The organism is Pseudomonas sp. SDO5522_S412, from assembly GCF_054071215.1.
In genome coordinates this window covers 1-48,491 of the sequence record NZ_JBSVWQ010000030.1, presented here as the reverse complement: position 1 = coordinate 48,491, position 48,491 = coordinate 1, and the positions used below count along the sequence as shown (strand labels likewise).

General features: G+C 62.4%; 42 protein-coding genes. 30 read left to right on the top strand and 12 right to left on the bottom strand.

All coding sequences use genetic code 11. The features are described 5' to 3' along the window. The first annotated feature begins 236 nt into the window (after positions 1–236). From ACW9I6_RS09925 to ACW9I6_RS09915, 3 genes are read left to right on the top strand one after another with little or no spacing between them, the layout of a single operon-like run. Positions 237–869 carry a BRCT domain-containing protein gene (locus ACW9I6_RS09925; protein ID WP_087695346.1) on the top strand — a complete coding sequence of 211 codons (633 nt, stop codon included), beginning with the start codon at positions 237–239 and terminating at the stop codon, positions 867–869. Continuing rightward, on the top strand, positions 869–1,261 hold the full coding sequence (locus ACW9I6_RS09920; protein WP_003208182.1) for a VOC family protein: 393 nt from the start codon (positions 869–871) through the stop codon (positions 1,259–1,261). Before ACW9I6_RS09925 ends, ACW9I6_RS09920 begins: the two co-directional genes overlap by 1 nt. 49 nt (positions 1,262–1,310) lie before the next feature. Beyond that, the gene (locus ACW9I6_RS09915; protein ID WP_102369578.1) at positions 1,311–2,219 is read left to right on the top strand and encodes an alpha/beta fold hydrolase; all 909 of its coding nucleotides are present in this window, start codon (positions 1,311–1,313) and stop codon (positions 2,217–2,219) included. Here ACW9I6_RS09915 and ACW9I6_RS09910 read toward each other — a convergent pair. The 3 genes from ACW9I6_RS09910 to ACW9I6_RS09900 form a co-directional block, all read right to left on the bottom strand. Next, positions 2,197–4,392 carry an ATP-binding protein gene (locus ACW9I6_RS09910; protein ID WP_457339238.1) on the bottom strand — a complete coding sequence of 732 codons (2,196 nt, stop codon included), beginning with the start codon at positions 4,390–4,392 and terminating at the stop codon, positions 2,197–2,199. The two genes, ACW9I6_RS09915 and ACW9I6_RS09910, sit on opposite strands and share 23 nt — an antisense overlap. Then, on the bottom strand, positions 4,389–4,976 hold the full coding sequence (locus ACW9I6_RS09905) for a biliverdin-producing heme oxygenase (RefSeq protein ID WP_457339237.1): 588 nt from the start codon (positions 4,974–4,976) through the stop codon (positions 4,389–4,391). The genes ACW9I6_RS09910 and ACW9I6_RS09905 overlap by 4 nt, the downstream gene beginning before the upstream one ends. A 131-nt stretch (positions 4,977–5,107) precedes the next feature. Beyond that, complete coding sequence (locus ACW9I6_RS09900; protein WP_457339236.1) at positions 5,108–6,076, bottom strand: GlxA family transcriptional regulator; 969 nt, start codon at positions 6,074–6,076, stop codon at positions 5,108–5,110. Between the two features lie 90 nt (positions 6,077–6,166). On the opposite strand from ACW9I6_RS09900, the gene inhA reads away from it, so the two are divergent. Continuing rightward, positions 6,167–6,847 carry an isonitrile hydratase gene (gene inhA, locus ACW9I6_RS09895; protein WP_102369581.1) on the top strand — a complete coding sequence of 227 codons (681 nt, stop codon included), beginning with the start codon at positions 6,167–6,169 and terminating at the stop codon, positions 6,845–6,847. On the opposite strand, the gene ACW9I6_RS09890 is transcribed toward inhA, so the two are convergent. Then, positions 6,844–7,185, bottom strand: coding sequence for an antibiotic biosynthesis monooxygenase family protein (locus ACW9I6_RS09890; protein ID WP_003208192.1), 342 nt, complete (start codon positions 7,183–7,185; stop codon positions 6,844–6,846). The genes inhA and ACW9I6_RS09890 overlap by 4 nt on opposite strands. 27 nt (positions 7,186–7,212) lie before the next feature. Continuing rightward, the gene (locus ACW9I6_RS09885; protein ID WP_087695340.1) at positions 7,213–7,842 is read right to left on the bottom strand and encodes a LysE family translocator; all 630 of its coding nucleotides are present in this window, start codon (positions 7,840–7,842) and stop codon (positions 7,213–7,215) included. Positions 7,843–7,936: 94 nt separating this feature from the next. On the opposite strand from ACW9I6_RS09885, the gene ACW9I6_RS09880 reads away from it, so the two are divergent. From ACW9I6_RS09880 to ACW9I6_RS09800, 17 genes are all read left to right on the top strand, one after another. Next, the gene (locus tag ACW9I6_RS09880) at positions 7,937–9,262 is read left to right on the top strand and encodes an aminotransferase-like domain-containing protein (RefSeq protein ID WP_008434545.1); all 1,326 of its coding nucleotides are present in this window, start codon (positions 7,937–7,939) and stop codon (positions 9,260–9,262) included. 301 nt (positions 9,263–9,563) lie between these two features. Next, positions 9,564–9,866 (top strand): DUF6124 family protein, encoded by a 303-nt coding sequence (locus ACW9I6_RS09875; protein WP_003208197.1) that lies wholly within the window; start codon positions 9,564–9,566, stop codon positions 9,864–9,866. A 129-nt stretch (positions 9,867–9,995) separates the two neighbouring features. Next, complete coding sequence (locus tag ACW9I6_RS09870; RefSeq protein ID WP_134327039.1) at positions 9,996–10,511, top strand: sigma-70 family RNA polymerase sigma factor; 516 nt, start codon at positions 9,996–9,998, stop codon at positions 10,509–10,511. Continuing rightward, the gene (locus ACW9I6_RS09865; RefSeq protein WP_134327040.1) at positions 10,498–11,457 is read left to right on the top strand and encodes a FecR domain-containing protein; all 960 of its coding nucleotides are present in this window, start codon (positions 10,498–10,500) and stop codon (positions 11,455–11,457) included. Before ACW9I6_RS09870 ends, ACW9I6_RS09865 begins: the two co-directional genes overlap by 14 nt. Before the next feature lie 105 nt (positions 11,458–11,562). Continuing rightward, positions 11,563–14,049 (top strand): TonB-dependent siderophore receptor, encoded by a 2,487-nt coding sequence (locus ACW9I6_RS09860; RefSeq protein ID WP_008434551.1) that lies wholly within the window; start codon positions 11,563–11,565, stop codon positions 14,047–14,049. Positions 14,050–14,493: 444 nt separating this feature from the next. Then, positions 14,494–15,933: an undecaprenyl-phosphate glucose phosphotransferase gene (locus tag ACW9I6_RS09855; protein WP_003208206.1), complete on the top strand. Its 1,440-nt coding sequence runs from the start codon at positions 14,494–14,496 to the stop codon at positions 15,931–15,933. Then, positions 15,933–17,393, top strand: a complete 1,461-nt coding sequence (locus ACW9I6_RS09850) for a mannose-1-phosphate guanylyltransferase/mannose-6-phosphate isomerase (protein WP_003208208.1) — start codon at positions 15,933–15,935, stop codon at positions 17,391–17,393. Before ACW9I6_RS09855 ends, ACW9I6_RS09850 begins: the two co-directional genes overlap by 1 nt. Beyond that, positions 17,393–18,304: a glycosyltransferase family 2 protein gene (locus tag ACW9I6_RS09845; RefSeq protein ID WP_003208209.1), complete on the top strand. Its 912-nt coding sequence runs from the start codon at positions 17,393–17,395 to the stop codon at positions 18,302–18,304. The genes ACW9I6_RS09850 and ACW9I6_RS09845 overlap by 1 nt, the downstream gene beginning before the upstream one ends. A gap of 29 nt (positions 18,305–18,333) precedes the next feature. After that, positions 18,334–19,098: a polysaccharide biosynthesis/export family protein gene (locus ACW9I6_RS09840; RefSeq protein WP_008434559.1), complete on the top strand. Its 765-nt coding sequence runs from the start codon at positions 18,334–18,336 to the stop codon at positions 19,096–19,098. Positions 19,099–19,112: 14 nt separating this feature from the next. Next, entirely contained in the window at positions 19,113–21,104 is a 1,992-nt protein-coding gene (locus tag ACW9I6_RS09835; protein WP_003208213.1) for a GumC family protein, read from the top strand. Further along, the gene (locus ACW9I6_RS09830; protein WP_003208215.1) at positions 21,104–22,294 is read left to right on the top strand and encodes a glycosyltransferase; all 1,191 of its coding nucleotides are present in this window, start codon (positions 21,104–21,106) and stop codon (positions 22,292–22,294) included. Before ACW9I6_RS09835 ends, ACW9I6_RS09830 begins: the two co-directional genes overlap by 1 nt. Continuing rightward, a complete protein-coding gene (locus ACW9I6_RS09825; RefSeq protein WP_003208216.1) occupies positions 22,284–23,612 on the top strand; it encodes a GH39 family glycosyl hydrolase in 1,329 nt (442 codons plus the stop codon). The genes ACW9I6_RS09830 and ACW9I6_RS09825 overlap by 11 nt, the downstream gene beginning before the upstream one ends. A gap of 8 nt (positions 23,613–23,620) precedes the next feature. Then, positions 23,621–24,838, top strand: coding sequence for a glycosyltransferase family 4 protein (locus ACW9I6_RS09820; protein ID WP_134327042.1), 1,218 nt, complete (start codon positions 23,621–23,623; stop codon positions 24,836–24,838). Further along, positions 24,829–25,932, top strand: a complete 1,104-nt coding sequence (locus ACW9I6_RS09815) for a glycosyltransferase family 4 protein (RefSeq protein ID WP_008434566.1) — start codon at positions 24,829–24,831, stop codon at positions 25,930–25,932. The genes ACW9I6_RS09820 and ACW9I6_RS09815 overlap by 10 nt, the downstream gene beginning before the upstream one ends. A 2-nt stretch (positions 25,933–25,934) precedes the next feature. Then, positions 25,935–27,362 carry an O-antigen ligase family protein gene (locus ACW9I6_RS09810; protein WP_102605378.1) on the top strand — a complete coding sequence of 476 codons (1,428 nt, stop codon included), beginning with the start codon at positions 25,935–25,937 and terminating at the stop codon, positions 27,360–27,362. Between the two features lie 2 nt (positions 27,363–27,364). Further along, positions 27,365–28,780, top strand: coding sequence for a murein biosynthesis integral membrane protein MurJ (murJ, locus tag ACW9I6_RS09805; protein ID WP_003208222.1), 1,416 nt, complete (start codon positions 27,365–27,367; stop codon positions 28,778–28,780). 36 nt (positions 28,781–28,816) lie between these two features. Further along, complete coding sequence (locus tag ACW9I6_RS09800; RefSeq protein ID WP_102369589.1) at positions 28,817–29,860, top strand: acyltransferase family protein; 1,044 nt, start codon at positions 28,817–28,819, stop codon at positions 29,858–29,860. Positions 29,861–29,972: 112 nt separating this feature from the next. On the opposite strand, the gene ACW9I6_RS09795 is transcribed toward ACW9I6_RS09800, so the two are convergent. Beyond that, the gene (locus ACW9I6_RS09795) at positions 29,973–30,554 is read right to left on the bottom strand and encodes a DUF4174 domain-containing protein (protein ID WP_087695332.1); all 582 of its coding nucleotides are present in this window, start codon (positions 30,552–30,554) and stop codon (positions 29,973–29,975) included. Between the two features lie 164 nt (positions 30,555–30,718). Next, positions 30,719–31,339, bottom strand: coding sequence for a glutathione S-transferase N-terminal domain-containing protein (locus ACW9I6_RS09790; protein WP_177029328.1), 621 nt, complete (start codon positions 31,337–31,339; stop codon positions 30,719–30,721). A 70-nt stretch (positions 31,340–31,409) separates the two neighbouring features. On the opposite strand from ACW9I6_RS09790, the gene ACW9I6_RS09785 reads away from it, so the two are divergent. Beyond that, positions 31,410–31,625, top strand: a complete 216-nt coding sequence (locus ACW9I6_RS09785) for an AbrB/MazE/SpoVT family DNA-binding domain-containing protein (protein WP_003208231.1) — start codon at positions 31,410–31,412, stop codon at positions 31,623–31,625. On the opposite strand, the gene ACW9I6_RS09780 is transcribed toward ACW9I6_RS09785, so the two are convergent. Beyond that, positions 31,622–32,200 (bottom strand): GNAT family N-acetyltransferase, encoded by a 579-nt coding sequence (locus ACW9I6_RS09780; protein ID WP_457339235.1) that lies wholly within the window; start codon positions 32,198–32,200, stop codon positions 31,622–31,624. The two genes, ACW9I6_RS09785 and ACW9I6_RS09780, sit on opposite strands and share 4 nt — an antisense overlap. Positions 32,201–32,272: 72 nt before the next feature. After that, complete coding sequence (locus tag ACW9I6_RS09775; protein ID WP_457339234.1) at positions 32,273–34,630, bottom strand: DNA polymerase II; 2,358 nt, start codon at positions 34,628–34,630, stop codon at positions 32,273–32,275. A 230-nt stretch (positions 34,631–34,860) separates the two neighbouring features. Here ACW9I6_RS09775 and ACW9I6_RS09770 point away from each other — a divergent pair, with 230 nt between their 5' ends. The 7 genes from ACW9I6_RS09770 to ACW9I6_RS09740 all read left to right on the top strand — a co-directional run bounded on the left by ACW9I6_RS09770 (position 34,861) and on the right by ACW9I6_RS09740 (position 43,307). Then, positions 34,861–37,095, top strand: a complete 2,235-nt coding sequence (locus tag ACW9I6_RS09770; protein WP_177009201.1) for a TonB-dependent receptor — start codon at positions 34,861–34,863, stop codon at positions 37,093–37,095. Positions 37,096–37,289: 194 nt separating this feature from the next. Then, positions 37,290–38,171: a LysR family transcriptional regulator gene (locus ACW9I6_RS09765; RefSeq protein ID WP_177067855.1), complete on the top strand. Its 882-nt coding sequence runs from the start codon at positions 37,290–37,292 to the stop codon at positions 38,169–38,171. Between the two features lie 120 nt (positions 38,172–38,291). Further along, on the top strand, positions 38,292–39,398 hold the full coding sequence (locus ACW9I6_RS09760) for a tartrate dehydrogenase (RefSeq protein WP_008434576.1): 1,107 nt from the start codon (positions 38,292–38,294) through the stop codon (positions 39,396–39,398). A 2-nt stretch (positions 39,399–39,400) separates the two neighbouring features. Continuing rightward, a complete protein-coding gene (locus ACW9I6_RS09755) occupies positions 39,401–40,849 on the top strand; it encodes an aldehyde dehydrogenase family protein (RefSeq protein WP_457339233.1) in 1,449 nt (482 codons plus the stop codon). 32 nt (positions 40,850–40,881) lie between these two features. Next, positions 40,882–41,640, top strand: coding sequence for an SDR family oxidoreductase (locus tag ACW9I6_RS09750; RefSeq protein WP_457339232.1), 759 nt, complete (start codon positions 40,882–40,884; stop codon positions 41,638–41,640). Positions 41,641–41,667: 27 nt separating this feature from the next. Then, entirely contained in the window at positions 41,668–42,639 is a 972-nt protein-coding gene (locus ACW9I6_RS09745) for a cyclase family protein (protein ID WP_087695324.1), read from the top strand. Positions 42,640–42,719: 80 nt separating this feature from the next. After that, the gene (locus ACW9I6_RS09740; protein ID WP_102369595.1) at positions 42,720–43,307 is read left to right on the top strand and encodes a hypothetical protein; all 588 of its coding nucleotides are present in this window, start codon (positions 42,720–42,722) and stop codon (positions 43,305–43,307) included. A 21-nt stretch (positions 43,308–43,328) separates the two neighbouring features. On the opposite strand, the gene ACW9I6_RS09735 is transcribed toward ACW9I6_RS09740, so the two are convergent. From ACW9I6_RS09735 to ACW9I6_RS09725, 3 genes are all read right to left on the bottom strand, one after another. Then, positions 43,329–43,796 (bottom strand): SRPBCC family protein, encoded by a 468-nt coding sequence (locus ACW9I6_RS09735; protein WP_003208248.1) that lies wholly within the window; start codon positions 43,794–43,796, stop codon positions 43,329–43,331. Positions 43,797–43,887: 91 nt separating this feature from the next. After that, complete coding sequence (gene mrdA / locus ACW9I6_RS09730) at positions 43,888–45,780, bottom strand: penicillin-binding protein 2 (protein WP_003208249.1); 1,893 nt, start codon at positions 45,778–45,780, stop codon at positions 43,888–43,890. A 195-nt stretch (positions 45,781–45,975) separates the two neighbouring features. Continuing rightward, positions 45,976–47,391: an aldehyde dehydrogenase family protein gene (locus tag ACW9I6_RS09725; protein ID WP_457339231.1), complete on the bottom strand. Its 1,416-nt coding sequence runs from the start codon at positions 47,389–47,391 to the stop codon at positions 45,976–45,978. 101 nt (positions 47,392–47,492) lie between these two features. Here ACW9I6_RS09725 and ACW9I6_RS09720 point away from each other — a divergent pair, with 101 nt between their 5' ends. Then, positions 47,493–48,383 carry a LysR substrate-binding domain-containing protein gene (locus tag ACW9I6_RS09720; RefSeq protein WP_457339230.1) on the top strand — a complete coding sequence of 297 codons (891 nt, stop codon included), beginning with the start codon at positions 47,493–47,495 and terminating at the stop codon, positions 48,381–48,383. The last annotated feature ends 108 nt before the right edge of the window (positions 48,384–48,491 follow it).

Below are 48,491 nucleotides of genomic sequence, written 5' to 3'. Positions count from 1 at the left end.
GCTCCCGCGGGGGCGCGAAGCGGCCCAAAAAGCTCAACGCCATCTAACTCAAAGAACACATTCAACAAAACCCGGGGCTGCTGCGCAGCCCAACGGGAGCAAGCTCCCTCGCCACAGGTTATTTGGCAAACATCACAACATGTGTGTATATCGGTTTCACCATCAACGCGAAACCTTCGGCCCATGCTGAGCTGGACCGAGACCTGGCAAAGCACTGACTTAAGGAGCATGGACGCATGACCGATCTTCATCAGGAATTCGAACGCAGTCACCTCTTCCACAAGGCGCGTATTGATCGGCGCTCTGCCGACGCATTACTCGGCGTCACTGCCGGCCTGGTCGCCGACGGAAACATCAATCAGATGGAAGCAGCGTTTCTAAAGACCTGGATAGAAACCCATCTGCTCCAGTTGGAAGACCCGGTGGTAAACATTCTTTATCAGCGCCTTGCCAGCATGTTGAGTGACGGTGTTCTCGACGCGGAAGAGTCCGCAGAACTGTTGGAAATGCTGCATCAGTTTTCCGGTATCTCGGTGGGGTCACCTCAGCGCCCCTCTGCTGTCAGCAGCCTGCCGCTGAACAATCCGGCTCCGACACTGGAGTGGCAGGACCGGACTTTTTTGTTTACCGGTGTCATGGCGTACGGGCCTCGCAAGGAATGTGAGTTACTTGTCGTAGAACGCGGCGGCCTTATCGGTAACTCGGTGAGCAAGAAGGTTCATTTTCTCGTGGTCGGGAGCGTTGGTAATGAACAATGGCTCCATAGCTCATATGGAACGAAGATCAAAAAAGCCGTCGAGTTAAGAAATAGCGGTATTCCGATCGCTATCATCAGTGAAACCCATTGGCAGCAGGTATTGTTCGGTTGATGCCCATTATCTCCATCCTGATTCACGTCCCCGACTGGCGTGCCGCCACGGAGTGGTACGCCGCGGCCTTCCCTACCGCCACGCGCATCTACCATGAGCCCGACGATTTCGGTCACTTGGACGTGGACGGCGTTGCCCTCGAAATCGTGAATGCAGACAACAAGGTCGCCAGCGGCGCGGCCGGGTCGGTGGTGTATTGGCGGGTGACGGACCTGCTTCACGAGGTACAGCGACTGGTCACGTTAGGCGCCACGTTGTATCGCGGGCCAATGGAAGTCGAGGGCGGCGAGTGGATGTGCCAGGTGCGCGACCCTTGGGGTAATTGCATCGGCTTGCGCCAGGCCGGTCTAGACAAGTCAAGCAATTGCAGCCTTTCGAACCACACTCGGTAACCCGCTTGGTCTACAGTTCCAACACTTTCCCTCCACCCTTGGAGCCTCCATGCCCACCCTCCAAATCCGCACGCCCATGCTCGATATCGCCTACGAAGCCCATGGCCCGGAAGGCGGCGAGGTGGTGATCCTGCTGCACGGCTTTCCCTATGATCCTCGCGGCTATGACGAGATCGCCCCGGTGGTCGCCGCACGTGGCTACCGGGTATTGGTGCCATACCTGCGCGGCTATGGCCCGACGCGCTTTATCAACGATCAGGTGATGCGCTCCGGCCAACAAGCAGCGCTGGCCAAGGATTTGCTGGATTTCATGGATGCCCTGTCCATCGAAAAAGCCACGCTGGTGGGCTATGACTGGGGCGGACGCGCGGCGTGTATCGTTGCGACGCTTTGGCCTGAACGGGTGCGCGGCCTGGTGACGGGCGATGGCTACAACATTCAGGATATCGCTGCGTCGACCAAGCCTCGGGCGCCGGAAACAGAGCATCGGCTGTGGTATCAGTTTTACCTTCATACCCAACGGGGTGTCGACGGACTGACCGCCAACCGGCGTGAGTTCTGCCAGTTGCTGTGGGCGCTCTGGTCGCCGTCCTGGGCCGAAGGGCCGAGCCTGTATGGCAAGACAGCGCCCTCGTTTGATAACCCGGATTTTGTCGAGGTGGTGGTCCATTCCTACCGGCACCGCTTCATGTACGCACCGGGTGACCCGGCGCTGGAAAGCATCGAGCAGGCCCTGGTGCAGCCACCGCCGATTTCAGTACCGAGCATCTCGTTGTGCGGCGCTGATGACGGCGTAGGTCCGGCTCCGGTCGAAGATGACGACCTGGAAAATTTCAGCGGGTTTTATCGGCGCGAGGTGTTGGCCGGCGTGGGCCACAACATTCCCCAGGAGGCGCCCCAGGCAACCCTTGAGGCGATCTTCGAGCTGCTGAGCCTCAGCCCCCAGCCGAAATCCTGAAGCTGAACACGCTGCCCTCCCCCACCACGCTTTCAGCCCACAGGGTGCCGCCGTGGGCTTCGACGATGCCGTGGGAGATGTACAACCCCAGCCCGCTGCCGGTGGGGTTGCCCTCGCGTGAGGTCCAGTAGCGGTCGAAAATATACGGCAGTTGCGCCGGGTCGATGCCGATGCCGTTGTCGCATACCCGAAACAGCACTTCGTCCCCCGCCGCCTCGGCAATCACCTCGATCACTCCGCCCAGCGGGGTGAATTTCAGGGCGTTGCCCAGCAGGTTGGAAAACACCTGGAACAAGCGCTCCGGGTCGGCCTGGGCACTCAGCCCGTCCACTGAGCGCCAAGTCAGGTCCACACCCTTGGCAGCCGCCAGCGGTTGCCACATCGAACAGATCTGGTCCAGGGTTGCCGCCACATCGAGCCGTTGCAGCGAAACGCTGTAGCGCCCGGCCTCGATGCGCGAAATATCGATCAGGTCTTCCAGCAGCGTGTTCATGCGGGCGGTGGCGTTTTGCATGGTTTCAATCGCGGTGGAGAGGCGCCGGTTCGCCTTGTTGTCCTCGGCGGGCACCATGCTGCGCATCATGCCGCATTGCATCAGCAGGATGGTCAGCGGGCTGCGCAGGTCATGGGAGACCACCGCCACCAGCTCGTCACGCGCCCGCACCGCAGCATGTTCGCGTTGCACCTGGCGCGCCAGGTCATGCTCCAGGGCATTGCGCCGCAGGCTCTCCACCGCCTGTAGCTCCGACAGCGACCAATACAGCGCCTTGCCGTCGACCTGCTGCTTCCACAACTCAAACGACAGGCGCGGGCTCAAGGTCGTGCTGCCCGGTTCCTGATGTTTGACCGGCTGGCCGCTCCACTCCACCGAGGACTGGACCTCCGGGCGAAACCACATCACCGCGTTGTCCACCGGCTTGGGCAGGCAGAACGCCAACAGGCCGCTGGCATGGGCCTGGTAGGCCGCCGCCGGGGGAAAGTCCACCGACAATTGATGGCTGTGCACCACGCCTTTGCCCTGTCCGCGCACCCACTGGTACAAGGCGTGGATTTCAGCACGTGCAGGGCAAACGCCGAACACATGCAGGCGCTCTTCCACCCGTATCGCCAGGCCACCGGCGGCGGTCAGGTTCAGCAGCGTTTGCGCATAGGGCAACAGGCTTTCCATCACATCGCACTGGTCCGCGGTCATGGCGGCGACCAACTCTTCGACCATGGCGGCCTTGTCACGTTGTTGGCGGCGCTCCTGCTGCTCCTGGAGCAACGTGATCTGCATCGACAACAACTGGCCGATGCTGGTGCACGCCGTGCGCAGTTCATGGGGCACGCGCAACGGCTCACGGTGACCACAGGTGATCAGGCCCCAGAGCTGGTCGTCCTTGAGCAGCGAAATGCTCATGGAGGAACGCACGCCCATGTTCTTCAAATAATGGCAGTGCACCGGGGACACGCTGCGCAACACGGCGAAGCTGAGGTCCAGGGGCTGGCCGTTGTCGGGGCGCAGGGCCGGCAGGATCGGCACCGGCTGGTACTCGGCGTCGGGAATCGCGCGGATCCAGTTCAGCCGGTACAGCTCGCGGGCCTGGGGCGGGATGTCCGACGCGGGAAAACATAATCCCAGGTACGGCTGCATGCCGTCGCTGAGGGCCTCGCCAATCACTTTGCCGTGGCCTTCCTGCTCGAAGCGGTACAAGGTGACCCGGTCATAACCGGTGAGGCTACGAATCTCGGTCACGCTGATCTGGTACAAGCTGTCGAGCGTCTTCGCCGACTGCAAGCGGCGCAGCGTTCGGGACAGCTGCTTCACAGCGCTGTGCTCAAGCGTGAGGCTCCGCTCCAGTTCGAGAAACAGCAGGCCTTGATGACGATGCAGCAGGATGTCGTAGGCGTAGCCATCCAGCGTCAGTTGATGCACGTCCTCCTCAAAGGCGTCCAGGTCTGCCAGGGCACGACTCACCTGTACTGCCGCTTCGCTGCCCAGCACACTGGCCAGCGCCTGGCCCGACAGGCGTTGCGCGTCCAGGCCCAGCGCGACGCTCAGGTTGCTGCTGGCTTGCAGCACCTCAAGCGCCGGTTCGCTCAGCGTCAACAACAACCCGTGAGGCTGGATCGAGCCGGGGATATGGATGGGCTCGCTGGCGCAATCGTCGATCAGCGTATCGACCGTGGTCATCGCAGCACCCCGCAGCGGTCCAGCCACTGCTCGAAACACAGGAAGGTCGACTCGGCGACCTTCACCGCCTCCACGCGCTCGTACGCGGTTCGCAGCGGGTCAAGGCACGCCATAAAGCGCTGCCACAGGGCGCTGGTCTCGGCCCCGTACACATTCATGAACGCGCCGCCATTGGTGGAGCCCACGCCAATCTTGATCTCGATCAGGTCGCGCAACACCTGGCCGCCGAGGGTGGCGCCTTCCAGCACATAGAGGGCGCCCAAGGCCTGGGCCACGTTGGTGATGGCGGGCAGTTCGGGACATATCGGCAAGGCGTCGATCTGCAGGTTTTCCAGGCCCAGCGCCCGCAAATCCGCCTGCAAGTACGGAGTTTTGCTGCGCCGCCCCCACTCCAGGTCCGGGATGATCTCGCCCCACGGCGCCAGGGCGCGCTCCAGCGGTTGATAGAAGCCGTAGTAGGTGCTCATCAACTCGCGGTACAACGCCAGGTCCATGCGGGAAAAAGGCAGCCGAGTGTCGAGGCGTCGGTGCAGCGCAGCGGTCGCCGCGCGTAGTTCGACAAGGACAGGAGGTAGTGAATTCATGAGCTGTGCGCACGCCGGGAAGGTTCAAAACCGCGACGTAGAGGCCTGGGATCAAGACACTGCGCAATGGACTGTGAGTAACATAGCACCTTGATACAAAAACGTACCTATTCGTTCAAACAGGCTCGACCTCAACCGGGTGAGGAAAACCGTTCACGGTAGGCCTGGGGTGTGATCGATACCGCTCGCAGGAAGCTGCGGCGCATGGTTTCTTCGCAGCCAAAGCCGCAGTGCACGGCGATGCGCTTGATCGACGCGCTGCCGTCCGCCAATTGCCGGCGGGCGGTTTCCACACGGATCAATTCGACGGCCCTCGCCGGCGTCTGGCCGGTTTCGGCGCGGTAGTGGCGCACGAAGCTGCGCTCGCTCATGCCCGCCTGGGCGGCCAGTGTGGCAACGTTCAAATCGAGGGTCAGGTGTTCGGCGATCCAGGCGTGCAGCTCCGCAAAACGGCTACCGCCCTTTTGCAGCGACAACGTCACGCTGAACTGCGATTGCCCACCGGGGCGCTTGAGAAACACCACCAGGTGCCGCGCCACTTCCAGGGCCACGGCGCGACCCAGGTCCTCCTCCACCAGCGCCAGGCACAAGTCGATACCGGCGGTCACGCCGGCGGAGGTCCACAGGTTGCCCTGCTGGATGAAAATCGGATTGGCCTCCACCGTCAGCTGTGGGTACTTGCGCGCGAGTTCTTCGCAGCGCGTCCAGTGGGTCACCACGCGGCGGCCGTCGAGCAAACCGCTGGCGGCCAGCAGAAAGGCGCCAGTGCACACCGAGGTCATGCGCCGGGCCTGGGTGGCTTTTTGCCGAACCCAGTCCACCAGCGCCGGGTCTTCGGCGGCGCCGTACACCCCCCAGCCGCCGGCAATCACCAGTGTGTCGCACGGAGCATCGGCAGGCGGCAGTGGCTCGGCCACCAGGGCCAGGCCCGCCGAGGTCATCACCGGCTCGGCCTGCGCGGCGATCACACTGACCGCATAGGGCAACGGCAAGTCCTGCTGGCGCGCCAGGTCATTGGCCGAGGCAAATACTTGCAAGGGCCCGGTGACGTCGAGCACCTGCACATTGGGAAAGGCGAGCACGTTGATGATTCTGGGCATGTTGGCGTAATTCGTGGGCTCAATGGCGTATGCGCCAAAGCCTAGGTGACTAGAGTGAAGCCGTCCATCCCTTTATCAGGAGCAGTCCCCATGACCTTGCAGATCGGCTTTTTGTTGTTCCCCGGCATCCAGCAACTGGACCTCACCGGGCCCTACGACGTGTTGGGATCGCTGCCGGATGTGAAGCTGCATCTGGTGTGGAAGGACCTCGCGCCGGTCACCTCCAGCACCGGCTTGGTATTTACCCCCAGCACCACTTATGACGAGTGCCCGACGCTGGATGTGATTTGCGTGCCCGGCGGTTCTGGCGTCGGGGCATTGATGGAGGATGAGCAGACCCTGGCGTTTCTCAAGACACAGGCCCAGACCGCGCGCTATGTGACATCGGTGTGCACCGGCTCCCTGGTGCTGGGTGCCGCGGGCTTGCTGCGCGGGCGTCGCGCGACCACTCACTGGGCCTACCACGACCTGCTCGCACCGCTCGGTGCGATCCCGGTGCAGGAGCGCGTGGTGCGTGACGGCAACCTGTTGACCGGTGGCGGGATTACCGCCGGGATCGACTTTGCCCTGACCCTGGCCGCCGAGCTGTACAGCGAGGCGGCGGCGCAACTGGTGCAGTTGCAGATTGAGTACGCCCCGGCGCCGCCGTTCAATGCTGGCCGGCCGGAAACCGCACCGCCACATGTACTGGAGGAAGCCCGCAAGCGCACCGCCGAGTCGCGCAAGACCCGGGGTGAAATCGTGGCACGGGCGGCGGCCAGGTTGGGTTAAGCGTTCGCCCGCCCGTGGCGGTCGGCGGGCACCAGATGCCCGATCGTGCCGTCCCCATACGCCCGTTCCACTTTGGAAATCACCACGTGATAACCGCCGTACCAGCGGCGGTATAGGCGCTTGGCTTCCAGGTGGGTCGGGTGGCTGGCAAAGGCGCGAATGGAGGCCTCGTCACGCCAGTAATAACTGGCGTTGATCAACCCGCCATCCGCCGAACGCCACGACTCGGCCCCCACGTATCCCGGCAGCCTTGCTGCCAGTGCGTCGATCAGATTCGTGAGGCGCTGGAACTCGTCATCCCGTTCGCCGGGCTTGTAGATAAAGGCTGCGATGTACATGGGTAACGTCCTTTTATGAGTGATGTTTCACGTCGGGCGAGACATCAATGCCAAGCGCACGGCCAGCACCATCAGCACGGTTGCCAGGCCCCATTTCTGTAAGCCTGCGCTCCCCGGTTTGCCGGCAAAAAACCGGCTAACCGCCCCGCCAAAAATCCCCAGCACGGCATGAAACACACCGCTGATCAGCGTCAGGATGATCCCCAGTTGCACCAGTTGCAGCGCGATGGGGCCCGCCTCGGGGCTGACGAATTGCGGCAGGAACACCATGAAAAACAGCAGCGCCTTGGGGTTGAGCAAACTGTTGAGCATGGCCCGCACAAACACCCGGCCCAGCGGCACGCGGCTGACGTGGGCCGTGTCCAGGGCGGGCGTTTTCTGCAGGGTCTTGAACACCAGCCACAGCAGGTACAACACCCCGGCGTAGCGAATCAGGTCGAAGGCCGGCGGCCAGCTGGCGACGAGAGCGGTCACGCCGGTTGCGGTCAGCGCCGTGAGCAGCAGGTCCGCCACGCTGATGCCCAACCCGGATGCCACCCCGCCACGCCAGCCATAGGTCACACCGTGGCTGATGACGAAGGCCATGTTCGGGCCCGGGGATAACAACAGCAGCAGGACTGCGCCAGAGAACACAGCCAGGGTTGCGAGGTCGATCATGCTCAAGCCATCCGCCGGGAAAGCCTGTAGATTAATCAGCCCACCTGATACAAACAAAAAATTGATCTAGATACACTTTGCACAGGAACGCACCATGGCTCAGGTTCGCTACAAACTGATCGTCGATGAACTGGCCACGCGGATTCGCGCCGGACAGTTGCCGCCGGGCACCCAGTTGCCGACCCTGCGTAGCCTGATGAACAGCCATCGCATCGCCCTCGCCACTGCCTTGCGGGTGTACAGCGAACTGGAGGCCAGCGGCCTGGTGGTGGGTGAACCGGGACGCGGGACGTTTGTGCGCGACACCACGTTGCTGCGGGGCATGGGCCTGGTGCAACAACCGCTGCAACCGGGCACCGTGGACCTGAGCCTCAACTACCCCTCGTTGCCGGGCCAGGCCGAGATGCTGCGCGACGGTTTGCGTGCCATTGCCGCCTCGGGCGACCTCGATGCGCTGCTGCATTCCGCCCCGCAGGGTGGCCGCGCCCATGAACGACAGACCGCCGCGCGGCACCTGCGCAATCGGCAGATTCGCGTGAGTGGCGAGCAAGTGCTGATCGTCAACGGTGCGCAACAAGGCCTCGCCGTCAGCCTGATGGCGCTGCTGCAACCGGGGGATGTATTGGCGGTGGATGCGCTGACGTATCCCGGGTTGAAAACCCTGGCCCAGTCCCAGCGCATCGACCTGGAGCCGCTGCCGCAACCGGCTGGGCATACGGATCTGGATGCGCTGGAGGCTTTGTGCAAACGGCGCCCGGTGCGGGCTTTTTATTGCATGCCCACGTTGCACAATCCGCTGGGCACAGTGATGGGTGAAGCCGACCGGGAGCGCCTTGCAGCGTTGGCTGAACGCTACGATTTTCTACTGATCGAAGACGGCGCCTACGCCTTTCTCGCCGAGCCCGCACCGAAGCCGTTGTTTACTTATGCGCCGCTGCGCACGGTGTATGTGTCTGGCCTTTCGAAGAGTGTGGCGTCGGGGTTGCGGGTGGGGTTTATCGTCGCGCCCAAGGCGTGGGTGCCGGCGCTGGAGCAAGCGATCCGTGTCTCGACCTGGAGCACGCCGACGCTCACGGTGAACCTGGCGTGCCGCTGGATAGAATCCGGCGCAGTGGATGCACTGGAAGAGCACAAGCGCCAGGATGCGCGCCAACGCCAGGCGCTGGCCCGGGAGGTCTTGCGAGGGTGTGAGGTGATTGCGCATCCGGCGTCGTATTACCTGTGGCTGGTGTTGCCGGAAGGTCTGCGGGCGGATGCAGTGGTGGCTGCGCTTGAGGGCCAGGGTGTGCGGGTCACCAGTGCCGAGCCGTTTGCCTGTACGGCCCATGTGCCGCATGCGTTGCGGGTGGCGCTGGGGTCGATTGATTTGGCGACGTTGAGAATAGCCTTGGGGAAAATTCGCGAGGCAATTCGGATATGAATAAAGGGCCAGCAGGGTAAATCCCTTTGATTTGCGGGACATTTCCGAGACAATCTTTCGGCCTTGTGCCTGCGGGACCGGTGGCTAGTCTTCGCCCCGTCACTGCTCATCAGTGATCGGGTTTAGTCGCCCGGATCCGAAAAGGCGCATGTCCCATCATGAGGTTTTATGGTGGCTGTGCGCAGGGCACCTTCGGGTGCGCCGGTTTTTCCTTTTCGGCCGGTCGACTAACCTGCGTACAGCCGCCACCCTACGTTTAGTCGCGAAGGGGTCGGCTCCTTAACCGAAAAGGAGTTACACCATGAATAAACCCGTCCCCGACCCACCCATCGACCTGCTCAAAAACCGCGCTGCCTTCAATCGCGCCCTCGAACACTACCTGCCCTCCCAGGGCTTCCATACCGTCAACGAAGACCTGAGCTTCGAAGACTCCCTGCTCTACACTGCCAGCCTGCTCAGCAGCGCCTCGGCCACCGCCCTCGACTGCGGCGAACTGCTGCAAAGCCCCGAGCGGGCAAAGTTGCTGGCGGTGTGGCATTTGCTGGAAATTGCCAAGACCACCGTCGACCGCTCGATTGAGTGTTTGCACCTGCGCAAGGCTTAGCCGCAACCCCGTCAAGCCTGTGTGGGTTTGTGCATCCGGCCAAATCCACACGGCAACGATTGCCCAATCCTCTGGCCAACGCATAGAATGCGAACCGTTATCAATTAAGACGCCCGCGCCAGGATGCCCATGTCGAGCGACCACCCACTGGATCATGCCGCCATCGGCCAGCTCTACCATGCCCATCATTCCTGGCTGCGCGGCTGGTTGAGCCGGCGTACGGGCTGCCGTGAGCACGCCGCCGACCTGGCGCAGGAAACCTTCGTGCGCCTGCTCAATGCGCGCAAGCAGCAAGCCTTGCTGCAACCCCGGGCCTACCTGAGCAGCATCGCCCGCAGCCTGATGATCGACCAGTATCGCCGCCGCGAACTGGAGCGTGCCTATCTGGAGAGTCTCGCGCATTTCCCGCAAGTCGAGGTGCCGTCGGAAGAAACCCGCCTGCTGATCCTCGACAGCCTGGAGCGCATCGACCGCCTGCTGGACCAACTCAAGCCACGGGTGCGCGAAGCGTTTTTGCTGGCGCAACTGGACGGCCTGACCTGCCAAAAGATCGCCCTGCGCCTGGGGGTGTCCAAGGCCACCGTGGAACGCGACCTGGCCAAGGCACTGCATGCCTGTTATCGGTTGCGTTATGCCGAAGGCTAATCCGCCATTGGTGGACCAGGCGATCCAGTGGATGATCAAGCTGCGGTTCAATATTGCCGATGACGCCACTACGGCCGCCTTCGAACGCTGGCTTGAAACCAGTGGCGACCACCAGCAGGCCTGGCAACGGGTCTCGTCGATGAGTGACGAGTTTGCGCAGTTGCCGGCACAGGTCGGCCGCCATGCCTTGCAAGGTGCCCGCCAACGCATCAGCCGCCGTGAAGGGTTGAAGTTGCTCGGGCTGTTCGCCGGTGCCGCAGGGCTGACATGGTTCGGCCGCGACTACACGCCATTGCCCGGCCTGCTGGCCGACTACCGCACCGCCACCGGAGAGCGGCGTTGGGTCGCCCTCGACGATGGCAGCCGTATCCAGCTCAACAGTGCCAGCGCCATCGACACAGTCTTCAACACCGAAAGGCGTCTGGTGCAGTTGCGCCAGGGTGAAATCCTGATCGACATGGGCGCCGACGGTAGCGCGCCACGGCCCTTCTGGGTGCAAACCCGCGACGGTTATCTGCGCGCCTTGGGCACCCGGTTCATGGTGCGCGAGGAGCCCCACGGCACCTTGCTCGCCGTGCAAAAAGGCAGCGTCGCGGTATTCGCCGACAGCCATCAGGCCAGCGCACGTGGGGTGATACAGCCCGGCGAGCAAATGCTGTTTGATCGAAACGGCTTGCGTCCACCCGCCACCACGGGCCTGGATCCCTGGGCCTGGAGCGACGGTGTGATCAGCGCTCACAACATGCGTCTGGACGATTTCCTCGCGGAGCTGAGCCGTTACCGCACTGGGCTGGTGCGCTGCAGCGAAGCGGTCGCCGGCCTGCGTGTGTCCGGGACTTACCAGTTGGACGATACCGATCAGGTCCTGACCCTGGTGGCACAGGCACTGTCGGTGAACATCACCTATCGCAGCCGTTATTGGGTGACCGTCGCCGCTCGTGCATGACCTTCCGAAAATAAATGAGGTGAATTCTCATCTTCGCTCGACCTGTAAGGAAAGGCCGATCAACAGGCCGATTCTGTCCACTTCCTTCAGGAGCATTCCGCGGTCATGCAAGCGTTCCCCTCCAAGCGTTCTCCCCTCAAGCATGCGGTGCACGCCGCCCTGCTCGGTGCCTGCCTGAACGGCAGCGCCCTGCCCCTGGCGGTCATGGCGCAAACGCCTGTCAGCGACACCCAGGCCCGTGACTGGAACATCGCACCCGGCCCATTGGCCACGGTGCTCGACCAGTTTGCGCGCCAGGCGAGTATCAGCCTGTCCTATGACGCCACCAGCGTCGCCGGCAAGACCAGCCCCGGCCTCAACGGCGCACTGGACAGCCAACAGGCCTTGAGCCAATTGATCCAGGGCCAGGGTTTGCAAGCCCAACGCCAGAGCAACAACACCTGGCTGCTGTTGCCGCAAGTCGCGGACACCGGCGCGCTGAACCTGGGTGCCACCACCGTGACCGGCGAACACCTCGGCGTCACCACTGACGGCAGCGGTTCCTACACCACCGGCGCAGTGACCATCGGCAAGGGCGCCCACAGCCTGCGGGAAACACCGCAATCGGTCAGCGTCATGACCCGCAAGCTGATCGACGACCAGAACATCACCACCATCGATCAATTACTGGAACACACCCCGGGCATCACCACCTACGACTCACCTATGGGTGGCAAGTATTTCTATTCCCGTGGTTTCAAGATGCTCGGCCAATACCAGTTCGACGGTGTGCCGTTGGACATCGGCAAAGACTACGTACAGGCCGACAGCTTCACCGCCAACATGGCGATCTATGACCGGGTGGAAGTGCTCAAGGGTGCGGCCGGCATGCTAAAGGGCGCCGGCACCGCCAGTGGTGCGGTGAACTTCGTGCGCAAGCGGCCACAAGACAAACCCACCACCAGCCTGTCGCTGTCTGCCGGCACCTGGGACAACTACCGCGCCGACGTCGATACCGGCGGCCCGCTCAATGACAGCGGCACCGTACGCGGCCGCGCCGTGGTCAGCCAACAGAACCGTGGCTCGTACATGGACGTCTCCAAGCGCCAGGACCAAGCTGTCTACCTCGCACTGGATGTTGACCTCTCGCCTGACACCACCCTGGGCATCGGTGCCAGCTACGAAGATGTCGATGCAACGCCCTGCTGGGGCGGCGTGCCGCGCTACAGCGACGGCAAGAGCATCGGCCTGAGCCGTTCCACCTGCCTGGGCCAGGCCTGGAACGACTGGCAGAGCCAACGCACTACGCTGTTTGCCGACCTCACCCACCACTTCAACGACGACTGGCAACTCAAGGTCACGGCGGTGAACAGCCGCAACCTGCAAGACATCAAATACGCCGCCAGCCAAGGCACCGTGAAGTACGGTGACCCGGCGCCAACCGCCGAGATGTACGCCGCGCTGTTTGACTACGACCACCGGGATTTCGGACTGGATGCCTACCTGGACGGTAAGTTCGAAGCGTTCGGTTTGCAGCATGAACTCATCATCGGCGCCAATGGCAGCCGTGGCACCCAGGACGATGTCTACGCGATCCGCAGCCTGCCCGACCGGCAAAGTATCTTCCTGCCCAACCACCACTTCCCGCAGCCCGCCAACGATACCTTCTGGCCCAACATGTACCGGGGCGGCACCGTCAAGGAAACCGCCACCCAGTACGGTACCTACGCCACTTTGCGCCTGAGGCTGGCCGAGCCATTGATGGTGGTGCTCGGCAGTCGCGTCAGCTGGTTCGAAAACCGCCGCCAGTCGAATAACCTCGCCTGGGGCGAATGGGCCCTGCAGGATGCACGCACCAAGGAAACCGGTGAAGTCACGCCGTTCGCCGCGGTGATCTATGACCTCGACGACAACCTTTCGGTGTACGCCAGCTACGCCGATATCTTCCAGCCACAAAGCTCCAACGCCACGGTGACCGGCGCCGCCCTCAAGCCCAAAATCGGCGAAAACTACGAGCTGGGCATCAAGGGCGAATGGTTTGAGGGGCGCCTCAACAGCTCGCTGGCATTGTTCCGCGCTATCGAGAAAAACGCCGCCGAAACCGACTACACCACCCAATGCGGTACCTCGGCAGACGGCTATTGCTACACCGACACTGGCAAGGTTCGCGCACAAGGTGTCGAAGCCGAGTTGAGTGGCGAGTTGCTGGAACGCTTGCAAGTGGCGGGCGGCTACACCTACACCCAGACCAAGAATCTCAACAACATCAACAGCGCCGCAATTGGCGCGGTCGCAAACAGCTACGTGCCGCGACACATGCTGCGCTTGTGGGGCGATTATCAGTTGGACGGCACACTGTCGAAATGGAGCGTCGGCACCGGCGTCAACGCCCAGAGCAGCAACTACCGAATTCAAGGCATCAAACTGGAACAAGCCGGTTATGCGGTATGGAATGCGCGGTTGGCGTACCGGGTTGATGACACATGGACGGTGGCGCTGAACGGTAACAATCTCTTCGACAAAAATTACTATCAGACGGTGGGAACGGCCGACTGGGGTAATTTCTACGGCGAACCGCGCAACTTCACTGTCAGTTTGAAAGGCAATTTTTAAGGCTAGTACCGCCTCAATGTGGTGACGGACTCACGTCCTCACCACTCGTCGCTTGTCCCCGAAAAACCCCGCATCCGACCTCCGTCAAAAAAAGGTTTTCCTCAGCCGCAGGAAATTTCCTAAATTTGTTCCTACACTCCAAAACGCCAGCATTTTGTTCCGGGAAAACCCGGAAATCCGACCAAGACAGTCAACAAACTGTCACGCGGAAGAGTACCTGACGTGTCTAGACCGAAGGTCTTATAAAATAGTCAAAACCTTGACGAGCGACGAAAAGGGAACCATCATTTAGCCATTACCCCGCAAATTCCCTGCAGATAGATAGGTAATTGCGTATTACCCAGCGAAGTAACCGTTCGTCTGGCGCCACTTATAAAGCAAGCCCTGCCTTTATGGATGAGCAGCCGAACAAGGAAGCCCTGGTGTGCAATGAGGGATGTTTTTATGCGCGAGAAGTCGTCAGTCGACAGCCTGTTTTTGACCCGGGCCGGTTTCATTGAGTTCTTTGTTGTTTTCGTAAAATTGATGCACGGCCTCACCGCCGTTTTTCCAGCACTGATCCTGCTGTTTTATCCAGACCCGATGGCCCCCGAACTGCGCGCGCACTTTCTCGGCTTGCTGCTGTTTTTCGCGATCCTGACGATCATTCTGTTCCAGGCCATGGGGGTTTACTCCGAGGAGCTGTTCAGCAATCGCCTGCGGTTTCGCACCATGCTGGTGGCCTGGTCCGCGGCCTTTTGCATCCTGCTGTTCATGTACCAGATTCTGCTGATGTTCCCGCAGTTGAGCCCGCGCAACCTGGCGTTCTGGTTTATCACTAGCCTTGCGTTGTTCGGGCTGGAGCGGATCGTGATGCTGCGCCTGTTCCGCAACCTGATGGCCAGCGGCAAATACCTGCAACGCACGGTGATCCTCGGCTTCACCGACACCGCCGTGCACGTGGCCGACCACTTGCAGCGCAACGGCGATATCCGTTCCGGACTGATCGGTTTTATCGACGACCGCACCGAGCGCATCCCCAAGGAACTGAGCAACCTGCCGCTGCTGGGCAACACGCGCGACCTGGAAAAACTGATCCGCTCCGAGCAGGTCAACCAGGTGATGATTACCCTGCCCTGGGCCGCCGAACAGCGGATCAACGGGCTGGTGAAGCGCCTGCGGCAGATGTCGGTCAACGTCATGCTGGTGCCCGACATGGCGGCCCTGCGCTATGGCCACAGCCGCATCACCGATGTCGGCGGCATCCTGATGTTCAACACCTCCCACGTGCCGCTGCGGGGCTGGTCGCCGTTTATCAAGCGCTGTGAAGACCTGATCCTGGCAACCCTGGGCCTGGTGGCACTCTCGCCGATCATGCTGATCACGGCGATTGCCATCAAGCTCGACTCCAAGGGCCCGGTGCTGTTTCGCCAGAACCGGTTTGGCTACAACGACAACGTGATCCGGGTGTTCAAGTTCCGCTCGATGTACGCCGAGATGAGCGACTTCAACGCCGACCGCCAGACCACCCGCGGCGACCCGCGCATCACCCGCGTGGGCCGGATCATTCGCAAGACCAGCATCGATGAGCTGCCGCAGCTGTTCAACGTGCTGCTGGGCAACATGTCGATGGTCGGCCCGCGCCCGCACGCCACCGCGACCAAGGCCGCCGGCGTGCCCTACGAAGTTGCCGTGAGCGAGTACAGCTCGCGCCACCGGGTAAAACCGGGCATCACTGGCTGGGCGCAAATCAACGGCTATCGTGGTGAAACCGACACCCTGTTCAAAATCCAGAAACGCGTTGAGTACGACCTGGAGTACATCTCGAAGTGGTCGGTGTGGTTCGACTTGTACATCGTTTTCATGACGGTCCCGGCCGTCCTTTCGACCAAGGAAGTCTATTGATGAACACCCTCAACGGCTTGATTCCCTGCATCATTTCCGGTGGTTCGGGCACCCGGCTGTGGCCGGTGTCGCGGCAGAACATGCCCAAGCCTTTCATGCGCATGCGTGATGACCAGAGCCTGCTGCAGAAGACGTTCCTGCGGGCCAGTCACCTGCCGGGCGTGGAAAGCGTGCTGACGGTGACCAACCGCGACCTGCTGTTTCGCACCCTCGATGACTACCGCGTGGTCAACAAGGCCCATCTGGCCCTTGACCTGTTGCTGGAGCCGTTCGGGCGCAACACCGCCGCCGCCATCGCCGTGGCCGCCCTGCATGTACAGGAAAACTTCGGCAGCGAGGCGCAGTTGCTGATCCTGCCCGCCGACCATCTGATTCTTGATGAAAGCGCCTTCGCCGATGCCGTCACCCAGGCCCGCGAACTGGCGGAAGCCGGCTACCTGGTGACGTTCGGCATCCAGCCCGACCACCCGGAAACCGGCTTCGGCTATATCGAACAAGGCGAGGCGCTGGGCCAGGGGTTCCGGGTCAAGCGCTTCGTCGAGAAGCCCGACCTGGCCACCGCCCAGGGCTATCTGGACGGCGGCAAGCACCTGTGGAATGCCGGGATGTTCTGCTTCAAGGCCGGTACATTGCTGGAGGAACTGGCGCTGCACGCCCCCGCCGTGCTGGACGCCGCCAAGGCCGCCCTCGAGCACGGCCACAGCCTGAACAACAACAGTTGCCGTCAGCGCGAGCTGAACGCTGAAGGTTTCGGCGCGGCGCCCGACATCTCGATCGACGTGGCGCTGATGGAAAAATCCGCGCAAGTGGCGGTGGTGCCCTGCGACATCGGCTGGAGTGATATCGGTTCCTGGGACGCGGTGCGCCAACTCACCCCCAGCGACGCCAACGGCAACCAGGTCAATGGCCAGGCGATCCTGCATGACGTGCACAACTGCTACATCGACTCGCCCAAGCGCGTGCTGGGCGCAGTGGGCGTGCGCGACCTGATCGTCGTCGACACCCCGGATGCGATCCTGATTGCCGACGCCAAGCGCAGCCAGGATGTGCGCTACATCGTCGCCGAGCTCAAGCGCCAGGACCATCCGGCATTCAGCCTGCACCGCACCGTCACCCGGCCGTGGGGCACCTACACCGTGCTGGAAGAAAGCAGCCGCTTCAAGATCAAGCGCATCGTGGTCAAGCCCCAGGCCTCCTTGTCCCTGCAAATGCACCATCACCGCAGCGAGCACTGGGTGGTGGTCAGCGGCGCGGCGATGATTACCAACGGCGACCGTGAATTCCTGATCAACGCCAACGAGTCCACCTACATTCCGGCCGGGCACAAGCACCGCCTGACCAACCCCGGCATCATCGACCTGGTGATGATCGAGGTGCAGAGCGGCGAGTACCTGGGCGAAGACGACATTGTGCGTTTTGACGACATCTACGGCCGGGCTCCGGCCGAAGTGAAGAAGTGATGCGTACCGCCCTGATCATCCCGACCCGCAACGCTTCCAGCCACCTCGACCGGCTGCTGCCGGCGCTGCGCATGCAAACCCTGCAACCGGACGAAACCCTGGTGGTCGACAGCGCTTCCAGCGATGACACCGTGGCGCGTTTTCGCGAGTTCGGCGTACGGGTCGAAGTGATCGATGCCAAGGACTTCAACCATGGCGGCACCCGCCGCTGGGCCAGCGAGCAAGTCGACGGCGACGCGCTGATCGTGATGACCCAGGACGCGATCCCCGCCGAACCCGAGACGTTCGCCAACCTGGTGGGCGAACTGGAACTGGACCCGCTCAACGGCGTCGCTTACGGCCGCCAGTTGCCGCACCCGGATGCCGGCGTGCTGGGCGCCCAGTCACGCCACTTCAATTACCCGCCGCAAAGCCGCAGCAAAAGCCTGGCTGATGCGCCGGAGCTGGGGATCAAGACCTGCTTCAGCTCGGATTCGTTTTCGGTGTACCGGCGCAGCGCCCTGCAAGCCGTCGGTGGCTTCCCCGCGGATGTGATCGGCAGCGAGGACGCCTACGTCGCCGCCCGCATGCTGCTGGAAGGCTACAAGGTGCGCTACGCCGCCACCGCCCTGGTCTATCACTCCCACGATTACCGTCTCATGGATGAGTTTCACCGCTACTTCGACATTGGCGTTTTCTACGGCCGCGAGCCGTGGATCCGCCAGGCTTTTGGCGATGCCGGCGGTGAAGGTAAACGCTATGTACTGGCCGAGCTTCGAGCGTTACGCGAAGCCGGTGCATTGCACCGCGTACCCGAAGTACTGGTGCGCAGCGCGTTCAAATTGCTCGGCTACCGGCTGGGCCATCTGGAGCGCCAGCTCCCCCTCGCCCTCAAGCGGCGCATCAGCATGTTCCCCGGTTATTGGAGGTGAGCATCATGACCTACAGGAAGACCCCTTTGATGAAACGAACCTTGCTCGTCCTGGCCATGATGGCATTGGCCGCCTGCAATACGCCCGCGCGGATCGTCGCGCCCGATGGCAAGACGGTGGACGAGGGCAAGCAGGCCCTCGATCGCATGGCCCAACTGCCACCGGCGGTGGAGCGGATCCGCATCGGCGACCAGTTGCGGATTGTCCGCGATGCCGGGGAAATGCCAACCCTGTCGGCGTTCAACGTCAGCACGATTTACGAGCTGACGCTATACACCGTGCAGAACGACGGCAAGATCAACTATCCCTTCCTGGGGCCGATCCAGGTGGCGCGGCGCACGCCGGCGGAAGTCGCCGCCGAGCTGAGCCAGAAACTCGCGCCGGTGTATCGCGAGCCTCGGGTGACGGTGAACATCAACCAGGCGCCGGGCAACACGGTGATCGTCGGCGGCGCGGTATTAAACCCGTCGGCTGTCTCCATCGCCACCGCCCCGACCATGGAGCAGGCGATTCTCGGTGCCGGCGGCGTGAGCTCGGTGGGCAACGCGAGCATGGTCGCCCTGCTGCGTGAAGATGGCCAAGGCGTCTATCACGCCTACTTCCTCGATTTCAGCCAGTACCTGAAGAACGGCGCACTGGGCCGCAAGCCCGTGGCGCTGCAACGCGGTGACGTGGTGTTTGTACCCAAGTCCAACGTCGGCGAACGGATCCAAGGCGTGGACACTTACCTGAACCAGCTGATTCCCTTCACCAAATCCATTGGTGTGGGCTACAGCTACACCACGAACCACTAAAGGAGCGACATCCCATGATCGAGATCCGTTCTTTTCGTGATCTTCTGCGTCTGTTCTTCATCTTCAAGCACGAGTTCAAACTGGCGGCGATTGCCGCGCTGGTGATCATTTTGCTGGGGGCGTTCCTGCTGCCGGCCAAGTATGAATCCACCGCGCGATTGCTGGTAAAACCAGGGCGTGACTCGACGATGCCGATCGAGGTCGACAACCGTCAGCCAATCGTCATGCCGAGCACCCAGCGCGACCCGATTGTCGACGAAGAGCGCCTGCTGACCGGCCGCCCTATCGTGCGTGCAGTGGCCGAGCATTACCTCGACGTGATGGACAAGATGCAGCCGCCGGAAGGCGTGTGGAAGCGCACCAAGTGGTACGTCAAGAAAGGCATCAGTGCCGTATTTGACGGTGTGCGAGTGGTGCTGGAAACCGTTGGCATCGTCGAAGAAACCACCCCGGTGGAACGCCTGGCGAAAAGCCTGGAGAAAAACTTCGAAGTGACCCACGCCATCGGCTCTACGGTGATGGACATCAGCTTCCGCTGGGATGACCCGCAAATCGCCCAGGCGGTGGTCAAGGATTGGGTCGAGACCTACATCGACGAGCGCACCCAGGCGTTGGGCCGCAAGAGCCTGTATGCGTTCTATGAAGGCCAGGTGTCTTCCAGCGCTGCGCAGATCAAGAGCTACAAGGAGCAGATCCTCGCGCACTTGAACGACATCGGCGCCTCGAGCATCACCGATCGCCTGGAAGACTTGTCCGAGCGGATCAACGTGCTGCGTGGCGAGGTGTTCAACTCCACTCGGCTGATCGCTTCCTCCGACGTGGCGTTGCAGAGCACCCGTGACCAACTCAAGGGGCAGCCCAAAGAGGTAACCACGGTTCGCCAGATCGCGTTGAACCCGCAGCAACAAGACTTGCGTCGCCTGCTGAACCAGAAGCTCCTGGAAAAAGCCGACATGATGCGTACCTATACGGATAACGCGCCGCCGGTCAAAGCCCTGGACGCTTCGATCCGTGCCATGCAGGCCCAGGTCGCCGGTGAAAGCGACACGGTGCAAAGCTCCGAGAACCGCGCGCCGAACACCCTGGAAATCCACCTGCAACGGGTACTGCTGGATGAGACCAGCCGCAACCAGTCGCTGCGTACACAGTTGGTGCAACAGCAGAAGCAACTGACTGAACTGGAAGCCCAGCGCAAGGACGCCCTGGCCATCGAGCCGGAACTGGCGCGCCTGGCCCGTGAGTTGAACGGCACCGAGAAAAACTACGCGCTGTATGTCGACAGCCTGGAAAAATCGCGGATCGACCGTGAACTGGACAAGAGCCAGATCAGTAACATCGCGGTGATCGAAGAAGCTACCCTGAACCCTGGGCGCGTCTTCCCGAAAACCCTGCTGATGCTGCTGCTGGCGATCCCGTTCTCCATCGTGGTCGGCCTGCTGGTGATCTACCTGTGCTACCTGCTGGATCAACGGATCCACGACGGCGGCCTGGTGGAAGGCAAATTCGGCCTGCCACTGTGGACCACGCTGCCGGAGTTGGACACCAGCACCGCGCAAAGCACCAACGCCTTCAACGCGAGCATCTATCGCCTGTATGGGTTGCTGCCGCTGGAGCGTATTGCCGAACAGGGCCTGACCCTGGGGCTGACCTCGGCACGGCACGGTGAAGGCGTGAGCTTTATCGTCGAGCAGTTGCGCCAGTTGCTGGAAGAGAACGGCGTGCGGGTGCGGATCGGCGGGGTTGAGCCGGCGATTCCGGGCCAGGTGGTACTGCTGGATGCTTCGGCGCTGCTGGACAATCGTGATGCGTTCATCAACCTGCGCCGTGCCGACCTGATTGCGCTGGTAGTGGAAGCGCAAAAAAGCACGGTACCGGTGGTGGAACACGCACTGTCGATCCTCACCACGGCGTTCGGCAAGGTCGATGGCATTATCATCAACCGCCGCAAGTTCGAGGTACCGGTCAAGGTGCTGAAAACCATCGCCAAATACCGGGGTTCGTTCTGATGCGCATCGCCCTGCTCGCTCCCCTGCCGCCGGAAAAGAACGGGATCGCCGACTACGCGAACCACTTCAAGACGGCACTGGAGCAACTGGGCGTCGAGGTGGCTACGCCCTTGACGGGCGTGGTCGGCAGCACGGCGGCGATCAAGCAAGCCATTGCCGGTTTCGACTGGCAGGGTGTTGACCTGGTCCACGCCGAGCTGGGCGGTGGGCGGCTGGGGGAGTTCCTGGCCCTGCGCGAATTGCGCAAGGCCTACCCCGCCCTGCCGTTGACCGCCACGGTGCATGACCCGGAACGCATGGTCTGGCGGCGCGAGCAATTGCCCTTTCCGCTGAACCTGCTGGAATCCTTGCCCAGCCCATTGCCCCAGGCGGCAGTGGTGCTGGCCGATCCCTTGACCCTGCGCGAAGAACGTCACGTCGCCCAGGGCCTGACCCGGCTGGTGACCCTCACCCGCCTGGGCGCCGACTGCCTGACGGCGCGCATGCAATTGCCCGCCGGCAAGGTGGCGGTGATCAACCACGCCAACCTGGATATCCCGCCGGTGGCCTTGCCGCCGCTGGATACGCTGCACCTGTTGTATTTCGGTTTTATCTACCGTGGCAAAGGCATCGAAGATCTGTTGCAGGCCCTGGCCGCCGCCTTCGAAAAAGCCCCCGAATTGCGTGACCGTGTGCGCCTGACCCTGGCCGGTGGCACTGCCGCCGAAATGGCGTTTGGCACAGGCGGCAATTACCTGGAGCAGTTGAACAGCCAGATTGCCGAACTCGGCCTGGCAGGCTCCATCGACTGGCGGCTGAATTTGCCGGCCAGCGAGATCCCGCAGACGATCCAGGCGCACCATGTGATGGTGCTGCCGTATCGCGAATCGAAAAAGCTCGGCCTGCTGGGCCGCCAGCGCGGCACCAGCGGCGCATTGTCCTGGGCTGCCGCCTGCGGACGCGGCGCGATCACCTCCGATGCCAGGGCGTTTGCCGAGGAAGTCGCCAGCGGCAATGGCGCCATCTATCCACAAGGCGATGTAGCCGCCTTGAGCGAACAACTGCTGCGGCTCGCACGCAACCCGCACATGGCCACGGACTGGGCCGCACGCGCCGCCGCCATAGGCCGTGAACGGTTGTGGCCAGTGACCGCGCAGAAGTTCGCGAGCCTGTTTGAGCAAACCGTTGCAGGAGGCAACCATGGCGCGTAAACGGACTTACCTCGCTACCCTCGCAGTCGTCGCTGCGCTGGGTTTGACCGCCTTTCTCTGGGGCCGCCCGGCCGATGCCGAGAGCCATGTGCTCAAGGGCAGCAAAGAGGTCGTGTGGAAGGACTTCCTGGGGGTGAACGCGCAGTTCCTGTGGTTCAGCCCCGAGCGTTATCAGAAGCAGATCGACCGCCTCAAGGCCCTGGGCCTGGAGTGGGTGCGCCTGGACCTGCACTGGGACCAGCTGGAAACCGCCGAGAACCAGTACAACGTCGCGACCCTCGACGAACTGGTGAACAAGCTGCAGCAGAACCAGATCAAGTCGGTGTTCTACCTGGTGGGCTCGGCGAAGTTCGCCACCACCGCGCCCGCCTCCTCGCCGTACCAGGACCAGTTCCCGCCCAAGGACCCGAATATCTTCGCCAACCGCATGGCATTGCTGGAACAGCGTTACCCCAGCGTAGATGCGTGGCAGGTGTGGAACGAACCGAACCTGCTGGGGTTCTGGCGCCCCGCCGCCGACCCGGCCGGCTATGCGAACCTGTTGCAAGTCACCGCCGCCGCGTTGCGGGTGGTGAACCCGAACAAACCGGTGGTGGCCGCCGGCATGGCATTCTTCAGCGAAATGCCCAACGGCCAGAACATGCTCGACGGGCTGCTGCAACTGGGCGTGCCGAGCCTGAATACCGTCATGTCCTATCACCCCTACACCCAATTGCCCGAAGGCAACACGCCGTCGAACCTCGACTTTGTCGAAAAAACCAGCGCCCTCAACCAGAAACTGCGGGCGGCCGGGGTGAATACCCTGTGGAGCACCGAGTGGGGCTGGTCGACCTACAAAGGCCCGAAAGAGGTGCAGGACTTCATCACCACCCAGGGCCAGGCCGACTACATCGTGCGCCGCGTCGCGCTGATGAGCGCGCTGGATTTCGACAAGATCTTCCTGTTCACCCTGAGCGACCTGGACCAGCGCGCCAGCGTGCGCGACCAGAGTTATGGCTTGCTCGACATCGACGCCAACCCCAAGCCGTCGTACACCGCGCTGCAGAATTTCCTGCAGGTGAGCGGGCCGAAATTGACCCCCGGCGACCCACCCACCGCCGATCAGTTGCCCGATGGCCTGTTCAGCATCGGCTGGTCCCGTGCCGACGGGCGCAAGGTGTGGTTTTTCTGGTCGGCCCGTGGCGGCAGCGCGCACTTGCCGGGCATGACCACCGCCACCTTGTATGACCCGTTGCGCGGCACCGAAACACCCTTGAGTGGCACCAATGGACTGGACGTACCGGTCAAGCCGAACCTGCAAATTCTGTTATGGGATTGAAGCCACCCATGCGCATCCTCTGGATCCTGCCCTACTCGCCTTGGCCCGCTACCAGCGGCGGCAAGACGCGCCAGTTTCATTTGCTGCGCAGCCTGGCTGCGCGCGGGCACCGGATCACCTTGCTGCTGCATGACAAACATGCGGTATCGCTGACGGATCGCCAGGTGCTGGAAGCCTTTCTGGAACAGGTGATCATCCTCCCCCGGCGCCCGCTGCGCAGCCTGAAGACCCTGCTGGCCGGGCTGTTTGCGCCGTACCCGTTGCTGGCCAGTGTGAATGGCCTGTCGGGTGAACTGCAGGACACCTTCGAGCGCTTGCTGACCGAGCATTGGGACGTGGTGCAGATCGAACATACCTACACCTTCCAGCCTTACGAAGATGCATTGGCCCGTCGCTCCCAGCCGTTTGTGCTGACCGAACACAATGTCGAATCGTCCCTCGGCGCCGCGACTTACGACCGCCTGCCCGGCTGGGCGTTGCCGTTCATACGCTACGATCAATGGCGCTACGGCCGCTGGGAACACCGGGTGATGCGCCAGGCCGCGCAAGTGGTCGCCGTGACCGACGCCGACGCCCAGACCCTGGCGCAGATTGCCGGCAAGCCGGTACCGGTGGTGGTCAACGGGGTGGATTGCGCGCACTTCGCTGCTGCCCGACCCGACCCGACGACCCGCCGCGTGCTGTTTCTGGGCAACTACGAATACGCGCCCAACGTCGATGCCATCGAGTGGGCACTGGATGAGATCCTGCCGAAAGTGTGGGCCCGCTGCCCCGACGCACGCATGAGCGTCTGCGGTTTCGGCATGCCGGAAAGCTGGCGCGAACGCTGGAAGGACGGACGCATCGAATGGCAGGGCTTTGTCCCCAACCTGCTGGCCCTGCAATCGAGTTGCTCGGTGTTTCTGGCGCCGTTGCGCCATGGCGGCGGCTCCAAGCTCAAGGTGCTTGAAGCCCTGGCCGCCGGCCTGCCGCTGGCGAGTACCGACCAGGGGGTGTCCGGCCTGGACCTGGTGGAAGGCCTGGATTACCTCGGCGGCCAGACCGCTGAAAGCCTGGCCGACGCCGTGGTGCGCCTGCTGCAACAGCCTGAAGTCGCTGCTCCCATGGGCGAAGCCGGTCGCGCCTATGTGCGCCGTGCCCATGACTGGAGCGTCGCCGCCAGCCAGCTGGAGCAGGTGTACGCGCAACTGTCGCCCCAGAGCCAAAAGGAGCCGGCATGCGCATAGGCCTCGATTACCGCACCGTCGGCACCTCGCCGCAATCAGGCATCAGTCGCCAGGTGTACGCCCTGGAAGATGCCCTGCGCACCCTGCCCGGCATCGAGCTCGAACGCTTCAGCGTCGCGCCGCTGGGGGATGAGCTGCGCCTGAACGTGCATTGCCCGGACTGGGGCTGCGCCAAGACCGCCATGCACCAGCCGCACCAGCGCCTGCGTTTCGAGGCGGGCTACCTGCCCAAGGCGCTGCGCAATGAGCACATCGATGTGTACATAAGCACCTTCAATATGGGCCTGCCGCTGCCGCCCAAACCCCAGGGCCTGCGCACCGTGGTGCTGCTGCATGACCTGTTTCAGATCACCCTGGACAACTATCACGCCAACCGCCTGAAGGCGCTGATCTACAAGGCCAGTGATCGGCTGTCGATCACCTATGCGGTGCACACGGCAGACCGGGTGTGGACGCCTTCGCAGTACAGTGCCGACGAAACCGCGCGGCTGTTTCCCAAGGCGGCAGGCAAGATTCGCGTGTTGCCCAACCAGGTGGTCGGTTTTGTCGGACTGCCGGCGGACCTCTCGGCCCGGCAACTGCCCGAGCGCTACTGGCTGCTGGTGGGTACCCGGGAATTGCGCAAGAACGTGCCGTTCCTGGTGGACGCCTGGCAGCAAGCGCGCAGCCAGTCGCCGAGCGTGCCGGAACTGGTGCTGGTGGGCAGCCTGGAGCATTTGCCCGAAGCACAACGCAACTACCCGGGGATACGCGCCTTGAGCGGCGTATCCGACGCTGAATTGCACGGGCTCTACCGCAAGGCCTTGCGCCTGTGGCAGCCTTCCTACGCGGAAGGCTTTGGCTTGCCGGTGATCGAAGCCCTGAGCGTTGGCACTCCGGTGGCGGTGGCCAGCGGTACCTCGCTGGACGAAATCACCCCGCCGCTGGCACCGCGGTTTTCACCCACGGACGGCGCGGCGCTGGTGCAATTGATGCTGCACCTGGCCGACCAACCCGTCGAACAACCACCTGAACAGTTACGCAGCTGGGCCGAACGCTTCAACCACCAGGCCTACCGTCGGCGCCTGGCCGAACTGATCGAGGAATTGAATTGAGAATCTCACTGGGTAGCCTCGTCGCCATCGTCTTCGGCCTGCTGTTTGGTGGGTTGATCCTGTTTCTTTCCCCGGTCAAGGCCGTGCTGGCAGTGATCGGCCTGGCCGCTGCCGTGACGATTCTGCGGTTCCCGTTCTGGGGACTGCTGCTGTTCGCCCTGGTGGCGACGTTCATGCCCTACTCCACCCTCAACCTGGGGATTCGCAGTACGGTCAGTGAGGCGCTGATCGCCCTGACCTGGGCGGCGGTGATCTGGCACGGTTTCCTCTCGCGCCTGCCGGCCGCCCCACCGCTGTCGCGGCGCCCTACCGACCGCATGTTGATGTGGCTGATGATCTTCACAGTGGTGCCATTTATCGTCGGCCAGGTCAGCATCACCGCCGAGGCCAGCGGCGTGGCGAACTGGTTGCGTTGGCTGCTGAACCTGTCGGTGCTGTTCCTCGCCGCCAAGCTGCTGGTTGAACAGAAGAACCGCGAAGCCCTGGTGATCGCCTTGTTGCTGGGCACACTGGCGATGCTGGTGATGTCCATCGGTGTATTTATCCGCTCGCGCTCGGCCTCGGGCATGTTGCCGATCCTGACCCTGATGAACTACGGCAGCCTCGACACCCTGTCCCTGGGCCTGGGTGCCATGGCCTCGCGGATGGGTTCGCCATGGATGCACCCGAATGCCACCGGCGGGATCATGGCGCTGCTGCTGCCATTGGCGTTCTGCTACGGCATCACCAACACCGGCTGGAAACGCGGTCTCGGCCTGGGCGTTGCCTGCCTGGGTGCGGCGGCCCTGCTGTTGGCCAGTAGCCGGGGGGCGATGGTCAGCCTGGCGCTGGTGCTGATCTGGATGGCGTCGCGGCGGGTGCCGTACACCGGGCGTTTGCTGATGATCGGCGTGGCGTTGGCGGCGGCGCTGGTAGTGTCGTATCCACCGCTGCAGGAACGCCTGGCGACGATCTTTTCGGCGCAGAACGCGAGTACGGAAGTGCGCTTTGACGAATACCGCATGTTCCCCCAGGCCGTGGCCAGTTACCCGCTGGGCATTGGCTTCAAGGTTGACCCTCCGGTGCCGGGTACGCACCTGCTGGGGATTTCCAACCTGTGGCTGAATTTCGTCTACAAGACCGGGGTGATCAGCATGCTGCTGTTTATCGCAGTGACCTGGCGCTGGTGGCGCGAGTCCCGTCCGGAAATCGGCCCGATCCGCCTGACCAAGGACAATGCGATCTGGCTGGGCAGCACGGCGGGGATTCTGTCGGCGCTGGTCAGCGGCTTTTTTGACCACTACTTCAGCTTCGCCCTGGTGATGATTGCGCTGTTCTGGCTGATGGTGGGGATCAACGTGCTGGAGGCGCGGCGGCTGTTTCCGGCGCGTCTGCCAAAGGTCAAAACCGTGGCGCATCGAAAGCCTGTGCTCGATAGCGTCGGGCCCTAGGCATGCTCGGATCGGCGTTCTGGTTGACCCTGGCAACCTTGCTGGGGCTGTGCCTCGGGTTTGCCCGTGAGTGGTTGCTGGTGGCGGCGTGGGGTGCGGGCGAGCGCAGCGATGCGTTCCTGATCGCGCTGTTCTTGCCCGAAGCGTTGCGCATGTCCCTGGCCGGCGGTGTGCTGAGTGCCGCCGCCCTGCCGCTGTACCTGCAACGCAAGGACGGCGAGCGCCTGGACTGGCTGGCGGTGTTGTTCCCGGCGCTGTTGCTGATCGCCCTGGTGACCAGCCTGCTGCTGACGTTGCTGGCGCCATGGCTGGTGCAGCTGCTCGGCCCGGGGCTGGCGGCGACGGCCACCAGCCTCGCCAGCAGCAACTTGCAGATTCTCGCCTGGAGTGTGCCGGGGCTGATGCTGCATGCGCTGTTCAGTATTCCGCTGCAGGCCAGCGAGCGCTTTGTGGTCGCGGGGCTCGGTTCGTTGCTGTTCAACCTGCCGCCGGTGACCTACCTCGCCCTCGCCGGTACCGCCACGCAACCGCACTCGCTGGCGTTGGCCTGCCTCACCGGCAGCCTGCTGATGCCCCTGGCGCTGTTGCCGTCGATGCTGCGCCTGGGCTGGCGGCCGTGGCGGCTGCGGGCTTCGACATTGGAATTGCGCGAGCTGGGCGCTCGCATAGGCCCGCTGCTTTTAAGCAACGGTGCCAGCCAGGGTTTGGCGCTGATTGAACGGCTGGTGGCGTCCTTGCTGGGTGAAGGTGCGGTGACCTGGGTCAACCTGGCCCGCAAGCTGATGAACTTGCCGTTGATTGCCCTGATGAGCCTCAACCAGGTGCTGCTGGGCATGATGAGCCGGCGCCAGGGCGACGAGCGCCTGGCCCTGCTCAAGCGCGGCCTGGAAACCGCCAGCCTGCTGACCTTGCCCGCAGGCGTCGGCCTGGTGGCGGCGGCGCCGAGCCTGGTGGCGTTGCTGCTGCCCAAGCAGTCGGTGGATTCGCCGTTGCCGCTGCTGCTGGCCTGGTTTGCCGTGCCGCTGGTGTTCGGCGCCTGGAACGCCCTGCTGGCGCGTTATGCCTATGCCGCCGGCGACACCCGCCAGCCGCTGCGTTGCGAGTTGCTGGGCAGCCTGGTGAACGTGTTGCTGCTGGGTGTGCTGCCGTTTGTGTTTGGCCTGGCGGGTATCCCGCTGGCCGCCCTCGCCGGCGTGCTGTGCACGGCGTTGCTGCTGATGCAACGCCAGGCCTTGCTCGGCGCCCTGCCCTGGAAGGGGCACTGGTTGCTGAGTGGGCTGGTGATGGGCTTGGCGGCGTTGGTGTTGTTTCGGGTTCAAGGTATTTGGCTTCAGCTGGGGTTGAGCACCCTGGCGGGGGCCGTGGTGTTGCTGGGCATGGGCCTGTGGCTCAAGCCGTGGCGCAAGGCAGATTTATAGAGTGGGAGCAGTCAGGTGAAAAAACGCTGGATTCAAATGGATATTGCCAAGGGCATTGGCATCCTGATCATCGTGTTCGGGCACAGCTGGTTTGTCGCCAGTTCCCTGGACTTGCTGTACCCGCTGCTGGCGGTATTTATCCTGCCGTTGTTCTTCTTTCTCTCCGGGGTGTTCTTCAAGCCTGAACAACCCTTTGTCGAGATGGCGGTGCGCAAGGCCGATGCACTGCTCAAGCCGTTCTTCTTCACCATGCTGGTGTACATCCTGATCCGCGACCTGCTGCGCGGCCAGGCACTGCTGCCGGACATCGGCGGCGTGCTGTATGCCTCGGTGGACACCATTCCATGGCAGGCGCTGTGGTTCCTGCCGCACTTCTGGGTGGCGATTCTGTTCGGCTGGGTGATGTTGCGGCTGATGCAGCGCCTGGGCCTGTCGCTGGCCATGAGCTGCGTGGTGATCACCCTGCAACTGATGCTCGGGATCTGGACCCTGCCGTGGTTCTGGCAGGTACCGGTGACCGTCGGCGGGCAGACCTGGACGATGCCGGGGCTGCCGTTCAGCATTGATGTGACGTTGATCAGCAGTACCTATTTTATCTTTGGTTACTTGCTGCGGGACGTGCTGCGTCGCCACCAGAGTTCGTTGCTGACGCTACTGGGCGCCATGGCGTTGTTTGCGGTGGTGTTCATCTACAGCTGGGACACCATGGACCTGGCACAGCGGCGTTACGACCACTGGCTGTGGACCAGTTTGCTGGCGGTGATCGGCGTATATGTATGCTGGGCCCTGGCCGGGGTGATGATGGTCTCGGGGCTGCTGACGCGGGCGATGACGTACATCGGGCAGTCGACGTTGATTCTGTTGATCTTCCACGGGGAAATTCAACACAAGACGGTGGACTTGATGGAACGGTTCGGGCTGCATCCGCTGCTGTCGGCGAGCATCGGGCTGGTGGTGGCGGTGGTGGTGCCGTTGATGATCGGCGAAGTGATCAAGCGGGTAGCGTTCCTGCGGTTTTTCTACTTCCCCTTCCCGATACGCAAGGCACCAGCGGTGGCCGGTGAAAAGCCTGGAGCTTGAGGCGTGTGTGGGAGCTGTCGAGCTTTAGCGAGGCTGCGATGGCATCACCGCGGTGTGCCTGAATTACCGAGGTGATGCTATCGCAGGCAAGCCAGCGCCTACAGAAAAACGCTCAATCATCCAGTGCCGGTTGTGGCGCTGGATGCTTGGTGTTTTTGCCCGCCTTGGCGCCAGGCTTGCCTGCTGCAGGGGCAGCGGGCTCAGGTTCGGCCGGCGCGGCAAGGTCCTTTTCAGCCTGGGGCATCTGATCAATTGCGCTGAAGAAATCCGCCAGGTTGAGGGTGTCGGGTGGCACGGTCTTCTCGAGTTTTTTCTCACCGTCCTTGCCCACCAGGATCACCTTGGTACCACTGCCGGCGCCCAGCTTGAGTGCGCGGATCAGCGCGTTGGTTTCCGGCGGCGCGAGCTTCTTGTTGTCCTTCGCGTCCTTGGCGAACTTCTCGCCTTCAGCGCCGATGCTGCCAAAGGACACGGTGTACAGCACCATGTTGCGCTCTTCAAAGGACTGCTTGTTGGCAGGCTCGTCCAGCTGTTTCTTGAGGGTGGCCAACGTCGGGTTGCCGGAGTCGAGCTCCACCACCACCAACGGACGGGACTTGCCCAGGTCCTGCTTGAGCGGATTGAGATCATCTGCGGCCAACAGCGGCCCCGTAAAAGCCATCAGGGTAGCCAGGGTCAGCGACCGGATGAGCATGCACACCTCCTTTGAATTCCATGCAGGGTTCTTGAGTTTCATGTCTGCGACAGTCAAATTCAAGGATGATTCCTACAACAACTTCAGAAAGCGTAGGTCAGGACGCCCGCGACGCAAGGCGTTTAGCCACCTTACGCCTCATTGTTTCTTTTGATTGCGGATGCTCACGACGGCCAATGCCGGGCAAATACCGGCGCTACGTTTGGGTGGGCATCCACCTGCGCCAGCACCCGGGCAAACTCAGGCCGCGACTGTTGCAGCGCGTCCCGCCCGCCTGCCCAACGCGACACCGCCGCAGCCATGATCGCCAGTGCATTCGGAACCTGCGCCGGGGTGAACAGTTGCTCGGCAAATTGATCGGCAAACACCTCCCAGGCCCTACGCAGGCGGCGACGGGTGCCGCTGATCAACTGTTCATGCTGCTGCGCATCGGGGCTGTCGGTCCAGCGTTCCGGATAGTCGATGATGCCAATCGCCGAGTAACAGTTGGCGGCGATGTACACCAGGCCGCGAATGACTTGGGCGGGCTCCTCGGGCAGCAGCCCTGAGGCGGGAAACTGCAGGCCCAGGTGAATCAGGATCGCCGCGCTTTCCGTCAACACGCTGCCATTGGGCAGTTGCAGGGTAGGGATTTGCTTGAGCGGGTTGATCCGCGCCAACGCCTCGTTGCCCACGCGGTCTTCCCAGGAGCAGGCGTCGACCTGGCACCACTCGACACCGCAACGCTGCAGGGCAATTTCGATGATGCACGAGCCGGTGCCTTGGGTTCCGTAAAGGGTGTACACAGTGCCAAGCCTCCTGGCAGTGGATTGAGGTGTTAGGCTAGGCCGTTCATTCGTTCAACGGGAAGCCATCATGCACAGCAAACGCGTCACGATCGAAGACTGGGACGGCGACGGCGCCATCCGCCTGCCAGACGAAGCCTTGCAGGAACTGGGGCTGGATGTGGGCGACACGCTGTACATCGTCGAGACCTATGTGGGCACGCAAAAAGGCTTTGTGCTGTCGACCACGCCGAAAATTGCCGACCGGATGGATGAGTTGGTGGAAGAGCTGAGCCATAAGCCCTAGCGAGCCAGCCTGGCTTGCAACCCCGCCTTCACCTGTGGCCATTCCGGATCAATGATGCTGAAGCGCACCGAGTTGCGCTTGCGGCCATCGGGCATGATGCGCTCGTGGCGCACGATCCCTTCCTGTACCGCGCCGAGGCGCAGGATCGCGGCCCGGGATTTTTCGTTGAGTTCATCGGTGGTGAACTGCACCCGCACGCACTCCATCACTTCAAACGCGTGGGTCAGCAGCAACAGCTTGGCCTCGGTGTTGACCCCGGATTTCTGCACCGACTGGCTGATAAACGTGTGGCCGATCTCCAGCTTGCGGTTGACCCGGTCGACTTTCCAGAACCGGGTGCTGCCCACCACTTCACCGGTGTCGCGGCGCACGATGACAAACGGCATCACGGTGCCCGCCTCACGCCCGGCCAGGGCAATGTCCACGTACTTTTCGACGGTGTCGGGCCCCGGCACGTTGGTCACCTTGAGGTTCCACAACTGCCCGTCGGCAGCAGCCTGTACCAGGGCGGTGGCGTGTTCGCGTTGCAGGGGCCGGAGTTCGACCGTGGTGCCGGTCAGGGTGATTTCAGGCATGGGAGGGCTGCGCTGTCTGGTGGTCGTCAGTGGCCAAGATTGCAGGCTCTCGCCACCTCAAGGCAAGCCGTTTCAGAACAAGCCCATCTGGCCGCCCACCAGGGTGCCGAAGTCATCGTTTACAAACGGCAGGATCGCGTCCGCCACCGGTTGCAGTTGCCGGGTGACGTAGTGGTCGTAGTCGATCGGTGCCTGGCGCACTTCCAGCGGTTCGGGGCCGTTGACGCTGATCACGTAGCTGATCCAGCCACCGTTCTGGTACTGGCGCGGGCGGCCCTGGCGGTCGTTGTATTCGTCGGCCAGCCGCGCGGCGCGCACGTGGGGCGGTACGTTGCGCTCGTAGTCACCCAGTTGCCGGCGCAGGCGCTTGCGGTAGATCAGCAGGTCGTCGAGCTCGCCGCTCAAGGTGCGACGTACGTAGTCGCGCACATAATCCTGGTGGGGCTGGCGGTGGAAGATGCGCTGGTAGAGTTCCTGCTGGAATTGCCGGGCCAGGGGCGACCAGTCGCTGCGTACGGTTTCCAGGCCCTTGTAGACCATTTCTTCGCTGCCGTCGGCACGGGTGACCAGCCCGGCGTAGCGCTTTTTGCTGCCCTCTTCCGCACCACGAATGGTCGGCATCAGGAAGCGGCTGAAGTGGGTTTCGTATTGCAGTTCCAGGGCGCTTTGCAGGCCGAACTCATTCTGCAGGCGCTCGCGCCACCAGGTGTTGACGTGCTGCACCAGGTCCAGGCCGATGCGCGTCGCGTCTTCCTGGGAATGGGGGCTGCCGAGCCAGACAAAAGTCGAGTCGGTATCGCCGTAGATCACCTCATAACCCCGGGCTTCGACCAGCTCGCGGGTCTGGCGCATGATCTGGTGGCCGCGCAGGGTGATGGACGATGCCAGTCGCGTGTCGAAGAAGCGGCAACCACTGGATCCGAGTACGCCGTAGAAGGCGTTCATGATGATCTTCAGCGCTTGGGACAGCGGCGCGTTGTGTTCGCGCTTGGCCACTTCGCGGCCCTCGGAAACCCGCGCGACAATCGACGGCAGGCAATGCCGGGTGCGGGAAAACCGCGCACCGCGAAAGCCTTCCACCGACTCGCTGTCTTCGGGGTGACGCAGGCCTTCGATCAGGCCCACCGGGTCGATCAGAAAGCTGCGGATGATCGACGGGTAGAGGCTTTTGTAGTCAAGCACCAGCACCGACTCGTAGAGGCCCGGGCGCGAATCCATGACAAACCCGCCGGGGCTGGCCTGGGGTGGTTTGTCTCCCAGGTTCGGCGCGACGAAACCCTGGCGGTGCATCAGCGGCATGTACAGGTGCGTGAACGCTGCCACCGAACCGCCGTTGCGGTCTGCCGGCAAGCCGGTGACGCTGGCTCGTTCCAGGAGGAATTTCAGCAGCTCGGTCTTCTCGAAAATCCGCGTGACCAGCTCGCAGTCCTTGAGGTTGTAGCGTGCCAGCGCGGGCTTGTCCTCGGCGAACATGCGGTTGATTTCGTCCATGCGCTGGTACGGCGTGGAGATCGATTTACCTTCACCGAGCAAGGTCTGGGCGACGTTTTCCAGGCTGAAGGATTCGAAACTCCAGGTGGCCGAGCGCAAGGCTTCGATGCCATCGATGATCAACCGCCCGGCCGCTGCCGCGAAGTAGTGATTGCGGCTGCCGTGCTCGCGCCAGCCCATGGCATCGCCGCCACGGCCCAGCAGCAGCGGCACGTTCAGGCGTTGCGCGTGTTCGTGCAGCACGCGCAGGTCGAACTGCACCAGGTTCCAGCCGATGATCGCGTCGGGATCATGGGTGGCGAGCCACACATTCAGGCGTTCGAGGAGTTCGGCGCGGGTGTCGCAGTAGTCGAGCTTGAAGTCCACCGCATCGATGTTGTTGGGCGGGCCGAGCATGTACACCTGGCGCTCGCCGCAACCTTCCAGGGCGATGGAATACAGGTCGCCCTGGGCGGTGGTCTCGATGTCCAGCGACACCAGCTTGAGGGGCGGGCGGTAATCCGGCGCGGGTTTCATCTGCGCCTCCACCAGCATGCCGCCCTCGCCCGCTTTGCCGCCGAACAACACCGGCGCGGTGATGAAGCGCTCCATCATGTAGCGATCGGGCGGGCGCACATCGCCTTCGTAGACGTCGATGCCGGCTCGACGCAGGCGCTTTTCCAGGTCCATCAATTGGCGATGCTGTTTGGTGTAGAGGCCCAGCACCGGGCGATGGTGGAAGTCGCAGAGCGCCAGGTCACGCAACTCGATACCGCGCTCGCCCTTGAGCTGCAGCTCGGCGGGCTTGCGATGGGCTTGCGGGATGAACATCACGGAGGTCTGCACCGGCAAGCGCACGAACCTGGGGCCTTGATCGGTAGCCAGCCAAAAGCTGACCTCCGTGCCCGCCGGGGTGTCGCGCCAATGCCGGGTCAGGACAAACCCCTGCTGTAAATCCACCTTGCCACACCTCAAGAATCACTTTCAGGGCGTGATTCTACTCGGCCTGTGCCACGGCGCGGCGATTTAACCGAAATGGCCTACGTATACGGAGAGAGTAATCTCACAAACTTGTTGCAGAACATTAATGACAATTACTATCATTCGCACCGGAGTCGTATCCGCGCAGCGAGGACGCGCAACGTTGTTGCCCTTTTCCTCACATTGACGGTTCGCCGTCAGGATCGACCATGCCCACTTCCACCCGTTTGGCTGTGCCGTTTCGCCCTACCCTGCTCGCCCTTTGCTGCTCCCTGAGCCTCGCCGCTCACGCCGCCACTCCAGAAACCCCGCAGGATGCGAACAACAGTCAGGACGGCAAGGCTCTGGAACTGGGTGCTACCACCATCAGCGCCGACGCGGCCACGCCCAACGCCCTGCCCCCGGTGTACGCCGGCGGCCAGGTCGCCCGCGGCGGGCAACTGGGGGTACTGGGCAACCAGGACATCATGGACGTGCCCTTCAGCATGTCTTCCTACACCGAAAAATTGATCCGTGACCAGCAGGCCGAGAACGTCGGCGATGTGCTGCTCAACGATTCGTCCGTGCGCCAGGCGTCGGGGTACGCGAACCAGGCCCAGGCCTTTGTGATCCGTGGCCTGCCGCTGAACGGCGATGACATTTCGTTCAACGGTCTGTACGGCATCCTGCCGCGCCAGATCATGTCCACCGACGCCCTGGAGCGGGTTGAAGTGTTCAAGGGCCCCAACGCCTTTATCAATGGCGTGACGCCCGGCGGTTCCGGGATTGGCGGCGGCGTGAACCTGCAACCCAAGCGCGCCGATGATGTGCCGTTGCGGCGTTTCAGCACCGACATCAGCAGCGATGGCCGGGTCGGCGAGCACCTGGATATCGGGCAACGTTTTGGCGAGGACAATCGTTTTGGCGCACGGGTGAATATTTCCCAGCGCGAAGGCGACACCGGGATCGATGACGAGAGCCAGCGTTCGAAGCTGTTTGCGGTTGGCCTGGACTATCGCGGTGATGCGCTGCGTTTGTCGGGAGACTTTGTCTACTCGAAACAGCAGATCAATGGCGGGCGCAACACCGTGTTGCTCGGCCAGAACCTGACCCATATCCCCAACGCGCCTTCGGCCGACACCAACTACGCGCCGAGCTGGGGCACCAGCAGCCTGGAAGACACTTTCGGCATGTTGCGCGCCGAGTACGACCTGAATGACAACTGGACCGCCTACATCGCGGGCGGCGCCAAGCACACCAACGAGATTGGCCGTTACTCCTCGGTCACGTTGAATGACACCCTGGGCAATGCCACCGTCAGCGGCTCGCGCATCGCCCACCAGGAAGACAACACCAGCCTGATGGCGGGCTTGAATGGCAAGTTCCAGACCGGCGCTGTCAGCCACAAACTGAACTTCGGGTTGACCGGGATCTGGGCCCAGACGCGCAACGCCTATGACTTCGACCTCAACGGCCACGCCAGCAATATCTATAACCCGGTGGACGTTGCCGAACCGGTCAAGGGCAGTTTCGTCGGCGGCGACCTGAACGATCCGGGCATCACCGCCAAGACCTTCGCCCGCAGTGCAGCGGTGTCGGACACCCTGGGCTTTATGGATGATCGCTTGCTGGTGACCGCCGGGTTGCGCCGCCAGGAACTGGTGGTCCAAGGGTATGCCTACGGGTCGGGCCCACGTAACGCCGATTACGACAAGTCGATCACCACACCGGTGTACGGCCTGGTGTTCAAGCCGTGGGACCACGTGTCGTTCTATGCCAACCATATCGAAGGCTTGGCCCAGGGCCCGACCGCACCTCAGAACGCCGGCACCGCACCCATTACCAACGCCGGCCAGGCCTATGCCCCGGCGCGCTCGAAACAGACCGAAGCCGGGGTCAAGCTCGACATGGGTACCTATGGCGCAACCCTGGGTGTGTATCGCATCGAGCAACCAACCGACGGTTACTCACAACTCAGCGCCGACGGCTTGAGCGCCACCTATGTTCGCCAGGGCGAGCAAGTCAACAAAGGCGTTGAGCTCAACGTGTTCGGTGAACCGATCGCCGGCCTGCGCCTGCTGGGCGGCGCAACCATCATCCACACAGAAGTCCACGGCACCCAGAACGGCGCCAACGACGGCAACCGCGCCATCGGCGTACCGACCTTCCAACTGAATGCCGGCGTGGACTGGGATGTACCAGGCCTGCAAGGCGTGACAGTCAACGGACGAATGCTGCGCACCGGCGGCCAATATGCCGACGCGGCCAACAACCTCAGCCTGCCCGCCTGGAACCGCTTCGACGTGGGCGCCCGCTACACCTTCAAGGTGGAACAGCGTGACGTCACCCTCGGCGCCACTGTGGAGAACGTCGCCAATACCAAGTACTGGGAATCGGCACTCGGCGGCTACCTGACCCAAGGTGACCCGCGCGTGGCCAAGCTGTCGGCCAGTATCGACTTCTAACCCTAGTCAATGTGGGCGCTGGCTTGCCTGCGATGCGGGCACCGCGGTGTGTCAGATGCACCCCGGTGATGCTATCGCAGGCAAGCCAGCTCCCACAGAAAGCAGATCTGCCTGCACCCGGGTTGTTTGCCGGACATTGGACAGCCGAACGCCAACTGCGTAGTTTCCCAACCACTGCACACAAGGACCCCGGCATGTCCCCCGACCTCACTTCCATCGAGCTGTTCCTCAAGGCGATCAAGCTGGGCAACCTGTCCCGGGCGGCCGAGCAATCCCATCTCTCCCTCTCTGCCGCCAGCCGACGCCTGTCGCTGCTGGAGCAGCACTTCAAGGTCGCCCTGCTGACCCGCACCTCCACCGGCGTTTCACCGACGGCAGCCGGGGAAGTATTGGCCCAGCATGCACAATCGATCCTGCGGGCCGTGGACGGCATGCACGCCGATCTCGCCGATTACGCCAAGGGTGCCACCGGCCGGGTTTGCCTGTACGCCAACAGTTCGGCGATGAGCCAGGAACTGCCGCGCCAACTGACCCAGTGGAACACCTTGCACCCGGGCATCCGCCTGGATATTCGCGAGGAGCGCAGCCGGGAGATCCTCCAGGCCGTGCGCGAGGGCGTGGCGGATGTCGGTATCGTCACCACCCGCCCCAGCGAAGAGCTGCGGTTCGAGCCCTACTGCCAGGACCGCCTGTGCCTGCTCGTGCCCAATGACCACCCACTGAAAATGCGCCATGCGCGCTTCGAGGATTTGCTCGGCTACGACTTCGTCGGCCTGGAAGACAACGCCGCCATCACCCCGTTGATTACCGAGGCCGCCGCGGCGATCGGCATGCCGTTGCGGCTGCGGGTGCAGGTGCGCAGTTTCGAAGCAGTGTGCCGCTTGATCGCCGCCGGCCAGGGTGTGGGCGTGTTGCCACAGGGCGCGGTGCAGATCTTCCGCAAGGAGATGGCCTTGCGCTTTATCGAAATCGACGACAGCTGGGCCGACCGGCAGATGTACCTGTGCATGCGCAAGGAACAGCCGTCGCTGACGAGCCTGGCACTGTTCGACTACTTGAGTGCCAACCCTGCGTAAACCTTTGGCCTTCGAATTTTGCGAAGGCCGATTCCACAATTAGCAATTCCCCTGTTGTCACAGCTGTGCCAAGAATGCCCCCGCCAGACCTTCCTATAAAAACAAGACAGGAGACACGGCGTGTCCCAATCCCACACCCGCCCCACCCACCGCATCGCCGTAATTCCCGGCGACGGCATCGGCCGCGAAGTGGTGCCCGAAGGCCTGCGGGTACTGGACGCTGTCAGCCGGCGCTTCGGTATTCACTTTCACTTCGACCACTTTGCCTGGTGCAGCGAACACTACCTGGCCCACGGCACGATGATGCCCGACGACTGGGCCGAACAGATCGGCAGCCATGACGCGATCTTCTTCGGCGCGGTGGGTGCGCCCGACATCATTGCCGACCACACTGCGGTGTGGGAGTCGCTGCTGAAGATCCGCCGCCAGTTCGATCAATACGTGAATATCCGCCCGGTGCGCCTGATGCCCGGCGTGCCCTGCCCGCTGGCCGGCCGCGTGCCGGGGGACATCGACTTTATCGTGGTGCGGGAAAATACCGAGGGCGAATACTCCAGCGTTGGCGGCCGCATGTGGGAAGGCACGGCGCGGGAAATCGCGGTGCAGGAGTCGATCTTCTCCCGCGAAGGCGTGGACCGCGTGGTGGACTACGCCTTCAAACTGGCGCAACAGCGGCCGCGGAAAAACCTGGTGGCGGCGACCAAATCCAATGGTATCTCGATCACCATGCCGTTCTGGGACGAGCGGGTCAACGAAATTGCCCGGCGCTACCCGGACGTGAAGACCGCCAAGTTCCACATCGACATTCTGTGCGCGCACTTCGTGCAGCATCCCGACTGGTTCGATGTGGTGGTGGCCTCCAACCTGTTCGGCGACATCCTTTCCGACCTCGGCCCGGCGTGCACCGGCACCATCGGCATCGCGCCGTCGGCCAACCTCAATCCCGAGCGGCGCTACCCGTCGCTGTTCGAGCCGGTGCACGGTTCCGCGCCGGATATTGCCGGGCTCGGTGTCGCCAATCCCATCGGGCAGATCTGGTCGGCCGCGCTGATGATCGAGCACCTGAGCGACGGTGATCCGCTTTACCAGGAAGCGGCGGCAGCCATCGTGTCCGCCATCGAAACGGTGCTTGCCGAAGGCCCGCGCACCCGGGAAATGGGCGGCAGCGCCAGCACTGTCGAAGTGGGTCGCGCCATCGCCGAATGCGTCGCAGGGAACAGGAGCTGAACATGACCAACGCACATTACATCGCCAACCAATGGCTGGCGTCGACCTCGCTGGAAGACATTCCGGTGATCGACCCCAGCACCGGCGATACCTATTCGAGCATCGCCCGTGGCACGGCCGCCGATATCGAGGCGGCGATCAGCGCGGCGCGCCTGGCACTCGGCGAAACCTTCGACGGCCCGTGGGGCCAGTTGTCTGCCGTGGAGCGCAGCCGTTTGCTGGCCAAGCTCGGCGTGGCGGTGCTGGAACATCATGAAGAGCTGGCGCAGATCGAGGCGCGGGACACCGGCAAGGCGCTGAAAGTCGCCCGTGCCGATGCCACCGCCCTTGCCCGCTATTTCGAATACTACGCGGGTGCCGCCGACAAACTGCACGGCGAAACCCTGCCGTACCAGGCCGGCTACACGGTGTTGACGGTGCGCGAACCCCACGGGGTGACCGGGCATATCATCCCGTGGAATTACCCGATGCAGATTTTCGGGCGCAGCGTCGGCGCCTCGTTGGCGGCGGGCAATGCGTGCGTGGTCAAGCCGGCGGAAGATGCCAGCCTGTCGTTGCTGCGCCTGGCGGAAATCGCTGCCGAGGTTGGTTTTCCAGCCGGCGCGATCAACGTAGTCACCGGTTACGGCTACGAAGCCGGCGCGGCGTTGTGTGCACACCCGGGCATCGATCACATTTCGTTCACCGGCTCCACCGCCACCGGTACTGCCGTGTCGAAAGCCGCTGCCGAACGCCACTGCCCGGTCACCCTGGAGTTGGGCGGCAAGTCGCCGCAACTGGTGTTCGCCGATGCCGACCTGGATGAAGCGTTGCCGGTGCTGGTCAACGCCATCATTCAGAACTGCGGGCAAACCTGCTCCGCCGGCAGCCGTTTGCTGGTGGAACGCAGCATTTACGAAACCCTGCTCGCACGCCTCAGCCAACGTTTCAGCGAACTGCGCGCCGGGCCTTCGGCGCTGGACCTGGACATGGGCCCGCTGATCAATCAGAAGCAGCTGCGCCTGGTGCGCGAGTTTATTCGTCAAGCCGAACAGGAAGGGATCACCGTCGCCGCGCGCGGAACGGTGGTTGCCGAGGCCGGCAGCGGCGGGTATTTCCAGGAGGCGGTGCTGTTTCGCGATGTGCCGCCTGACAGTCGCCTGGCGCAACAGGAAGTGTTCGGCCCGGTGCTGGCCGTGATGCCCTTCGATGATGAAGCCGAAGCGATTCGCCTGGCCAACGGCACCGAGTTCGGCCTGGTGGCCGGCGTGTGGACCCGCGATGGCGCACGGCAAATGCGCCTGGCGCGCACCCTGCGTTGTGGCCAGGTGTTCATCAATAACTATGGCGCCGGTGGCGGCGTTGAATTGCCATTCGGCGGCGTGAAGGCCAGCGGGTATGGACGGGAAAAAGGCTTCGAGGCGCTGCTGGGCTTTACCACCTTGAAGACCATTGCGATCAAACACGGTTGATTCCTCACAACAACAAGAACGGAGAACACACCATGCGTTTAGCCAATAAAGTCGCGATCGTCACCGGCGCCGGCTCGGGGTTTGGCGAGGGCATCGCCAAGACATTTGCCCGCCAGGGCGCCAAGGTCATCGTTGCGGACATGAACGCCGTGGGCGGTCAGCGAGTGGTCAATGAGATTGCCGAAAGCGGCGGCCATGCGCACTTTATCGAGGTCAACGTGGCCAACGATGAAAGCATGGGCGCGCTGCTGCGCGGCACACTGGAGCAATTCGGTGGGCTGGACATCGTCATCAACAACGCCGGTACCACCCACCGCAACCGGCCGATGCTGGAAGTCGACGAAGCCGAGTTCGACCGGGTGTTTGCGGTCAACGTCAAAAGCATCTTCTTGAGCGCCAAGCATTTTGTGCCGCATTTTCGCGGCCAGGGCGGCGGCGTGTTCGTCAACATTGCCTCGACGGCGGCGATCCGCCCGCGTCCGGGACTGGTCTGGTATAACGGCAGCAAGGGCGCAATGGTGGTCATGAGCAAGACCATGGCGGCGGAGCTGGGGCCGGACAATATCCGCGTCAACTGCGTGAACCCGGTGGTGGGTGCCACGGCGTTGCTCAGCGAATTCATGGGCGTGCCGGACACCCCGGAAAACCGCCAGAAATTCATGGCGACCATTCCCCTGGGGCGCTTTTCCACCCCGCAAGATGTGGCCAACGCCTGCCTGTACCTGGCGTCGGACGAAGCGGCGTTCATCACCGGCACTTGCCTTGAAGTCGATGGCGGGCGCTGCGTGTAACTCACTTTCACAGGGACCGGAATTGCTATGTGTGATCTTCATAATAAGAACGAGCCGAACACCCGCGAATTGCTTGAAGGCCTGCCAAAGAACTGGGGTAAATGGGGCCCGGACGACGAAGTCGGCGCCCTCAATTACCTGACTGAAGCCGAAGTACTGCGGGGCGTGGCCTCGGTGCGTCAGGGCAAGACCTTTACCCTGCAAGTGCAGATCGGCCACCCCGACGGCGACCCGATGTGGCCGGCGCGCAACCCGTCGATGCGCTTCAATACCCTCGACCACAGCCATTACCACTTCGGCAAACAGCCGCACATGACCGGTGGTGCGGCGTATTCCGACGACGTGATCTTCATGCAGCTGCAAGGCTCGACCCAGTACGACGCCCTCGGCCACGCCTGGTACGACAATCAACTGTGGAACGGCTACGACGCCCAGACCACCGTTGGCGGCATGGCCAAGGCCAGCGTGCTGGCGATTGCCGAACGCGGCGTGGTGGGCCGTGCGGTGCTGATCGACATGGCCCGCCATCGCGGCAAGAAGTGCCTGGGCCGGGGCGAAACCTTCAACCACCTGGACCTGCTCGACGCCGCCAAGGCCCAGGGCGTGACCATTGAAAAACGTGACATCCTGATCATCCGCACCGGGTCCATGGGGGCGTTTTATGAGCTGGGCAAGACCGAGTTCTTCAAGGACCTGATGGAGCCGGGGCTGACCTACAGCCGGGAGCTGGTGGAGTGGTTCCACGAGATGGAAATCCCCAACCTGGTGACCGACACCATCGCCAACGAAGTGATCACCGACCCGGTGTCCGGGGTGCAGATTCCGCTGCATTGCGCGCTGATGCGCAACCTGGGGATCGCCTTCACCGAAATCGTGTTGCTGGAGGAACTGGCCGCCGATTGTGCGGACGACGGCCAGTGGAAATTCCTCTACACCGCCGCCCCGCTGAAGATTGTCGGGGGCAGTGGCGCACCGGTGAATCCGGTGGTGATCAAGTAGCCGTTCCGTCTCAGTGGCGAATTTGCGAATCGCGAGCGCGCCACTAGACTCAAGGCTCCTCTCACATGGAAGTCCACTCAATGAATGTATTGCGCCCTCTTCGCCAGGCAATTGCCCTGGCAACCCTGCTGTCTGCTGGTGCCCTGACGGCACATGCTGCCGATATCCCGCTGTCCAAGTCGCTGGAAGCCGATGAGGTGACCACCAAGGTGCTGGAGGTGGATGCCGCCAACCATCAGGTGGTGCTCGAAGGTGCCGAAGGCCGCAAGGTGCATGTGCAGCTCAGCGACCAGGCCAAGGACCTGGGCAATCTCAAGGCAGGTGATCAGGTCAAGGTGCTGGTGACCCATTCGGTCGCCGCCGTGCTGGACACCGACATCGACAAGAGCGCACCGGACGCCACCGAGAAGACTGGCGTCTTGCGCGCCACCGCGGATAACCCGAACCCGGGCGGTGCGGCCTTCCGCCAGGTACAGGTGCAGTTGAAGATCACCCACATTGACCTGGCGAAAAACCAGGTAACCCTGGAAAACCCGGCGGGCCAGAGCAAAGTGCTGACCGTGGAGAAACCGGAAATTCGCGCAGGCCTCAAAGACCTCAAGGTCGGCCAAAGCGTGTTGGTGACCTACACCGATACCCTGGAAATCAGCACCGCCCACGAAGGCTGATGAATGCGGCGCCCCATCAGCTCACGGCTGATGGGATTTCGCCAGATAGTCTTCGATGTTGTTCATCTGATCATCCCAGCCTCGGGAGTTCTTCTTGTAGGCCTTCTGGCGGCGAACGTCCGGGATCCCGTCAAAACCTGACTCCACCACGCGCAACAAGATGCCTTCGGCGTGATCCTCGAGGGTGAACTCCACCAGCGTGGGGGTTTCGGCGTCGTAATCCACATCCTTGTCTACGGCGTAGGGATGCCAGCTGAAAGAGAACCGCGTCTGTGGTTCAAGCCGCTCGATCCTTGCCTTCCACACCACGTGCTCGTAACCGGGATAGGTGATGGGGGCCTCAATGGCCCGCCCCTGGGCGAACTGTTTGCCCTTGAGGGCGATGCCAAACCAGCTGCCGAATTGCTCGGCGTCGGTCAGTGCTTCCCAGACCCGTTGGCGTGGAGCGTTGAGCAGGACTTTACGTTTGATTTCATTTGATTCGTGCATGAGACACCTCCTGTATTGACAGTAGGCGACATCGACCAATGCGCAACCTTTGAAAAGGGATAGGGCATGACGGTGTCATGCCCTTGTGGCGTCAAACGTGGGGATCACCCGGCGCCTTGGCAGGGGTTGCGTATTGCGGCTTCAAGTGGCCTTCCTGATCGAGCAGCCAGGCGTCCATGATCTGGCGCACCACCGGCCCCGCCACTCGGCCACCAGCCTCGCCGTTTTCGATCATCACCGAAATCACGATCCGCGGGTGCTCCGCCGGGGCAAAGCCGACGAACAAGGCGTTGTCGCGGTTGCGCTCCAGGGTCTTGAGACGGTTGTAACGCTCGCCCTGCTTGATCGCCACTACCTGCGCAGTACCAGACTTGCCAGCAATCCGGTACTGCGCACCGGCTGCAGCCGCCCGGGCGATACCGCGTGGATCGTGCATTACCAATTGCATGCCGTGGTTGACCTGCTCCCAGTCGCGCGGGTCTTTGAGCACCACGTTGGGCATCGGGTTTTCATCCACCGGCGGCACGCCATTGATGGTCTTGGCCAGGTGCGGTCGGTTCCACACGCCCTTGTTGGCGATCAGCGCAGTGGCCTGGGCCAGCTGCAACGGGGTGACCTGCATGTAACCCTGGCCGATGCCGAGGATCACGGTTTCACCCGGGAACCACGGCTGGCGCCGGGTAGCGCGCTTCCAGGCTTGGGACGGCATCAGGCCGGCTGACTCTTCGAACATGTCGAGGGAGACTTTCTGGCCAAGGCCGAACTCGGCCAGGTAGTCGTGCAGGCGGTCGATACCCAGCTTGTGGGCCAGGTCGTAGAAGTAGGTGTCGTTGGAGCGCATGATCGCTGCGTCCATGTCCACCCAACCATCGCCGCTGTGGTTCCAGTTGCGGTATTTGTGGTCGAAATCCGGGAGTTGGTAATAGCCCGGGTCGAACACCCGGGTCTGGGCGGTAACCACGCCGCTGTCGAGGCCAGCGATGGCGACTTCCGGCTTGATCGTCGAACCCGGCGCGTAGAGCCCGCGCAGCACGCGGTTGAACAGCGGACGGTCGAGGGAGTCGTGCAGCGCGGCGTATTCCTTGAAGCTGATGCCGGTGACAAACAGGTTCGGGTCGAAGCTTGGCTTGCTGACCATCGCCAGCACTTCGCCGGTTGCCGGGTCGAGAGCAACCACCGAACCACGGCGGTCGCCGAGGGCTTCTTCGGCGGCTTCCTGGAGTTTGACGTCCAGGCTCAGCACGATGTTTTTGCCGGGGATCGGGTCGGTGTGCTTGAGCACCCGCAGGACGCGGCCCTGGGCGTTGGTTTCAACTTCTTCATAGCCGACGTGGCCATGCAACTCGGACTCGTAGAAACGCTCGATCCCGGTTTTACCAATGGACTGCGTGCCCCGGTACTCCACTGAGTCGAGGGCTTTGGATTCTTTTTCGTTGATCCGGCCTACGTAGCCAATGGAGTGGGCAAAGTGCGCACCCAGCGGATAATGGCGGACGAATTGCGGCTCGACATCCACGCCCGGCAGGCGGAATTCGTTGACGGCCAGCACGGCGATCTGCTCTTCGGTCAGCTCGTAGAACAGGGTGACGGGCACGAAGGGATGACGGGCTTGCTTGAGCGCCTTATCAAATACGCCACGGTCCTCGGCGGGCAAATGCAGGAGGCTGACGATAGCGTCCAGCTCTCCTTTGAGATCGGTGGTGCGCTCGCGGGTGATGGTCAGGTTGTAGCTGGGACGGTTGTCGGCAAGTACTACGCCGTTGCGGTCATAGATCAGGCCGCGGGTCGGTGTGATCGGCAGGACGTGGACGCGATTGTTTTCGGAAATGGTGGAGTGGTAGTCGTACTGCACCACCTGCAGAAAGTACATCCGACCTACCAGGGCGCAGGTAATGCCGATTACCAGTAGCGCGCAGGCCAGCAGCCGCTTGTTGACCAGGCGGTTTTCTTTTTCGTGATCCTTGATCGGTATTGGTTCAGGCATTTCTACAGCATCTCGTTGAATAAGGTCGACGCCGCTTCCTGCGGAGGAGAAATCAGTCCTTGTGAAAATGTGCTGCACCATACCAAAAATGCAGAAACACTTTGCATCGATTTCCCTGAACGGTGTGCTAATGGAGCCTGTTCATGCACTTTGGTTTGAGCCGTTGACCTTATTCATGCGTTTTTATGCTGACGATCAGCTCAGGATCGACTTGGGCTCCAGGAAGGCTTCGAGGCCGAATGTGCCGTACTCGCGGCCGATACCCGATTGCTTGAAGCCACCAAATGGCGCAAGAGGCTCATGGGCCAGGGTATTGATCAGGACGCGGCCGGCTTCTATAAGGCTGGCCAGCCCGCGGGCGCGTTCGGGATTTGAAGACAGGATGTATGCCTGGAGGCCGTAGGGTGTGTCGTTGGCGATGGTCAGGGCCTCTTCCTCGGTTGCGTAGGTAATGATCGAGAGCACTGGGCCGAAAATCTCCTCGCGGGCGATGGCCATTTGGTTGGTCACCCGGCTGAATACGGTTGGTCTTACGAACCACCCGGCTTTGATGCCCTCAGGCAAACCGCGACCTCCTGCCAATAGGTGGGCGCCCTCCTCGATCCCGATCTGAATGTAGCGCTGTACGCGCTCCCACTGTTTTTGGCTGACCATGGGGCCGACCGCAGTGGCTGGGTCACGAGGGTCGCCGGCCTGCACGTTGCCCACCTCGTCGATCATCAGCGCTTCGATTTCTTCCAAACGACTTTCGGGTACCAGGATTCGAGTGCCGGCGATGCAGGCCTGGCCGCTGTTCATGAAACCGGCCTGAAGGGCCATGGGCACGGCCGTCTTGAGGTCCGCATCATCGAGAATCAGCACCGGTGATTTGCCGCCCAGCTCTAGGGTCACGCGCTTCAGGGTCTCGGCGCCGGTCCGCAGGATTGTTTTGCCGACAGCGGTTGAACCGGTGAAGGACACTTTTGCGATGTCGGGATGGGCGCTCAACACGGCGCCTACGGTTTCGCCACGGCCAGTGACGATGTTGAATACACCGGGAGGCAAGCCAGCTTCATGAAGCGCGCGGGTGACTAGCGAGGTCTGGATTGCGCTCATTTCACTGGGTTTGATCACGGCGGTACAGCCGGCGGCCAACGCCGCAGCGAGCTTGCCGCAGATAAAACCGGCGTTGCTGTTCCAGGGTGTGATCAAGCCGGCCACACCCAGCGGCTGCATGACCACCTCGGCGATGCCAATGCGTCGGGAGAAGTTGTAGCTCTCCAGTACTGAAGCGGCATCTTGCAGGACGCTGGCTGCATGCTTGGCCATCCACCGCGCACGGGATATTGGGGCGCCGTACTCCTCGATAATCGCGTCGGTAAGTGCGTCCTCAATGGATTCAACTGCGGCGTGAAGGCGTTTGAGATAGTCGATGCGCACATCTTTAGAGCTGTGGGAGAACGCGGTAAAAGCTCCCTTGGCGGCAGCGATGGCATCCAGGGCGTCTTGTTCATTTGCCAATCGAACCTGGCCGATACGCTGGCCTGTTGCAGGGTTGAACAGGTCAAAAAGCTCTTCGCCATGGGGCGTCACAAAGGCGCCGTTGATGTAAATCTGGTTGATGTATTGCATAGGTCCTCCGGGACGCTGAGCTAGTGCGTCCTACGGTAAGTCACTATGATTAAGCTGATAAGCCGTACAAATAGGCATGAGTTGATGAGCAATTCAGGACAATGAATACATCCGGGCTGAATGAGTTGGAAGCGGTGCTGGCAGTGGCTCGGCATCGCAGTTTTCGTGCAGCGGCGACCGAGTTGAATGTGTCGACATCGGCGTTGAGCCACTCTATCGCGGGGCTTGAAGCGCGGATGGGGGTGAGGCTGTTCAATCGCACCACGCGCAGCGTGTCGTTATCTGAAGTGGGCGCGGAGTTTGTCGAAACCATTACCCCTGCACTGTTGAGCATTCGCACGGCCTTGGAACAGGCAGGAAATCGCAGCGCGGAACCCAGCGGTACCTTGCGCCTGAATACCTCGGCGGGGGCGGCAAAGCAGGTGATGCCGTTGCTGCTGGAGTACCTGCGACGTTATCCACGGATGAAATTGGATATCGTCACTGAGGGGCGGCTGGTGGATATCGTCGCGCAGGGGTTTGATGCGGGGATTCGGCTCGGTGATACGGTTCCTCAAGACATGATCGCAATCGATATCAGTCCGGCCCAGCGTTTTGCGGTATTGGGCAGCCCGGACTATTTTGCTCTCAACCCAGTTCCCGTCAGTCCCATGGATCTGCGGGCCCATCAGTGTATTCGCAGCCGGATGCCCAGCGGTGCGATCTATCACTGGGAGTTTGAGCGACATGGCGAAGCGCTTGCTGTCGAGGTGCAAGGGGTTTTGACCCTGGATAATCCGACTCTGATGCTCGAGGCTGCCAGGGCGGGACTAGGCTTGACCTATCTTACGGAATGGAATGCCGCTGCCGATTTAGCGAACGGGACGTTACTGCGCGTACTGGAGGAATGGACGCCGTCTTTTGACTGCTTGCGCCTCTATTACCCAGGTAGGCGCCATGTGCCGGCCGGGTTAAGGGCACTGATTGAGTTGATCAGGGAGCAAGGCTTTTAACCAGGCTGGATCTTTTTTACGGCCAACAGCTCTCTCCCCGTTTTCAGACCGCCCAAAACAAAACCCCTGACTGCATAAGCAATCAGGGGTTCTGGAATTTAATCTTGA

Excerpts from the sequence above, each read along its gene's own strand:
- ACW9I6_RS09735 (WP_003208248.1), bottom strand. The coding sequence starts at position 43,796 with ATGCACGAATCAAATGAAATCAAACGTAAAGTCCTGCTCAACGCTCCA.
- ACW9I6_RS09830 (WP_003208215.1), top strand. The coding sequence starts at position 21,104 with ATGCGCATCGCCCTGCTCGCTCCCCTGCCGCCGGAAAAGAACGGGATC.
- ACW9I6_RS09750 (WP_457339232.1), top strand. The coding sequence starts at position 40,882 with ATGCGTTTAGCCAATAAAGTCGCGATCGTCACCGGCGCCGGCTCGGGG.
- ACW9I6_RS09800 (WP_102369589.1), top strand. The coding sequence starts at position 28,817 with ATGGATATTGCCAAGGGCATTGGCATCCTGATCATCGTGTTCGGGCAC.
- ACW9I6_RS09720 (WP_457339230.1), top strand. The coding sequence starts at position 47,493 with ATGAATACATCCGGGCTGAATGAGTTGGAAGCGGTGCTGGCAGTGGCT.
- ACW9I6_RS09855 (WP_003208206.1), top strand. The coding sequence starts at position 14,494 with ATGCGCGAGAAGTCGTCAGTCGACAGCCTGTTTTTGACCCGGGCCGGT.
- ACW9I6_RS09890 (WP_003208192.1), bottom strand. The coding sequence starts at position 7,185 with ATGTACATCGCAGCCTTTATCTACAAGCCCGGCGAACGGGATGACGAG.
- ACW9I6_RS09785 (WP_003208231.1), top strand. The coding sequence starts at position 31,410 with ATGCACAGCAAACGCGTCACGATCGAAGACTGGGACGGCGACGGCGCC.
- ACW9I6_RS09920 (WP_003208182.1), top strand. The coding sequence starts at position 869 with ATGCCCATTATCTCCATCCTGATTCACGTCCCCGACTGGCGTGCCGCC.
- ACW9I6_RS09725 (WP_457339231.1), bottom strand. The coding sequence starts at position 47,391 with ATGCAATACATCAACCAGATTTACATCAACGGCGCCTTTGTGACGCCC.
- ACW9I6_RS09740 (WP_102369595.1), top strand. The coding sequence starts at position 42,720 with ATGAATGTATTGCGCCCTCTTCGCCAGGCAATTGCCCTGGCAACCCTG.
- inhA (WP_102369581.1), top strand. The coding sequence starts at position 6,167 with ATGACCTTGCAGATCGGCTTTTTGTTGTTCCCCGGCATCCAGCAACTG.
- ACW9I6_RS09770 (WP_177009201.1), top strand. The coding sequence starts at position 34,861 with ATGCCCACTTCCACCCGTTTGGCTGTGCCGTTTCGCCCTACCCTGCTC.
- ACW9I6_RS09850 (WP_003208208.1), top strand. The coding sequence starts at position 15,933 with ATGAACACCCTCAACGGCTTGATTCCCTGCATCATTTCCGGTGGTTCG.
- ACW9I6_RS09905 (WP_457339237.1), bottom strand. The coding sequence starts at position 4,976 with ATGAATTCACTACCTCCTGTCCTTGTCGAACTACGCGCGGCGACCGCT.
- ACW9I6_RS09885 (WP_087695340.1), bottom strand. The coding sequence starts at position 7,842 with ATGATCGACCTCGCAACCCTGGCTGTGTTCTCTGGCGCAGTCCTGCTG.
- ACW9I6_RS09820 (WP_134327042.1), top strand. The coding sequence starts at position 23,621 with ATGCGCATCCTCTGGATCCTGCCCTACTCGCCTTGGCCCGCTACCAGC.
- mrdA (WP_003208249.1), bottom strand. The coding sequence starts at position 45,780 with ATGCCTGAACCAATACCGATCAAGGATCACGAAAAAGAAAACCGCCTG.
- ACW9I6_RS09875 (WP_003208197.1), top strand. The coding sequence starts at position 9,564 with ATGAATAAACCCGTCCCCGACCCACCCATCGACCTGCTCAAAAACCGC.
- ACW9I6_RS09780 (WP_457339235.1), bottom strand. The coding sequence starts at position 32,200 with ATGCCTGAAATCACCCTGACCGGCACCACGGTCGAACTCCGGCCCCTG.
- ACW9I6_RS09745 (WP_087695324.1), top strand. The coding sequence starts at position 41,668 with ATGTGTGATCTTCATAATAAGAACGAGCCGAACACCCGCGAATTGCTT.
- ACW9I6_RS09860 (WP_008434551.1), top strand. The coding sequence starts at position 11,563 with ATGCAAGCGTTCCCCTCCAAGCGTTCTCCCCTCAAGCATGCGGTGCAC.
- ACW9I6_RS09755 (WP_457339233.1), top strand. The coding sequence starts at position 39,401 with ATGACCAACGCACATTACATCGCCAACCAATGGCTGGCGTCGACCTCG.
- ACW9I6_RS09825 (WP_003208216.1), top strand. The coding sequence starts at position 22,284 with ATGGCGCGTAAACGGACTTACCTCGCTACCCTCGCAGTCGTCGCTGCG.
- ACW9I6_RS09815 (WP_008434566.1), top strand. The coding sequence starts at position 24,829 with ATGCGCATAGGCCTCGATTACCGCACCGTCGGCACCTCGCCGCAATCA.
- ACW9I6_RS09915 (WP_102369578.1), top strand. The coding sequence starts at position 1,311 with ATGCCCACCCTCCAAATCCGCACGCCCATGCTCGATATCGCCTACGAA.
- ACW9I6_RS09795 (WP_087695332.1), bottom strand. The coding sequence starts at position 30,554 with ATGCTCATCCGGTCGCTGACCCTGGCTACCCTGATGGCTTTTACGGGG.
- murJ (WP_003208222.1), top strand. The coding sequence starts at position 27,365 with ATGCTCGGATCGGCGTTCTGGTTGACCCTGGCAACCTTGCTGGGGCTG.
- ACW9I6_RS09765 (WP_177067855.1), top strand. The coding sequence starts at position 37,290 with ATGTCCCCCGACCTCACTTCCATCGAGCTGTTCCTCAAGGCGATCAAG.
- ACW9I6_RS09840 (WP_008434559.1), top strand. The coding sequence starts at position 18,334 with ATGAAACGAACCTTGCTCGTCCTGGCCATGATGGCATTGGCCGCCTGC.
- ACW9I6_RS09865 (WP_134327040.1), top strand. The coding sequence starts at position 10,498 with ATGCCGAAGGCTAATCCGCCATTGGTGGACCAGGCGATCCAGTGGATG.
- ACW9I6_RS09870 (WP_134327039.1), top strand. The coding sequence starts at position 9,996 with ATGTCGAGCGACCACCCACTGGATCATGCCGCCATCGGCCAGCTCTAC.
- ACW9I6_RS09835 (WP_003208213.1), top strand. The coding sequence starts at position 19,113 with ATGATCGAGATCCGTTCTTTTCGTGATCTTCTGCGTCTGTTCTTCATC.
- ACW9I6_RS09880 (WP_008434545.1), top strand. The coding sequence starts at position 7,937 with ATGGCTCAGGTTCGCTACAAACTGATCGTCGATGAACTGGCCACGCGG.
- ACW9I6_RS09900 (WP_457339236.1), bottom strand. The coding sequence starts at position 6,076 with ATGCCCAGAATCATCAACGTGCTCGCCTTTCCCAATGTGCAGGTGCTC.
- ACW9I6_RS09845 (WP_003208209.1), top strand. The coding sequence starts at position 17,393 with ATGCGTACCGCCCTGATCATCCCGACCCGCAACGCTTCCAGCCACCTC.
- ACW9I6_RS09910 (WP_457339238.1), bottom strand. The coding sequence starts at position 4,392 with ATGACCACGGTCGATACGCTGATCGACGATTGCGCCAGCGAGCCCATC.
- ACW9I6_RS09925 (WP_087695346.1), top strand. The coding sequence starts at position 237 with ATGACCGATCTTCATCAGGAATTCGAACGCAGTCACCTCTTCCACAAG.